Source organism: Vibrio qingdaonensis, assembly GCF_026191675.1.
Lineage (GTDB): Bacteria > Pseudomonadota > Gammaproteobacteria > Enterobacterales > Vibrionaceae > Vibrio > Vibrio qingdaonensis.
The window spans coordinates 1-57,671 of sequence record NZ_JAKRRY010000023.1; the positions used below are offsets into that span (position 1 = coordinate 1).

A 57,671-nucleotide genomic window follows, 5' to 3' on the forward strand; every position below is an offset into this window, starting at 1 on the left:
GAGCTCACAGCCTTTGATGTCTGGCTGATAAAACCAGCCGCGTTTGAAGTTAAAGTACAACTCTGGTGTCACACTGCGGTGCGTTTCATCGGGATAAGCAAAGCTGGCGATAAACACCACACGCCACTGCTGGTCATGACGCTCTAAACGCACTTCAACAGGGTGAGTACCACGACGAGTTTGATAGTAAGGCGTATGACGAAAGTTCATGGAGAGCTTATCGACATTGATAGGTCTTGGGGCGCTGTCCAGCGCCGCACTTAAACACTCAACCAATGAAGGTAATAAGGTCACCTCATTGTCATAGCAAGACGCAACAGTATTCATCACAACCACCCTCGCTCGGCAAAAGAAACGCTTTCTTTGCCAATCACAATGTGGTCCAGTACACGAACGTCAATCAGCGCTAAGGCATCGACGAGACGGCGGGTAATCTTTCGATCAGCTTGTGAAGGCTCAGCGACACCAGATGGGTGATTGTGTGAAAAGATAACCGCTGAGGCATTATGCTTAAGCGCGGCTTTCACGACTTCACGAGGGTATACGGAGGCGGCATCCACCGTACCTTGAAACAGCTCATCAAAGGCAATCAGTTGATGTTGGTTATCCAGAAACATCACGGCAAACACTTCACGCTCATAATGCGCCAGCTTACAACCGAGAAACTGTTTAACGTTATTGGGGTTTGTGTAGGCATCACCGACTTCAAAACTTTGAGCTAAGATATCAGCTGCTTTTTCGAGTACTTGCAAGGCCGTAACAGGCGCAGGAAACTCATAGGTTGCAATGGGTAATTGGGTAGGCATAGGTCAATCCTCTTAGGTTACAGGCACAAAAAAGCCCGCAGCGCATAAGAGCGTTACGGGCGATTAAGAATAGAGATACACCTAGGTAATATAGACCTGTTATTTTTTGATATGGTGCTTTATTTTTGAGTGATAACCGTTAGGCTGTAGTCTTGGAACCCATCCACCTGAATTCTAAAAACCCCCTCTCCCTTTGAGTCTTTAATTATCGTCTCGATTTCACCCCCATGATCTAAAAATTCTTCAAATGCCAATTCAAGTTCACGATAAGCACGGAAGTTTCTAAACTTAGGACCAAGCACGCGTTCGATAGTATCATCTAAGCTACTTTCAACTTGATCTATATCTGAAAGTAACATGCGTTTGGGTAACGGAAAGGTAAAAGCGTTTGTCAATTTTGAGCCGTTGATATCCACTGTTGCGCCCATCTGCTTGTACATTGCACCTAACTCTTGAGCAACGGAAATCGTTTGTTGTTTTTCTTCGTCAGTAACATAAAATTCATGCCATAGAGTGACAGAAGCGATAATTAAGGCCACGCATAAACTGAATGTTCTTCCGTGACTTTTCCCATAGATGACTCCAAGAACCGAAAAAAAGAGCAGCCCCCACATCCAAGTATCTTGTATGAAATATCCTACCGAAAATACAACGTATACCAAAAAGTCAAAAGCTGCGGTTAGCAACATGAATATGACAAGAACAATAATAGCTAAGTAATTCATAATCGTCTGATTCCCTCTCTGTTAATTAGAAGTAGAAAAATATTCATTACCAAGATTGGTATGAACCTTTACTTCTAATACGTCCTCAATTGAGCATCGAAACCCCACTGCTTTCTTTTGGCCAAATTGCAGTGAGCTAGGGAAGAAGCTAAGTGGCCTACCATCCAGTGTTTTACTCATTGTTAGACAGTGTCCTCTATTGATAGTGACTCCTTGCAAAGTAACGGAATCAGTCACAGCTTGAATAATCAGAGTCGGGATTGGAACTTGGCGAAGAGTAATATCTCTTGCATAAGTCGTTTTTAGAGAGATTGAAACTAAACCTGTATTGCGATACGTAGTATCCGCTTCAGAAGTGTGAGTTTGTTGGTTGTCCGTTGCTTTAGGCTCTTGAGGGGAACGATTTTTATTCGCTACTGAGAGAAAGTTGTCGCTGCATTGTGTAAACTCCCCTTGATATTCAAATAGAGCAATATCAAGGTCATATTTTCCTACTTGGCAATACTGCCCATTAATCTTTGAATAAATGTCATAAATACATCCTTGACTACCGCAAAAGTACGAACTGTAAGCTGCGTAATCTAAGACGCCGTCATCGTTAAAATCAGCCGCTTGTATCGTTACTTTTATGCTTTCATCATTAACGACTTCATTAGCTACTCGCCACTGCTGCTCAATATCACTCTTAATTGATGCGTTTGCGGTTGGTAGGATAAATAAAGATAAAGTTATCCATAAACCTGACCTTTTCATTGGAACCTCTTACACCTAAATTAAAAGTAAGCAGGCTACATATTGGCTTTGCACTATTTGCAAACACTGACGTTAAAGGTTTAAGTTGTGATTAACATCACGATTAATCATCTCATCCGTCGTAAAAAACCAACTTTGCATAATGTGCAAAGTCAGTCATTACTCTGGGAAGCCATCTTTGAAATAGAAAATGGCACTTCTTTGGCTGATAAACACCCAATCAAAACGATGGAGCTATTACTGACTCTTTGTGATGTCATTCCCAAGCACACATCTCAACCATTAGGCTACCAAGCTCTTGCTGATACTGTCATCTCTCGTGGTACATCTGCGAGTTATCACTCCGTTAGGCGGATCTTAAAGAATAGGCGTTTACAAGAGTTACTGGGTATTGAGGTTCTGACGGTGGGAACCTCTCATGCTGTGCGATATCGTGCTAATTATCTAGAAGGCTTTCCCCATGCGGCTCTTATTGCACATCTATCCTCGAACATGCTTCTTCATTATTTACCAGACAAAGTAAGAAGTCGTTTCCTTGAAGCGATTTCTCCTTATCTTGATCAGTTTGAAAAGCTGCATGATGGGAATCGAGATAAGCGTTGGTTAAATAAACTACCCGTCGATCAGAAAAGTGCTCACCATTGGTCCAAGCAGGCAATGACGCCAGAGCTTGATAGTATTCTTGGTGCTTTATATACCGAGCAATGGTTAGAAATTACTTATCAGACAGAAACGAACAGCACTCCTTTGACAGAAGTCATTTGGCCTATTCACTTAAACCTTGATGATCCAGAGGGTGTAAAGCTCTGTTATTCTCGTAATCAAGCACAGAAAGCAACGATGAGCATTCCTCTTGCTCTGATATCTCACGCTAAGCGTCAATATTACTCGTAAAGTTCTTGTTGGCTATATGTGGCAGTATGCTAGCCGTCTAGCTAAACGTTCATCGGCTCTACTCATAAACCTAGTTGCTAACTAAGTCGGAGTAATCAATGTATAATCAGGGTTCTGACTCAATAACAAATAGAAAAGCTATGTGTACTGATACTAAGTGGAGAATGACTCCCAATATACCTCTTGCAAAGCAGCTAGCAAAACGTGATGTCCCTTCTTTGGTGTATAACGCTGTTAATCTCGAAGGAGTTGCTATGACGTTACCGGAAGTGCAAACCATACTTGATGGCGTAACGGTTGGTGGACATAGGATCAGCGATCAAAACATGGCTCAAAATCAAGCCAAGACTTGGCAGTGTATTTTCGATTTAGTTAATAATGGCAGTTTTTCGTTTACCAAAGAAACTGCTTTGTCGCTTCATTCTATTGCAGCGGAAGAGGAGGCGTTGGAATGGGGTAAATTTCGTACAGGGTATGTATCTATTACAGGCTCAGAGTATGAGCCACCAGCTCCCAGTGAGTTAGATGAAAAATGGTTAGAAATAGAAGCTAATGTTTCCGAACAACTCGATGTTTACGATAGAGCTATCACGGCTTTCTTACAAATGGCTAGAAACCAATTCTTTTGGGATGTGAATAAGCGAACGGGGCGCTTTATGATGAATGGAATTTTATTAAGCAAAGGCTATCCGATCATTAACGTCCCAGCTAAAAGGCAACAAGAGTTCAACACATTGATGTTGGACTTCTACACAACGAACAATATGCAACCTATGAATCAGTTTTTACGTAGTTGTATTGATGAAAAGCTGATGAAGAATTTTCAGATGGGTAAGCTCTAGTCTCAGCAGTGTAGTGATGAAAATTTTTGTTCCCGTACCCAGTAGAGTTATTTACCTTATCTGATATTATCTAACTTATTGATCTTTAAGTTCCAACAGGACTCCTGCTTCCATGTGGTGCGTGAGTGACAACTTACTCACTACATTTATGAATTTAACTTCGGCATGCCAAGTTGAAAAGATTATCGAAATTAAAAGGCTAAATAGTGAGTTTAAGGATTTGATGTAAACGCTTAAGATTGAGGAACTGAACTCCCTGTTAAAATTGCGAAAGAGGGAGCTGAACAGAGAACAATCTGCACTAGAGTAAGCAAACCATTGTCGTTCAAAAAATAACCAGAAAAGTACAGTATAACAGGCTCAATGTCATATAACGTCTAACAGTGTTTTTTAACATCCTAAGCACTTGTTACCCAATTCGTTACCCATAAATAAAATTCAAATCGAGCAATAACCTTATAATTCAAAAAGTTAAAAGTCAAAATCAAATTACGCCAGCCCACCAAACGTTTGGAAAGGGCGATAACTCTTTGAGTTATCGCCCTTTTTGTCTTTATATCGACAAAGATTTTTTTGTTAGTACTGACCTATGGTACTAACAACCACTTACGATTACAGCTCTTGAGCCACGGTTCACTCTACTCATCAGACTCTTTTGTTCTAATGTCCACGTAAGGCCAGTAATGGTGCCCGACTCGAATCAATAGGGTTGCGGCAGCCAAAATAAAGGCGGCAGTAGATAGCCAGACAATTAGCACAGCGTCTAGCTCCTTCATGCCTAACGTTATGTAACGCGCGATCGCCATCATCGCGATATAAATTGGGTAGCGGACTGGAATTTTTCCATTCACTACAAACTGCTGAACCATCGCTAGAACTTCGAGATAGATGAACATCAACAGTATATCTGTCAATTGAACCCGTCTCTCCGTAAAGACGTGCATAAACTCTTCCATCATGGCGAACAAAGTAGCAAGTGTGATGGCGACTAAGAGTATCGCTTCTAAGACGTAAAAGACCTTTAGAAAAGGTTTGCTAAAAGATTTCGGTAAGTGAGAAGGCATAGTTATTCTTCAGAAATTTTAAATCTAGTTTTTACAATAGCATGCATCTTTATAACTCGCTCTAATTCAGTACATTGCCTTTAATTTATTCGGCGAATTAGCCACACGGACTGCGTATATTTCAGTATATGACATGAGGCCAACCCTACCTATGACAGCGGTCTATATGGCTTTCAACTCACTTCGACACATGCTTGCTCTATCAATGCGAGGTATTGGTGAAGTTCATCATCGGAGATCTCAAGCAACCGGTCACCCACGTACCACTCTATAAAGCTCTGATTGGGTAATATTCCTTGCTGCGGGTTGCCAATCCACACACCAAGTTCGATTGCTAGTTTGTCACGTAGCTCACAGGCTTGCTGCTGACTAAGAGGAAGGTGTATGTGTAGCATGTTAGCTTGAGGTTGGGTTGGATTAGCGGTGAGCCGTGGATATTGCTCCAGCATTGTATATACCTGCTGAGTCCTCTCAAATAGCTTAGGCAAGGCACTGATTTTTTGCTCAAACTGCATAGCTGCAGCCACAATATAAGGAGTACGGTGATAGACACTTCCCCCCTGTCTGTGCATCCAAACCCTTGCTTTTTCAATAAACGCCTTATCACCAACTAACATTGCGCCTCCAAGCCCAGCAACCCCCTTGTAAAGCGACACATACACTGAGTTAAACCCTATTGCGATGTCATTATAGGATTTCTGATAAAATGCCGCCGCTTCCCATAGCCGTGCACCGTCCATATGCAGATGAATATCCTGAGATTGGCAGTAACGCTTGATCTCTTCTAGTTCACTGAAGTTAGGTAACTGCCCCCCAATCTCTCTCATTGGCAACTCGTAAAGCACCGCCCCGAGACGATCAGGAATGGAAGCAATAGCCGATACTGTCCATGGTTGGTAGGGCTTTCCTACTGGGAATACGTTAAATCTATTTTGTAGCTGATAGCCTTGATTTTCATGTAGATAAATATGACTAGAGGGATGCATTGCAACGTTACGACATTCACGCTCCTCACACGCGATTTGAAGAGCTGTCGGCTGAGCCATGGTTCCGGTGATAACAAATAAACCCGCTTCAAAGCCTAATAAAGTGGCAATCTTTTGCTCGAATGCTTGAATTAGCTTTCCTTCACCGTACCTATCATGTTCAACCTCGTGCTGCTCGCACCACGTTGCCATCTCTGCAAACATTTGAGCGGGAGAGCGCTCTCTATTACCCGGTAATACAACCCTACACTTATCCTGCATTTCCTGTCCTTCGTTTTTCTACCTAACTAGAATCTGACTAACTAAAATCGGCCTAACTAAAGGCATTCTATTAAGATAACCCATTAATATGGCTGGTGAACTTATAACATTACAACGACTATTATGGATTATTTTTCACCACCTTTGCCGCTAGAAACACCTATCATTTATTGACTGTTTAAACTAAGCAGAGTATCTATCAAATAACCATAGCAATCCATCGAGGTTATCCATTGCAGCATATTAATGATCTTTTGTTAACGATGAAGCCTCTGCTAGAGCATTATGGCTACCTAGCTTTAATCGTTAGCATATTCCTTGAAGGAATGGGGATACCTATGCCCGGTCAATCACTTATGATTGCGGCGTCTATCCTTTCATCACAGCACCTGATGAATCTATCGCTGATTATCGCAGTATCTTGGCTAAGCTGTTTTATCGGTAACACCTGCGGTTATCTAATTGGTTATCACTTTGAAGGTTGGCTGGATAAAAAGGGCTATATCTCTGGCCCTAAAATGCAACGACTTCAAAACACCGTTCAACGCTATGGCCCTGCATGCTTGATTATTAGTCGCTTTGTGGAAGGCATGAAACAATTTATGCCTCTCGCATGTGGGATAGCCAAAATGCCTAGACATGAATTTCTTATCGGTAACGCTATCGCGACAAGTATATGGGTCGCGGTATTTAGCTTACTCACGCATTTTGCGTTCGATCATCTACAACAAATCGAGCAGCTCTATCGCGCACATAGGCTGTCCGTTTGGCTCGTAACCGCAAGTCTATTTATACTTTTCATTATCGCGCTACTGAAAAAGAAATCGTGAGACTGTTAATACTCTGGCTCTTTGATTGTGAGCTCTAAACGTACTAGACCCATTTCATCAGCCTGAGTCAAGTGGGCGTTGACTGTCTCTAGTCCTAATCGCTGACAAACCGCTATAGCCGCTTCATTTCCCTTACGGGTTTCGGCAAAAATAGAGGTGATAGGGAAATGTTGAATACCGAACGTGATTAGCGCCGACATGGCTTCAACGGCGATACCTCGCCCTTGTCGATCAACCGCAAGACCAAAACCAATCGATGCTCGGTTATTGGCTTCTAAGCGAAAGGCTGCAGTACCAATTACCTGATGACTTTCTTTTCCTTCAATAACTAGCTGAAACCTCGTTCGAGGGATTTGCTGTGACTGCTCCACAAACATTTCGAGTAAATGGGCGTTAAATTCAGGCGAACACTCTTCTTTGGGGTAAAATGTTTGGTATCTTGGATGTGACGTTATGTTAAGCCAAGCCTCAATATCACCAAGTTGAAAGTCTCTTAAAATCAGTCGTTCGGTTTCTAGCATAAATTCCATTCTATTCTCTTTACATTCAGGTCTGCCAGCATACTGTGAAAAGACATCAATACTGCCGCTCTTATCTTAGCTTTTAGATAGCTAATTCAATGCTAGGTTCCAAAAATATATCTCTTCCTATTAATGTGTTTTGTCATTCAGCAATGACTAGATGGCTAGGAAAACAGTGTAGGACAGACGGGGCAATTTAGCTCACCAGTGCTGTAGAATTCACCTTCAACCTTCAAAAAAGTTGAGGGTTATCGTACTTCAGAGAAACATCCAATACGCTCGCTTGACATGTGATTAATAAATCGTCGCGATCGCACGAAATAAAAAGCAAAACATGCTGAGTTCAACAATAAACGCCTTACTTCTTTTCAAGCTGGTAAAAAATCGCTACCATTTAGTCGTCGTTAAGACATTCATTTTATTCTCAGGGCGGGGTGAAATTCCCCACCGGCGGTAAGTCATTCAATTGATAAGCCCGCGAGCGCCTAACCCCTTAGGAGTTAGGGTCAGCAGATCTGGTTAAACTCCAGAGCCGACGGTCATAGTCCGGATGGGAGAGGATAAATATACCCACAACCACTTCTCTATACACGCTTTCGTGTATACGGATAGAAGTGTGCGCTACATCGCGTCACATGTGGGTATAGAGAGCGGCTGTATGGCGTTTAACCACCATGACAGCCGCTCTCGGATATCTTTTGGATCCTTTAAGGTCCCCATACCAATGCCCTGATTCTGGTATTTTAAACTTGGAGTATTACCATGAATCAGAACCAAACCTCACTACTATCAGAATTTGGCACACCTCTAGAGCGTGTTGAAATTGCTCTTGCCGCGTTACGCGAAGGTCGTGGCGTATTGCTACTCGATGATGAAGATCGCGAAAATGAAGGCGATATCATTTGTTCCGTTGATCATCTAACTAATCAACAAATGGCACTTATGATTCGTGAAGGCAGTGGCATTGTTTGCCTATGCATCAATGACGAGCAAGCAAAGCAACTCGACTTACCGCCAATGGTCACCAATAATAACAGCGCTAACCAAACCGCTTTCACGGTGTCGATTGAAGCCAAAGTGGGTGTAACAACTGGCGTTTCAGCTGCAGATCGGGTCATGACCATTAAAACGGCGTGCGCTGAACAAGCAAGACCAGAAGACCTTGCCAGACCAGGACATGTGTTCCCACTAAGAGCTCGCAAAGGCGGTGTGCTTACTCGTCGCGGTCACACTGAAGGCACGATTGATCTGATGCAAATGGCAGGGCTATCACCATTCGGCGTATTGTGTGAAGTCACCAATCCAGATGGAACAATGGCAAAGGCACCTGAAATTGTCGAGTTTGGCAAGGTACACAATATGCCCGTCTTAACCATTGAAGATATGGTTCAATACCGTTTGGCGATCACAGAGAAATCTGCATAATCAAAAATGGAGCTCCCTAAATACAGGGAGCTCTGCTATTTATCTTTTCAAGTTTACGGTAACGGCCAGATCATATCGAATACACCTTCCATTCTCATTGGCCTCATTCCAGTACCAAAAACACGACATACATCCCCCAGCTCCTATTTTAATGGTGGCGGTATTGTCTTTAAGGTATTGATCACAATTTGAGTGAAGTTTTGTACATTTAGCGGCTTAACCACAACACCTTTCGCACCAACTTGAATAAACGCTTTGTGGGTTTCTGCTGTAAGATCCGCTGTCCAACCAAAAATAATCAGGTTATCTTGTTCAATAACCATTTTCTGTATTAACTCTATCCCGGAAACCTCCGGCATATGATTATCAATGAGCATGCAATAATAAGAACGAGTTCTTAAACAGTTCATTGCCTCATGGTGATTGTTCGCGACATCAACAATAAAGCCGATTTTTTCACACCACTTTTTCCCAACTAACAAATTGACTTTATTATCGTCAACAAGAAGCACGCGACTACCGTTCGGAGGACGCCAACTGACATCTTCTAGTTTATTGGTTTGCCCAGTCAGTAAACTGGCTGACGACTGATTCACTTTAAAGGCTAAAGGGAGCACCACTGTAAACGTACTGCCCTCCCCCAACTGACTGGCTACCTCTATCGTCCCATGCATCTTTTCGACTAATTTACTCACGATAGAAAGCCCTAACCCAGTTCCACCATAATCTCGAGTAATCGTATTATCGGCTTGAACAAAAGGATCTAGGATCACATCGACCTTATCTTCAGCAATCCCCGCCCCTGTATCTTGTACTTCAATCATTAACCTAGATAACGACTCACTCCATGTAACCCGGCATGTCACGCCTCCCTTGTTGGTGAACTTAATGGCGTTCCCCATCAAATTAAACACTATTTGCTTGATCCTTGACTCGTCTCCATCCCACTCTATATTACTCGGGATGTTATTTATGACCGATAGTTGAATATTCTTTTCCGTACAAAGTGGTTTATAAAAGCTTTGTGTCAACCGAACGGTTGCGAGCATGTTAAACGGGGAGGGATTAAGCTCTAATTGATTTTGTTCGATTTTTGAAAAGTCCAAGATATCATTGAGGATGGACATCAAGTGCTCACCGGAATCATTGATAACTTTGCAGTTTTTCTTTGACTCTCCTGTAAGCTCGGACTCCATATACTTAGACATACCAAGAATACCGTTTAGCGGAGTGCGTATTTCATGGCTGATTAATGCCAAAAAATCATCTTTGGCTTGATTTGCCGCTAACGCTTGATCTTGAGATCGTTGTAGCTCTTCATACTGCTTATGCATTGCAGTGGACATACTATTAAAGGCATCAATCACTTGTCCTATTTCATCTTGGTTATGATGCTCAACTCTATGACCAGGCCCCTTGCGCTCAATCTCTCGATTCGCGCGGGTAATTTTGTGAAGATCTTTTGTCAGTGTCCAACCAAAAAGCCACGAGGCAACGGCAACAAACACAATTTCTATGACGGCAATTCCGCCCAGATATATACCAGAGCTTCTTACAACCTCTGTGATTCGTCGTCCATCAAACATTAACTCAAGACGGCCAATATAATTACTTTCAAAATCAATATCGAGCGTTCTAAAGTAGTAATCCTGAGGCTGATGTGAGTGTGTACTCAACACCTCTCCAACAGCGACCACTTCCGTATTTCCAATGTACATTTTGACATAAACCACATCGGGGTCGACCAATACATCGCGGGCAATACTTGTTAATCTGGCAATATCGTACGTTAGTAACGCATCAATAGAGCTTTGCTTAAGTAACGACAGAGTCCCAGCCATTTTATTCTGGAACAATTCAGCATTCGATTCGGCCAAAAAGCTCATGGCATAGAAAACCAAAACCATGAGGAAAATCGCTTCAATTATAGCGACTCCAACAATCATTTTGGTTCGAAATTTCATCTCTAATTAATCACTTTGTACTGAGATCAACATTCAGGGCCAACTCTCGAACATCATCCCAATCAGAATCTTGAGCGGCCACGAAGCCTTGGATCTTAAGTGGATCTAACAATTCGGGGGTCGTCTGTTCAAGCTTAATTAACGCCTGCTGTAATTTCTCTTTTAACGCCTTAGGCATCGTTGCACTCACCGCAATGGCGTGAGGGGTGTAACCTTTACTCTCCCACAAAATTCTTAGTTGCTCGGTCACCTGAGGATCCATGGCTTTAAATGTTCGTCTCACCCCGCCCCCCGCAGGAAATAGCCCTTTCGCGACATTCAAATAAACAGAATCATGGGAACGAACATACACAGGTGTGATGTCGATATCATTTTGACTAAAATAACCACGGCTCAAAACACTGGCAGCAAAAGCGGCCGGAGCAGGAAACGCCAGTTTATTTCCAGCCAACTCATCCATGGATTGAATCTCACTGTCTTTACGAACGACAACAATACCTTTGATCAATTTATTTTTGGCTTTTGCTATCGCATCATAGCCGTCATCCCGACTAAAGACCGTATAGTGATACGGGTTCATGTATGAAATATCATATGCACCTTTGGCAAGTTGATCTTCAAACTCAGGAATAGAGGGCTTTGTAGCAAATTGAATCGTCGTCCCTGTTTCTTCCGATAAGTAATTCATCAAAGGAATCCATTGTGATGCTAATTTACTTGCCGACTGCTGAGGAACAATACCAAAAATCAAAGTATCTTTAGCATAGCTATAACTAGAAACAAGCATGGCGAAGCAAGTTGCAATAATTGATAATTTCATTGGTTATCATCTCTATTCATTCATTATAAAAATACTAGATGCTATTGACCAATAGGCAATTTTCTATTTGATTTAACACGCTCCCCCTTCCTATCACAGCCCCTATTTGACGTAGTATTAAACCTCTTAAGCTGCTACTACTCTTAAGCTGCTACTAATAGTTAGAACTACTCATAATTAAACACTACTGATAAAAAGAAAGGAGACCAAATCGGTCTCCTATAGCATTATCATTTACTAAACATGATCAACGCATCATTATTGACAAAGCCCTAGAGATGTCCAAACACCCCATTCACCTGACTTTTCAGGGTCGTCACCTTGCGTCCACCATTTCGCTTGGTAATTCTGTCCGTTGTAGACCACTTGATCGCCACCGTTATACACCGCACCAGAGTCCCATGTATTTGGACAAGCAGTACCACCGCCATTATCCGCTATCACCTTAACGACATGAGTGGCTGTGGATGTCAATGATCCATCACTTACACTAAGTGTGAATTGATAGTTAGTATCAACGGCTATGCTTGGAGCAGTAAAGCTTAGAGTGCTACCTTGACTCGTGATGTTAAGATCTGCCGGTGCTTGCCAAGAATACGTTAAAGGGTCGTTGTCAGCATCACTTGAACCCGATGCATCCAATACAACCTGATCATTCACAGCGGCAGTAGTCGGCCCTGATATTTGAGCAATAGGCGCGGTATTTAGTGGTGGCGTATTTTTGGGTGTGACGGTCACCGTCACTGTATCGGAGTTAGCGGCACCTTCGTTATCCGTAACCGTTAAGGTAAACCCATAACTCGTCACCTGCGTGACTTCAGGAACATCAAAATTGAGTGTCGCGCTATTTTCACCGGCTAAGACTAGCGGGCTACCCGACGTCTGAACCCAAGCATAACTGGTAATACTCCCATCGCTGTCGGTTGAGTTTGCACCACTAAGCGAAACCGATACCGGCCCCTCAACTTGTTGATCAACACCGGCATTCGCAACAGGTGCGCGATTACTTGGTGTTCCACCAGCTAACCCTTCATGCATAGCATTAAGAATATCGCCATTATCAGCATCTATCTCCCAGGAAAATAAACCTGCGAGACCTAGACTGCGAACATATGCGCCTTTGGCTTTCACGGAGCGATCATCATCAAACGTGATCAACTCTCCCGTCGTTTGGTTCCAAACATAGGCCGCTTCCGCCTGTGCATCATACCCGTACTCATAGCCATTAATTCCAGTATTGTTTGCGCCTAACATGAAAGACTTAATACCTTTATAATCAATCACGCCAGCTTCCCAAACACCTTGTGCAGTAGTCCCGGTCAGCTTTCCTGTTGCTGTTCCGGTCATCGGGTCCGAAGGATCGGTAAGCGTATCTGGCGTCACCCCTTCCCAACCACGACCATACATTGCGGCTCCCAGCACTAGCTTACTGGCTGGCACACCTTGTGCTAACAGCAACTGAATACCATTGTCAGCGGTATAAGCAGGGCCTTTATAGGGCACACCTTCGGGATCCACTCCGCTGCCATCACATTGTCCTGCTGTCATAAAGTTACCGCAATAAAGGGCAGCTTGATGACCAGGAACATTGTTCCAACCACCGTAAAAGTCGTACGTCATAGCGAAGATATAATCCATGTACGGAATCGCATCAGCGTAATTCACGTCTTCAATTTTATCGTGACCAACACCAATGGCCGACGTCAGCTCATAAACACGTCCATATTCCACTTCAAGCTCATCCAGCATGGCTCTGAGCTCTCTCATGAGTGCCACATAGGCAGGGCCATCCTTAAGTGGATCGCCTAAATCAGCCGCGGCGCCATCACCACCGGGGTATTCCCAGTCGATATCAACACCATCATAAAACTTCCACGTTTTCAAAAAGCGTTTTACCGACGCGACAAACGTATCTCGATTCACTTTATCGGTGAAGCTGTAGAAGGGATCAGAAAGTGTCCAGCCACCAATTGAAGGAATAATTTTTAGCTCTGGATTGCGCTGTTTGAGCGCCATCATCATCGCGTAGTTACCTTTGATCGGAGTGTTGTAATCGTGTCCCGCTTGACCAAAGCTTTTCTGATAAGCCGCCCATGGGTCATGAATGACAACTTCATAATCAGGCACACCACTACAAGCGGTTTTCAGAGCGTTAAAGCTACTCCCCCCTACCGATTTTACGGACTCGTTGGGACCACAAATCGGAATAAAGCCATATAAGATATGGGTTAAATTATCAGCAGGAATATTGTCAACGGTATAACCTCGACCATAAATTCCCCACTCAACAAAGTACGTACCAACTACGGTACTCGGGTCAGTATTAAATGATTGGTTATTAGGATCGATGTTCATGGTAAGTGGCGCTAAATGCGATCCGTCCGTATCTGCCACCACTAATTCCATCTCAGCACTTTTACTACAACCGCTAGCATCACATGCTTCTATTGCCATTTGATATCGGCCACCTTGGGCATAAGGGAAAGTGGCTGTCGTTTGACTGCCTGTTATAGGGCCTGTGGCAACATTCACACCATCAAAGTACACATTGTAGGTATCACCCGTCGTGCCACTCCACTGATTAAAGGTGATCTTAATCTCAGCAAGCTCGTTATATTGCACCATCTGGTTGTAACCAGACGTGGTCTCCATTGCTAACTGAATCTTAGAAAACTGAAGGTTATTTGACCCCCAGAGATCGATAGAAGGTGTCGCTGGCGCAGCCCAAGAAGCACTGCTTACGGCAAGCGCTAAGGCTGAAGCGCCTAATACGATACTATTCATTATTGTCTTCTCTATTCCCTGAAAAAATAAAATCTGCCCAAAAGTTGGCCTTCTCGGCATCGAGGTTAGTATTGGAAATAGAGATAATTTTATGATTAAAAATTAAGCAACTCTCGAGTGATAGCTCATAAAAAAGCAACTTGCAGCACGTTTTTTCATCCGCAACTTTATCCTCTGCACAAAAAATAACCAGTCATAGCCAATTAAAAACAACCCTGTTTTTAAATCGAGTCTTTTCCAATAACTACGCCAACATGTTGATCCATGCTTGAGAGTGAGGCTTTATTACTGGAAAAAAATACTCGCTTGTATAACAATGTCCTTTCTCATTAGTCGGGGAGCATTACTGCTGAGATCACCATAGGTGAGACCCGTTGAACCTGATTCAGTTAACACTGACGTAGGGAACTGATCGACATTGCTCACCATGCAGTTAATCTGCAACTGTGGCCGTGCGCTCGCTCCTACGTTGGCGAGGAGCACTATAATGGCAAACCCTTCGAACACGACCCCTATTGTTCTGACTATCGCTGGCTCTGACTCAGGAGGTGGTGCAGGTATTCAAGCAGACATTAAATCCATTTCCGCCACTGGTGGCTACGCCTGTTCAGTCATTACCGCGCTGACCGCGCAAAACACACAAGGTGTCTCAGGCATCTTGGGTATCGCCCCTTCATTTGTTGAAGCGCAGCTAGACGCCGTTTTTTCTGATCTTAATGTCATGGCAGTCAAAATTGGCATGCTCGCTGACGCCGATATCATTCGAGCCGTCGCAAATAAGATTAAACAATACCAGCCCCCTTATGTCGTACTGGATCCTGTCATGGTCGCTACAAGTGGTGATCTATTGCTTGAGTCCAGCGCCATTGATGCGTTGAAAACAGAGCTACTTCCACTGGCAACCATCATCACACCAAACCTGCCAGAAGGCGCGGCTTTGCTAAATTGCGAGATACCGCAAACCGAGGCCGACATGATCGAGATGATTGAAGCACTTAGAAACCTTAATACTGCAACGATATTGCTCAAAGGCGGACACTTAGAGTCAGAAGCCACTAGCACCGATTTATTCATCACTCGTACCGAGGTATCTCGCTTTGAAACCACACGTATCCACACAAAGAACACGCATGGGACAGGCTGTACACTAAGCTCTGCCATTGCGTCGTTCCTTGCACAAGGTCAAGACCTTCCTGATGCTGTGCAATCCGCCAAACACTACATCACCCAAGCGATATCCCATGCCGATGAGCTTTCCATTGGTCACGGTCACGGTCCTGTTCACCATTTCTTTGCGCTTAATTAATACCGATGCCCGCCATGATAGACATTAAATTGAGTCAGGCTTCTCTTACCTACGTCGGAGACGAGCAACCGATTTTCTCAAACCTAAACGTGCATTTTAAATCCGGCACTTGCACCGCCATCTTAGGTCCAAGTGGTTGTGGTAAGAGTACATTGCTTCGCTATGTGGCTGGATTACTAAAAGACAACGTCCATTTTAGCGGACAACTCACATCGTCACCGGAAATCGAGATAGAGCAGTCAATCGCGTATATGGCGCAGCAAGATCTATTGATGCCGTGGCTCAATGTCATCGATAACGTCTGCTTTGCCTCTAAGCTACGTGGCGAAAAAGTCACATATACCATCACTGAGCAAGCACTGAATTTACTCGATAAGGTGGGCCTAAAAAATAAAGCCTACCAACCCGTCAGCGAGTTATCTGGGGGACAGAAGCAACGCGTCGCGCTCGCTCGGACACTGATGCAAGACAAACCCGTCGTTTTAATGGACGAACCTTTTTCAGCACTAGATGCCGTTACCCGGCACAAGCTACAAAACTTAGCGGCCTCCCTTCTCGCTGAGAAAACGATCCTATTAATCACCCATGATCCACAAGAAGCATTAAGGCTTGGTCATCAAATTGTGGTGATGAACGGCACGCCTGCAACATTGCATCCCATCATCCCCCCACCCAATGCTGTACCTAGAGACATTGATGCTCAGTTTGCCTCTATCCAACAGCAAATTTTGAAACTATTGGAGGTAGACGATGACACTGCTCAATAAATTGACCGCCTCTTCTCAATTTAATGCTGAGACGACTGGCAATCGGTCATCATTCGTTAAATCAGCGCCAGTTGATTCGTTAACTCGCATCTTCATAAGTGCCTTAGTGATCTTGGCCATCTGGAAAGCGATTGTCGTGTTATTCAATATGCCGAGCTTTATTCTTCCGTCACCAGAAGATGTCGCCTCTAAGCTAATCAGTCGACACGATATCTTGCTAAAACATACTTGGGTCACGGCAAAAGAAATTCTACTTGGTCTATTGCTAGGGCTGAGTATGGGGTTGTTCTTTGCGTTACAAATGCTGTTTTTTAAACCCATCAAGCGCTGGCTTTTACCGATTCTAATTGCCAGCCAAGCTATCCCTGTTTTTGCGCTCGCACCTATATTAATGCTTTGGTTAGGCTATGGCATTGCATCAAAAGTGGTGATGGCGGCACTCATTATTTTTTTTCCCGTCACAACATGTTGTTACGACGGACTGCGTTCGACCCCAACAGGCTATCTGGACCTGTCACAAACCATGGGAGCGAGTCGCTGGCAACAGCTATGGCGAGTTCGCCTACCCGCTTCTCTCCCTGTCTTAGCTTCTGGTATTCGTGTCGCGGTAGTTATCGCTCCAATTGGCGCGGTGGCTGGTGAATGGGTGGGGTCCAGTGAAGGGTTGGGTTACCTCATGCTACAGACCAATGCTCGAATGCTCATCGATGAAATGTTTGCAGCACTCTTTATTCTAGCGGCCTTATCGGTGTCTTTGTATTTCATCACTGACACACTACTAAAGCGCTTTATCCCTTGGGACAACAAATAATAATCAAAAGGAAGATTCATGATATCTACGTTTAAAAAAGGCTCTGCAGCTCTGCTTGCTATGGCGATAGCTTTACCATCACAAGCCGCTGAAAAAGAGCTGACTTTGATGCTCGACTGGTTCGTTAACCCAAATCACGGACCGATTGTGATCGCGAATGAAAAAGGCTACTTCAAGGAACAAGGGCTAAAGGTCAATATCCAAGAGCCCGCCGACCCTAGCACACCAGCAAAGCTTGTTGCTGCCAATAAAGTCGATATTGCCGTCTCTTACCAGACCAGTCTTACCATTGATGTTGCGGCAGGCCTGCCGTTAATCCGCAGTGCCACACTCATCGCGACACCGTTAAATACCATGATGGTCATTGATAATGGCAAAATTAACACCCTTGCAGATCTAAAAGGTAAAAAGATCGGCATTGCGATTGCTGGCAATGAAGAAGCGACCATCGGTACCATGTTGCAATCACAAGGCGTTGATTTCAAAGACGTGAAAATCATTAACGTCGGCTGGGCACTATCCTCATCTCTAGCATCAGGCCAGGTCGATGCAATCTGGGGTGGACTGCGCAACTTTGAAACCAATCAGCTCGAACTTGAAGGATTTAAAGCCAAAGCGTTCTTTCCTGAGGAACATGGCGTGCCGACTTACGAAGAGTTGGTATTTGTCGCCAATGCCAACAACTACGATAAAGCTGCGCTTGCTAAGTTTAACCGTGCAATAGAAAAAGCCACGACCTACATTGTGAATCACCCACAAGACTCTTGGAATGAGTTTGTCGCCTATGCGCCAGACACGCTAAACAATGAGCTAAATAAACGAGCATGGCGCGATACGCTGCCGCGATTCGCGCTTCGTCCATCTGCTATTGATATCAAGAAGTACGACGCGTTTTCAGAATTTATGTATCAACACAAGATTATCCCCACACAACCTAAAGCCGAGACTTTTGTTCCCGTACTTTAATTTTCCTGTCACGCTAGAACTCAGCGCGTTAATTAAAGCGTTGAGTTCTGTGTAGTATCTAACAGCAATGCGACCAATTAATACCTCTATAATGGTAGGACACTCAATGAATCACCAAGATCTTATTCACGCATGCCAAGAAGAATGGCAAGCGTACACGCATGCCAAGAAGAATGGCAAGCGTACACGCAGCATGATTTCGTTCAACAACTTGCGAGCGGTACGCTTCACCCAACCGCTTACTTACACTACCTAAAACAAGATTTCCTATTCTTAAAACAATACGCTCGAGCTTATGCTTTAGCGATTTATAAAGCGAAAACTCTGGCCCAAATGCGCGAAGCCGTACCAAGTGTGCTGGCGCTACTCAACAGTGAAATTGCTCATCACGTCACTTATTGTAATCAGTGGGGGATCAGTGAGTCTGATATGGAAGCTGAACAAGAAGACTTTGGCACGGTGGCTTACACGCGCTACGTGTTAGATGCAGGTATGACAGGCGAGTTGGTGGACCTGTACGCCGCTCTCGCACCTTGCTCCATTGGGTACGCTGTGATTGGTGCGGAACGAATCAAACATACAGAGACGACCTTAGAGGGGAATGCATACCGCAGTTGGATCGAAATGTACGCCAACGAAGAGTTTCAATCAGGGGTGACGACAGCGATTCAACGTCTAGATTCTCTGCTCGAAGAAATCGACATCAATAGCCAGCGAGCACAAGAATTAATACACGTATTTAAAACAGCCACTCGGATGGAAATTGCCTTCTGGCAACAAGGTTTAGACGCGGTATAACCCTAAAGGTTGGCTTCTTATGACGCCAACCTTTATCTCGCCCATTACACAGAAATACAAACAAACTGCATCTTTACTCCCTTCTGGTGAAATTTTGTGCCGACCGTCACGGGTTAACATAAATTTTACATCTCCTGTTAACAACGCGGTCACAATTCGTTAGGATGACCTCGCTTGCTTTATAAAATTAAACACTCGCACTTAGATTTTCTCATGCTTTTCGTACAAGCAAGGACGATTGAGACAGTCTATTTCATAACAAGAATATTCAGATCGTAACGCTAACGGCTTTACTTCATAGAATATTCACCCGAGCTTTACAGGGAAGAACTATGCAATCATTTGTTGATCTTTTGAACGGGATTATCTGGAGTCCCGCTCTTATTTATTTATGTCTTGGTGCAGGCCTGTTTTATTCAGTGCTTACCCGCTTCGTACAAATCCGCCATTTCTTTGAGATGTGGCGACTATTATTGTCAGGAAAAAGTTCTGACAAGGGCATCTCATCATTCCAAGCACTCGCTGTTTCGCTGTCTGGGCGAGTGGGTACTGGTAATATTGCAGGTGTTGCGGCAGCCATCGGTTTTGGTGGACCTGGTGCCGTTTTTTGGATGTGGGTGGTGGCGTTCTTTGGTGCCGCTACCGCTTATATTGAATCAACCCTTGCTCAAATCTATAAAGAGGAAGATGAAGGCCAGTTCCGTGGTGGGCCAGCCTACTATATTGAAAAAGCGATGGGTCAAAAGTGGTATGCATGGATTTTTGCGATTGCGACTATTTTTGCCTGTGGTGTGCTACTTCCGGGCGTTCAGTCTAACAGCATTGGTAATGCCGTTGAGACCGCATTTGGCACCGGCCCCATGATTGAAACGGCTATCGGTACCTTTAGCTTCGCCAAAATTTTCACCGGTACGGTCATTTCAATCATCCTTGGTTTCATTATCTTTGGTGGCGTGAAGCGTATTGCCAACTTCACTCAAATTGTTGTGCCATTTATGGCGCTGGCCTATATCATCATTGCCTTCGTCATCATTCTTCTAAATATTGGTGAAGTACCTGGCATTGTCAGTATGATCATTGGCGATGCCTTCACACCAATGGCTGGATTTGGTGCCGCGATTGGTTGGGGTGTAAAGCGTGGTGTTTACTCTAACGAAGCGGGCCAAGGTACAGGTCCACACGCTGCGGCAGCAGCTAACGTTGATCACCCAGCTCAACAAGGCCTAGTACAAGCGTTCTCAATTTACATTGATACGTTACTCGTCTGTTCTGCCACGGCATTTATGATCCTAATCACCGGCGCTTACAATGTGCACGGTAGCGGTGAAGAAGCCTTCCTGGTGCAAAATCTAGCGGCAACTGTTGGCGCTAATGGCCCTGCGTTTACTCAACTGGCGATTGAAAGCACCATGCCGGGCGTGGGTAAGTTGTTCATTGCATTTGCACTGTTCTTCTTCGCCTTTACAACGATTTTGGCGTATTACTACATTGCCGAAACCAACATTGCTTACATTCGCCGTACCTTTAAAGTAAGTGGGCTGATGTTTGTGTTGAAAATGGTGATCATGGCTTCCGTGTTCTACGGTACAGTGAAGGCCGCCAACCTTGCTTGGGCCATGGGTGATATTGGTGTTGGTCTAATGGCCTGGCTCAATATTGTCGGCATTGTGATCATTTTCTTTATGGGCAAACCCGCGCTTCTGGCGCTCAAAGATTATGAATCTCAGCAGAAAAAGGGCGTAAAAGATTACACGTTCAATCCTGTAGCTCTTGGCATTAAAGGGGCACATTATTGGGAAGGAAAGTATCAGCGACGTACTGGCAAAGCTGCGACGTCAGAAAGTGATGCCCCTAAAGACGTGAAGACTCAAACCCAGTCTTGAACATGCGTGAATAGCGATAACTTATCGCTACACTAAAAAGAAAAAGGGGGTAGCATTCGCTACCCCCTTTTATCATCCATCGTTCCCGAAATGAATGAATTCGAATTTATGCTGCTATTTCTTGCGTCGGTGCATCTTGTACAGACGCGACTGACTCAGCTGGTTTTTTCTCACCAATTGGCATTACAGTGCGGCCATACTCATTGTTGATGACTTGCGCCATAGCAAAGTAGATAGCGCTTGCACCACAGAAGATACCTTCGAAACCAGCAATAGTACCGATAAGCTCACTACCAGTGAAATCACGAGCCGCTAACAAGAAGAACAAAATAGTTAGCGAACCAAATACAACTTGCTTAGCCACTGGGTAGCACAAAGAGCCAATGAACATGAAACCAGTAAAGATACCCCATAACAACAGGTACCAACCCATAAAGCTCGCAGGACTTGCTGGTAGACCCATATATGGCATAACAATCAGACCAACCAGTGTTAACCAAAACAGCCCGTAAGAAGTAAAGGCTGTCGTACCGAAAGTATCACCACGCTTAAAGCACATCATACCCACAAGAACTTGGCTAAGACCGCCATAAAAGATGCCCATCGCAAGAATCATTGAATCGATTGGAAAGAATCCAGCATTATGGATATTCAAAAGAATGGTAGTCATACCAAAACCCATTAGACCTAACGGTGCTGGGTTTGCGAGTTTGTTCGACATGTAAAAGAGCCCTGTTTCAAATTTAGTGACAAAAGTTATAGGAAAATTTTAATCTATTTCTGTGATAAGCAGCAGATCTCTTATCTGCAATCTTAGATTGATAATTTGCAGTTATCATTTGGCACACTCGCATTTCAGCCACTATTGTTGTGAATTAACTCGCGTAACTTCATTTAATGGTTTGCTTTTACACAACAATCCACGCCCTCCTAAATAATCAAAATATCACTAGCTGATAAGCTAAACACTGCTCACTTTTTTATTTTCAACTTATTCTCAATCTAATGGCTAAGGAATCTCTGAACGCTAGGCAAAAAAAACCGGCCTAGGCCGGTTTTTTCTTACAGTTGAATGATTATTCCCATTCAATTGTTGCAGGTGGTTTACCCGAAATATCGTAAACAACACGTGAAATGCCGCTTACTTCGTTAATAATTCGGTTAGAAACCTTGCCTAAGAAGTCGTATGGAAGATGAGCCCAATGCGCTGTCATAAAATCAATGGTTTCTACAGCACGTAAAGACACAACCCAATCGTATTTACGACCATCGCCCATTACGCCAACAGAACGTACTGGTAGGAATACGGTAAAGGCTTGAGACACTTTGTTATAAAGGTCTGCTGCGTGCAGCTCTTCGATAAAGATCGCATCGGCGCGACGTAGCAAGTCACAGTATTCTTTCTTAATTTCACCAAGAACACGCACACCTAGACCTGGACCTGGGAATGGGTGACGATAAAGCATGTTGTAAGGAAGACCAAGCTCAAGACCGATCTTGCGCACTTCATCTTTAAATAGTTCACGCAACGGTTCTACTAGCCCCATTTCCATATCGTCTGGCAAACCGCCAACGTTATGGTGAGACTTGATCACGTGTGCCTTACCTGTTTTAGAGGCCGCTGATTCGATAACATCTGGATAGATGGTACCTTGCGCCAACCATTTCGCATTCGATAGCTTCTTAGACTCTTCATCGAAGATATCAACGAATACGTGACCAATGATCTTACGCTTGGCTTCTGGATCGCTCTCGCCTTCTAAAGCGGCTAAAAAGCGCTGCTCAGCTTCAACATGAATAATATTCAGTCCGAACTTGTCACCAAACATCTCCATCACTTGATCCGCTTCGTTTAAACGAAGTAGACCATTATCAACGAATACACAGGTCAGCTTATCACCAATCGCGCGGTGCGCTAGCATGGCTACTACCGATGAATCAACACCACCAGAAAGGCCAAGGATGACTTCATCATCGCCCACTTGCTCTTTAATTCGAGCAACAGCGTCTTCAATGATAGATTCTGAAGTCCAAAGCCCTTCACAACCACAAACGTTAAGAACAAAGTTCTCCAACATTTTTAGGCCATTTTTTGTGTGCGTCACTTCAGGGTGGAATTGAACACCGTAGTATTTTTTGTCTTCGTTTGCCATTGCCGCGTAAGGGCAAGTATCTGTTTGCGCGGTTTTAACAAAGTCAGATGGGATTTCAACAACTTTGTCACCGTGACTCATCCAAACATCTTGAGTGCTTTCAAGATCTTTAAACAGTGCAGACTCGCCAGTTACTTGTACTGCTGCATAGCCAAACTCGCGCTCATCAGAGCCTGCTACTTTGCCACCAAGCTGCTCCGCCATGGTTTGCATGCCGTAGCAAATACCAAATACAGGCACACCTGAATCGAACACATATTGAGGCGCACGCGGTGAGTTAGCTTCGGTCACGCTTTCAGGGCCACCAGAAAGAATAATACCGTCTGGGTTGAACTCGCGGATATCCGCTTCTTCGACATCCCAGCTCCAAAGTTCACAGTAGACACCGATTTCACGAATACGGCGCGCGACAAGTTGAGTATATTGAGAACCGAAATCTAGGATTAGAATTCGCTGGTCATGAATATTTTTCGTCATTTTAGGCAATCTTATAAGCTAAGTGTTGAAAACGGAGGCGAGTTTACTCGCCTCACATCTATGCTTCAAGGAAAAAAGCAAACGTTTACGTAAGAATTATTCTTACCAACGTTGAATTAACCTAAACGGTAGTTCGGTGCTTCTTTAGTAATCTGTACATCGTGTACATGAGATTCGTTTAAGCCCGCACCTGAGATACGTACAAATTCAGCTTTAGTACGCATATCTTCGATCGTTGCAGAGCCTGTAAGCCCCATGCTTGAACGAAGGCCACCCATTTGCTGGTGAACGATCTCTTTAAGGCGACCTTTATAAGCGATACGACCTTCAATACCTTCAGGAACAAGTTTGTCAGCGGCATTGTCAGTTTGGAAGTAACGGTCAGATGAACCTTGAGACATCGCGCCTAAAGAACCCATACCACGGTAAGCTTTGTAAGAACGGCCTTGATAAAGAATCACTTCGCCTGGTGCTTCTTCAGTACCAGCGAACATAGAACCAACCATCACGCAAGATGCGCCAGCCACAATCGCTTTACAGATATCGCCAGAGAAACGAATACCGCCATCAGCAATGACTGGAATACCGTGTTCATTAGCCACCGATGCTGCATCAGCAATCGCGGTAACTTGTGGTACACCTACGCCAGTAACAATACGAGTCGTACAGATTGAACCAGGGCCGATACCGACTTTAACTGCGCTCACACCCGCATCGATCAATGCTTGTGCACCAGCTGCTGTTGCCACGTTACCGCCAATAATTTCTAGATCAGGGTAAAGAGCACGAGTGTCGCGGATGCGTTGAAGTACACCTTCAGAGTGACCGTGTGAAGAATCGATCAGTAGTACGTCAACACCAGCTTCAACTAACGCTTTAACACGCTCTTCGTTGCCTGCACCAGCGCCAACGGCTGCACCTACGCGTAAACGACCTTGTGCATCTTTACATGCGTTAGGCTTACGCTCAGCTTTATGGAAGTCTTTCGCAGTAATCATGCCGGTTAGTTGGAATTCATCATTTACGACAAGGACTTTCTCAACACGGGCACGATGCATTTCTTCTTGTACGTCTTCACGTGATGCACCTTCTTTAATCGCGGCTAAGCGCGCTTTAGGTGTCATGACGACTTCAACTTTTTTGCTTAAATCAGTAACAAAACGAACATCACGACCAGTGATGATACCAACAAGCTCGTTTGTTTCTGTTACCACAGGGAAACCAGCAAAGCCATGTTTCTCAGTCAGTGCTTTAACGTCTGCAATGGTTGCTTCAGGGCGAACCGTTACAGGGTTAGTGACCACACCTGCTTCAAAGATTTTAACCAGACGAACTTGCTCAGCTTGTTGTTCGATAGACATGTTTTTATGAACGAAACCAATACCACCTTCTTGCGCTAGCGCAATCGCTAGGCGAGCTTCAGTCACTGTGTCCATGGACGCAGAGATCATCGGAATATTAAGATTGATATTCTTGGTCAACCGAGTGCGAAGATCGGCTGTATTCGGGAGAACGGTGGAGTGTGCTGGAACGAGTAAAACGTCATCGAACGTCAGCGCTTCTTTGGCAATTCTTAGCATTTGCAATATCTCACAACAGAGGAGTTTAAGGAATTAACCCGCCCTTATCGTTTCGCATAATAAGGGGTTTGGGCTAGATATTGCGGTGGGATTATACGCTGCGCGTAATCGCTTGGCTACTCATTTTTCCATTTTTTATTTGCATTATAGGCCTTGATATGTATTATGTTGTCGCTAATTTCCATACTCACGTCTTAGAGATTAGCTGTGTCCCTTTCTCCACGTTCCGTATCGAATTCCTCTGTGAAAAATCAGAACATTTTTACTGTTTCTCGCCTCAATGCAGAAGTGCGCTTATTGCTTGAAAATGAAATGGGTATTGTCTGGTTAGTTGGTGAAATTTCTAACTTTTCCTCTCCGGTTTCAGGCCATTGGTACCTCACGCTTAAAGACGCGCGCGCACAAGTTAAATGCGCGATGTTTAAAGGCAGTAATCGCCATGTCTCGTTTAAACCCGTCAATGGTAACCAAGTATTAGTTAAAGCGCGCTTATCGTTATACGAACCACGTGGTGACTATCAACTTATCATCGAGTCGATGCAACCAGAAGGGGATGGTCGTCTACAGCAAGAGTTTGAAAAACTGAAGATGTCATTGGCCGCAGAAGGGCTCTTTGCGCAGTCATTAAAACACCCACTTCCTGCCCACCCTAAACGTGTGGGAGTCATTACCTCTAAGACTGGTGCGGCACTTTACGATATCTTAGACGTTCTCAAACGCCGTGATCCTAGTTTGCCCGTCGTCGTTTACCCGACAACCGTTCAAGGAGAACATGCCGCGATTGAAATCGCACAAGCGATAGGACGCGCGAATAGCCGAAATGAATGTGACGTACTGATCGTCGGTCGTGGCGGCGGCTCTTTAGAGGATCTATGGTGCTTTAATCACGAAATCGTCGCACGAACCATCGCCGCGAGTCAGATCCCAATCATTAGCGCGGTAGGTCACGAAATTGATGTCACCATCGCCGACTATGTTGCTGACGTTCGTGCGCCGACCCCAAGTGCCGCAGCTGAGTTAGTCAGCAATGACACCTCGCATAAAAAGCAATCGCTAACCACAAAAGTACAGCAACTGCACAATGTATTCAGAGTGTACCTTGCTGAGCGAAAGCATCAGCTACAACACAATATTCAGGCCTTAAACGCCTTGCACCCTAAGCATCAACTTCAGCGACAACATCAGCGACTCGACGAAGCCGAATATCGATTAACTGCTGCTATCCGTCGGCGCTTGTCACAAGAAACGATGCGCCTAAAAGCAAAAGAACATCGCTTAGCACTAAATTCTCCGGTCAAAAAACTAAGTGAACAGCAATTTTTACTGCAACAAAGTGAGCAACGTTTAAAGCAAGCGATGCAGCGTCAACTCGTTCAGCTTCGCCATCAGTATACGCTCAGTGTAGAAAAGCTAGACACAGTAAGTCCACTGGCAACATTAAAACGCGGCTATTCAATTACCCAAGACTCGCAGGGCAATGTCATTACATCTGCCTCGCAAGTGGAAGTAGGTAAGACAATAACGACTAAACTCGATAAAGGCTCGATTGAAGCCACGGTTACAACAATCACTACCGGTTAGATCAGCTAGCACAAATCCACATCAATTAGAGCACAGACAGAGCCCTGTAATAACGCGATTACTGGGCTCTGTTTATCTGTTTATTAAGACAGTCCTAACAATTGAAATTCAATCTTTACTCTTGATTTAGACTTCAATTCGTTACAACTATGGCAAAAGTAGCTAGCTGACCCACACGCCTGCAGCTTTTCCAACAGGGCAGAACAATCTGGGCAAAACGCCACTTTTCTATAATGCTTGCTACATGATGAACAGTAATATTGTCCATCCCAAGTAAGAGCCGAATGACAACTCGGACATGGATTTTCTTGGCCTTGCATGCCATCTCCTTAATCAATCAATATGATGAGTACAAAGTTACAGTGAATTTAGGAGCGCTTCACTCAGCACGATCTTAATGACTTTAGTGCGAGAGTTTTTTGATCTTGATGCCCTATCGCTTTATCACCCAAACTTGCCTCTCTATCAGCTCAGGTAAATGTGCCGATACTTTGACGTTCTTTACCCTCGACACTACTCTAAATAGGTATTAAAAGTATCACTTATCACTCGACACCCTAGCGATGCTTTTCACGATCTTATCTCGATCCTACCCAAAAGCTATGTTGATCAGCGATCTGCTACAAAAAGAACATTTATATAACCACACACCGAAAGCATAAGTTACATATCCTGCATTTGGACTGCAAGCAGATTAATCAACTTAATTACACCCCACATTCAACCACTTTATAGAATTTAATAAAAAGATCATTTCTAGCATTAGTGGATTACATAGGTATGCATACGTATATAAGTTGATTCTATTGTTTCAAGCTTAATCTGTGTCTTTGAAATTGAAGATGTGGATGTCACATGCGTGCCACCACAAGGCATAACCACAAGTGCGTCACACTTATTCCAATGCCAAAATCGAGAACTGGTCAAATAAGGGCCCTCGAGTTGCATCTGGATCGGCGATGGTTGAGATAACCAGTGCGTTAGCAATGTATTCACGGCCGACTCTATTTCTACAATGTCTGAAAGCACATCTGCCGTATTCAAACCACGCTTCTTTAATGTTTTACCCAAGCGATATAGATCCACACACCTATCAGGAAGAACCTCACTTTGTTCTTGTGCGTAGCTATTGAAATCATAGTGCCCTAACCCATCAATTCGATCCGCGACTTTTCTCCAATATTTATCAGCCAACACTTTATTTAGTGCTAAAGAAGCAATATGACCAGCACTATGCCCACGACTCAGGCTCGCTTGATAATCGGCATCAATCTCTAACGTGACGGTTTGTCCTTGTGTCAGCGCTAACCTTTGAGAGAGGCGATGAACCACAACAAACACCCAACCTTCCGTATCACGCTTTACGGGTATCGCTTCAGCGACATAAAGCTCACTCGTCGCTAACTCTATTGCACCAACCAAACAATCACTCACGTCCATACGATTGCCATCGATGGTCATCCAACCACGATCGGCTGGATGGTCGGGCCATATGTGACTAACAGGATGAAACGGCGTACTTTCAACCACCACATCCGTATACTCTTGACCCTCTACTCGCAATTGAACGACGCTTTCAAGCGTAGTCATGTCATGGCAAAAAAAGGTTTTCGTTGCTGTAATCATATTTTAGCTTCCCTTAAACTAAAAAAACGCCCACTGATAATCAGCGGGCGTCTCTATTTTTTCTTACGCTTTATTTCTTAGTACGACCTTTCATCATGGTCATTAAGCGTTTGTGTTTTCGCTCTTGCGACAACGTCATCTTGTTCGACTTACCTTCAAATGGGTTCTCGCTGTTTTGGAATTGAATCCTAATCGGCGTCCCCATAATCTCTAAGGCACGACGATAGTAATTCATCAAGAAGCGCTTGTAAGAGTCTGGTAGTTCTTTCACTTGGTTACCATGAACGATAACGATTGGTGGGTTATAGCCACCAGCATGCGCGTATTTAAGCTTAACACGTCGACCACGAACCATTGGTGGTTGGTGATCATCCGTTGCCATCTTCATAATACGAGTAAGTACAGAAGTACCCACACGTGTTGTCGCTGACTTATACGCTTCTTGTACCGATTCAAATAAGTGACCGACACCTGTACCATGCAATGCAGAAATGAAGTGAATACGAGCAAAGTCAACGAAACCTAAGCGGCGATCGAGTTCTTTTTTAACATGCTCTTTAACATCGTTATCCAAGCCATCCCATTTATTGACGGCGATAACGATAGAGCGTCCCGCATTCAATGCAAAGCCAAGTAAGCTAAGATCTTGATCTGAGATATTTTCACGCGCATCAATAACCAATAATACAACGTTGGCATCCTCTACGGCTTTAAGTGTCTTCACCACAGAGAATTTTTCAACGGTCTCATTAATACGACGACGACGACGAACACCCGCAGTATCGATCAATACATATTCGCGCTCATCACGTTGCATTGGGATATAGATAGAGTCACGAGTCGTGCCTGGCATATCGTAAACAACCACACGCTCTTCACCAAGAATACGGTTGGTCAACGTTGATTTACCAACGTTAGGGCGACCAATAATCGCTAACTTGATTGGCTGATCTTGCAGACGCTGAAACTCTTTCTCCGCTTCTTCTTCCGTGTATTCCAGTTGCTCTTCTTCTTCATCTTCAAAATCAGTCAGATCTTCAATCTCACCATTTTCTTTTTCAAGAGCTTCCGCAAAAGGATTTAACGCACGGTCAATCAGCACGGATACACCACGACCGTGAGCCGCTGCGATTTGATACATGTCATCAACGCCAAGCTTCCAGAATTCAGCACTGGCAACATCGGCATCAATACCATCAACCTTGTTAACTACTAAGATCGCTGGTTTTTCAATCTTACGTAAATGTTGAGCGATTGCTTCATCTGATGGTGTGAGACCGGCGCGGCCATCAACCATAAACAGCACGACATCAGCCTCATCGATGGCGGCTAATGACTGCTCTGCCATTTTTGTTTCAACACCTTCTTCAGTGCCATCAATACCACCAGTATCGATCACAATGAATTCATGCTCACCTAGCTTCGCCTGACCGTATTTACGGTCTCGAGTCAGTCCAGGAAAATCTGCAACCAACGCATCACGAGTGCGAGTTAGCCTGTTAAACAGGGTCGACTTACCTACGTTTGGGCGTCCCACTAGGGCAACAACAGGTACCATAATAACCTCTATACTTATCTTGTTATGTGGTTATAGGTAAAATTCGAGCTTTCCTATAACCACACCATTATCCATCTGTCCGCGTACGAAAAGATCCTTTTGCTTCGCAGCAATAAAATGGCTCCTAACTGAAATCAGCAAGGAGCCTTATGTGAATTATATCACGATTTTTTATTTGATCGTCAGTTTCTTTATTTCACCGTCACGATTCACGATGATGTAACCACCTGGCACCATGGTTGGACCAACCGACAAACCACTTTCATTCGTCATTTGCTGAGAAACAAAATATCCCGTCTCTCTATCTAGCCAATGCAGGTAACCTAGGCTATCTCCAACAACCACAAAACCATCTACAATCACAGGTGCGGTCAACAAACGGTTCTCTAACAGTTTGTTTTCCCATAGTTCTGTGCCACTTCGAGCATCGACAGCCACGATATGATCATTATCGGTAATGAGATATAAAGTACGACTGTCCGTTGCCATGTCCGTTGCAGAAGAGTAGTTACGCTTCCAGATTGGGTTACCCGAACGTAAGTCTATCGCAATCAATTGACCATTAAAGCCAATCGTATATAACGTGCCGCCAAGAATAATCGGCGATGCGTCCACATCTACCAAACGATCAATTTCGGTCGCCCCTTTTGGTGTGCCCACAGGTTGCTGCCAAATCAACTGACCACGCTCTACGATAGCAGCGGCGAGACGTCCGTTTGCCGTTCCCCAGAACACGCCACCAGAAATGGCCGCTGGTGCACTATCACCACGTAACGTTAAGTTTGGAACGTCTGTGCTAATCGCCCAACGTTCTTCACCATTACTTTGCTCTAGCGCGACCAATAAGCCTTGGCTTGTGTGCACCATGATGAGGTTGGCATCCGCAACGGGTTTCGCCAACACTTCACCGTTCACCTCAGCACGCCATACGACTTCACCCGTTTCGACATCCAAAGCGATAACTTCACCGTTTTCGCTACCGATATAGAGTTTTTGATAAGCCGTTGCAATGCCGCCAGACAAACGAGCTGAGTCATCCTCTTCTAGGTCAACTTGCCAGAGTGTATTACCACTTTCAGGATCGTACGCTTTTACGACACCATCTCGACTGGCAACAAACAATTTATCATAGGCATACGCTGGCGACAGCTTGGAAAAAAATTGCCCTATGCCGCTACCAATACTTGATGACCATTCGGTTGCAGGTGAAAACTCACTGTCAACGACTGGCAATGGTGCCATGATGACCGTATCTTCTTCACTCGAACAACCAGCCAGCACGCCCAGCACCGAAATAGAAAGTAAAACCTTCTTAACGAATCTATTCATCGGCTAGCCCTTACTTGGCAAGATCATCCAGCTTAATTTGCAACGCTTGGCTGGCATCTTGCGCTTGTTGCGCTTCAGTATACGCAGAATATGCCACATCACGTTCACCGGCTTTAATAGCAATGTCACCACGAAGCTCAGCAACTCGACCCGCCCACGCTTCATCGGTGATTTTATCAAGTTCCGCTCTCGCGCCGTCGATATTCTCTTGCTCTGCCATAATTCGTGCAATACGGTAAGTCACTAACGGAGAAACCGCTGCATCTTTGGTATTCGCTTGTGCCCACTGAAGTTGTGTTAGTGCTTGGTCAAGCTCACCAGCTTCAACTTGAGCTTTTGCCAACTGCAGTGCCGCTAATACTGAATATTCCGTCGCCTTGCTTGTATCGATAAAGCTTTGAACTTCAGCACCCGCTTCAACACCTTGTGCTGCGATCGCTTCAACGACGCTGGTATATTGTTCAGACGCTGCTTCTTGAGCTTGAATCGCTGAATCTTGGTAAAAACGCCAACCGAACAAGCCACCTAAACCAACGACAACACCCAATACAACGGCCTTGCCGTTTTCTTGCCACCAATCTTTGATCGCTTCTACTTGTTGCTCTTCAGAATCGTAGAGTTCCACTTCCTGTCCTCTTAAAAATAATATCGTCACTGTCTAATAAAGAGGTCGTTACCCACCACCTCTTCTTCGTTACCAAGACAGGATTTAAATAATATCTGCTAATTTAGCGGTTAACTCATTTAGCGCAACAGTTTCCTGCGTGCCACCTTGCAAATCTTTGACCACGACCGTGTTCTCAGCCACTTCATTTTCGCCAAGCACTAGTGCGTAAACCGCACCCACTTTATCTGCACGTTTAAATTGTTTCTTAAAGTTACCGCCACCAAAGTGATTCATCACTCGAATACCAGGCATCGCTTCACGTAACTGCTCAGCTAATTTCACGCCTGCAATCATGGTGCCTTCACCTGACGTCACGACGTATGCATCAACACTACGGCGTACTTCAGTCAGCTCTAATGTTTCCATCATCAGTACAAGGCGTTCTAGGCCCATAGCAAAGCCAACTGCAGGCATTGCTTTACCGCCAAGTTGCTCTACAAGACCATCGTAACGTCCACCGCCACAAACGGTGCCTTGCGCACCCAAGCTGTCTGTAATCCACTCGAAAACGGTACGGTTATAGTAATCTAAACCACGAACTAAACGTTGGTTGACCGTATACGCTATACCCGCCGCATCTAATAGTTCACACAGACCTGAGAAATGCGCTTTAGACTCCTCGTCTAAGTAATCCGCCAGTTCCGGTGCATCGACTAAAATCGCTTGAACGTCTTGATTCTTACTATCAAGTACGCGCAATGGGTTAGTATGCATACGACGCTTGCTGTCTTCATCCAGCACGTCGATATGCTGCTCTAAGTGGGCTATCAACGCGGTACGATAGTTGGCACGCGCTTCCAGTGAACCGATAGAGTTAAGTTCTAAACGAACATGTTCATGGATACCTAGCTCACGCCATAAACGCGCTGTCATCATGATCAATTCAGCATCGACATCAGGGCCATCAAGACCAAACACTTCAACACCACATTGGTGGAATTGACGGTAACGACCTTTCTGAGGGCGTTCATGACGGAACATAGGGCCCATGTACCATAAACGCTGCTCTTGGTTATAGAGCAAGCCATTTTCAATCCCTGCACGTACACAGCCAGCTGTCCCTTCTGGACGCAGTGTCAGGCTATCGCCATTACGGTCCTCAAAGGTGTACATTTCTTTTTCTACCACGTCGGTGACTTCACCAATCGCACGGCGGAATAAGTTTGTCATCTCAACAATTGGCATGCGGACTTCATTATAGCCGTATGCACTGACAACTTGTTTAACCGTATTCTCTACTTTTTGCCAAAGAGGAGATTGTGTAGGAAGGCAGTCATTCATGCCTCGTATTGCTTGTATAGTTTTTGCCACAGTTAAATACCGTTATCGTTGAGATTATTTGTCGTCTATCTGACTAATATTGATTCGATTGTTTTCATCTAAAATTGAGGCTTTCGCGCGAATTTTAGCTTCTAACTTACTAATAAGATCATCGTTGTCTAAGCGCTCTTTTTGACGTTTACCATCTTCGTAAAAAGCACTTTTTTTATTACTGCCTGCTAACCCTAAGTGAGATACTTCCGCTTCGCCTGGACCATTCACTACGCACCCAATGATCGAAACATCCATTGGTGTAATGATATCTTCTAGGCGCTGCTCCAGTGCATTCACGGTGCCAATAACGTCGAATTCTTGGCGAGAGCAACTTGGGCAGGCAATGAAGTTAATACCGCGAGAGCGAATTCGCAGGGATTTAAGAATATCAAAGCCAACTTTAATTTCTTCTACCGGATCGGCCGCTAACGAAATTCGCAGCGTGTCACCGATACCTTCAGCTAACAGCATGCCTAGACCAACAGAAGATTTCACCGCACCTGCTCGTGCGCCACCCGCTTCGGTAATGCCTAAGTGCAAAGGCTGATCAATTTTCTTTGCTAGCAATCGGTAAGAATCAACCGCAAGAAAAACATCGGATGCTTTTACGCTGATCTTGAATTGATCAAAGTTCAGGCGATCTAAAATATCCACGTGACGCATAGCAGACTCCACCAACGCTTCAGGTGTTGGTTCGCCATACTTCATTTGAATGTCTTTTTCTAACGATCCGCCATTCACACCAATTCGAATAGGAATATTATTATCTCGAGCACAGTCGACCACGGAGCGAATACGTGCTTCGTTACCAATGTTACCGGGGTTAATACGCAAGCAATCTACACCATATTCAGCCACCTTTAAGGCAATCCGATAATCAAAATGAATATCGGCAACTAATGGAATCGAAACTTGCTTCTTAATTTCTCGAAAGGCTTCTGCAGCGTCCATCGTTGGAACAGAAACGCGGACAATATCTGCCCCGACATTTTCCAACGCTCGGATCTGAGCAACCGTCGCTTGCACGTCGGTTGTACGCGTGTTTGTCATGGATTGAACGGCGATTGGTGCGCCGTCACCGATAGGTACATCACCCACATAAATACGCGTAGATGGGCGACGTTTAATTGGAGATTCGTGATGCATATTGAGTTCTAAGGTAAGGTGAATCGAGCTACTTTGCCTGAAGTATACCCAGAAAGGTCAACAGGTTCACTCGCAAATGTCATAGAAACCTTCTCTGGAGCACCTAAGATGATTTTAAATGGTGCTTTACCATTCACATCAACCAGCTCTCCCGGCTTCTTGATTCCTGTCGTCACGGTTTTTCCATTGGCATCTTTAACTTGGATCCAACAATCACCTTTAAACGACATAGTTAAATTGGTTAATCCGTTTTCAGCTGTTTTTTTTTCTTTCACTTGTGCCGTGGTCGACTCTTTTACGTCGGCGTCCGTTGCGACCGAATCATCGGCTGTAACAACGGCATCCACGACAGTTTCTGATTGCTCTTGTGCCGCTTCCGTCTCCGAACTTTCTAGTACAGCGGAAACATCCAACGTTTTGACTTGCTCGGTAGCCTCAGCGGGCAAGGTATCAAACGTCGTATCTTGTGCAGAATGAGCATCAAGCTCTGTCTCTGCTACTTCCACAGCGGGTTCACTGGTATCCGCGATTTCAGATAAGGTGTCTTTTTGTTGGTTTTGTAGCCACCAAACCGATGAAATTCCGATAATGACAGCAAAAATGCCCCACGTGAGTTTCATGATTCGGCTATCGTGTTTTTCTTTGTTGGTTTTCTGCGAGAAGCTTTGCATCTCTTGTTCACTGTGCTGAGCTTCACCATGATGATCAATCGCACCCAGTACTTCTTTTTCTGCTACACCTACCGCTTTGGCATATGAACGAAGGTAACCTCGGGTAAACGTTGCGACCAGCTCACCATCAAACTCATTGGATTCTATTTTTTGAATGATGGCCACTCGCAAACGAAGTCGATCAGCAATCTGCTTTTGAGTCAGCCCTAATGCTTCTCGCTTTTGCTTTAAAATGGTTCCAGCTAAGACAACGTCTTTTTCTTCTAGGACACGCTCTGTGCTTTGATTGCTATCTGTACTCATTAATTCTGTACTTCTTATGGTTGTGACCGAGATTCACACACGCTTATTTCATTTTATTTATCGGTGTTTATTTGTCATCAGTCTAGTAAATCGTATGCACTAACTGTATATACAGACTAGTCCCTAATGGTGGTCATCGTCGACACGACATCCGTTGCTAAATCGTCGACATTAACGTGCGTTCGCACACTAAGAATTTTTCTCAATATCTGAGATTTACCATCTCTAATGCCCCATGATAGTCGATTCTATTCATGAGTTAAAATAACCAATCGTAAATCAATGCGAATACTGGCTATTTTGATTAAAAAATAACAATACTTACCTTGATCAGGCGACGCTTTGAACTATTTGATTAATAAAAACAATATTTGTTCCCTAATAGCAAAAATATTTGTATAGCTTTGTGGCAGCGATCGGATAATTTCGTCAGATTATTCTCTAAACACTAAGTACAAAAAAGCCAAGTCGAAACTTGGCTTTAGAATATAGAGCGTTACAGCGTTTTAACAGGTATCGCTTCTGCGCCTTTTTGAGTCATTTGTTTAGTCCGTTTGGTACGGTCAATCACATCACCCACGAGCTGACCACAAGCGGCGTCAATATCATCACCACGTGTTTTTCGAACCGTAACCGTGTAATCATATTGCATCAAGGTTTTCATGAAGCGATCGATTCGTGAATTACTTGGTTTCTTGTAAGGCGAACCCGGGTATGGGTTAAATGGAATCAAGTTAATCTTAGCTGGCGTGTCTTTAAGTAACTCCGCTAACTCACGCGCATGATCCATATCATCGTTGACGTGATCAAGTAACACATACTCAACGGTAACTCGGCCGCGGTTTGCATTTGATGAAGCGATATAACGTTGAACTGACGCTAAGAAGTCTTGGATATCCCAACGGTCATTGATTGGCATGATTTCGCTACGTAGCTTATCATTTGGAGCATGCAGTGAAATGGCCAATGCAACATCAATGTTACCCGTCATTTGATCAAGTCCAGAAACCACGCCCGAAGTCGAGACGGTAATACGTCGCTTTGATAACCCAAAACCCAAATCGTCAAGCATTAGCTCTAGTGCGGGTAGCAAGTTTTTCATGTTAAGAAGTGGCTCACCCATTCCCATCATCACGACGTTAGTGATAGGACGACGACCGGTTTCTTTTTGTAAGCCAATTTCTCTTGCAGCACGCCAAACTTGTCCAATAATCTCAGACACTTTTAGGTTACGGTTGAAACCTTGTTGGGCAGTAGAACAGAACTTACACTCAAGTGCGCACCCTACTTGGGATGACACACACAATGTGGCACGATCTTCGTCCGGAATATAAACCGTTTCAACATCTTGATCACCCACTCGCATCGCCCACTTAATAGTGCCATCCGATGAATGTTGAGCTTCAGAAACGGTCGGAGCTTTGATTTCTGCCACTCTCAACAACTTCTCACGAAGTTTTTTGTTGATGTTGTTCATTTTCTCAAAGTCATCACAACCGAAATGGTAGATCCACTTCATTACCTGATCAGCACGAAAGGCTTTTTCGCCGAGCTCTTCTTGAAAAAACTTACGCAAGCCCTTGCGATCAAAATCGAGTAGATTGACTTTTTGTACGGTCATGTTGCCTCTTAAATGACGAAGATTCTGTTAAGGGCGCGAATTGTACAGCCTTTAGGCTCCTGCAACAAGCGCAACAAAACCCTAAAATAATAAGGCTTTCATTTATAAGTGAACATTTTTTATACAAGCCACTACACAGACAATAAAAAAGGAGGCGACTGCCTCCTTCCTATTATGCCCTTAATTAACGAGGGCAGATTTCTGACTCTGGAAAGAAAAATTCAATTTCTCGAGCCGCTGACTCTGGGCTATCTGAACCATGAACCGAATTATAACGCATGCTTAGAGCGTAATCGGCACGTATCGTACCGCAAGCTGCTTCTTCTGGGTTGGTCTTACCCATCAACTCACGGTAACGACTGATCGCATCTTCCCCTTCCAACACTTGAACCATAATCGGTCCTGATGTCATGAATTCACGTAGCGCCGGGAAAAAAGGTTTACCGTCATGCTCGGCATAAAAACCTTTCGCTTGCTCATCCGTTAAGCGAACCATTTTTGCCGCTACGATACGCAAACCTGCTTTCTCTATTCTGTGGTAGATTTCACCGATAAGGTTACGCTCAACAGCATCGGGTTTAACGATTGAAAATGTTCTTTCTAGGGTCATCGTTCTTCCTTTCAGTTTTTGTTATCTATTGCTTTTTATTCGCAATTTGTTGGCCTATGCCACTATTTTTTAGCTTGCTCTACTAGTAATCGAGCTAAGGTACGTGTTCCCATACCTGTCGCACCTGCAGCCCACTTGTCTGAAGCAGACTTACGGTATGTGCCTGCACAATCAAAATGCAACCAGCCTTTTTTATAGTCTTCAACAAAGTAAGACAAGAAAGCGGCTGCCGTGCTAGCACCAGGAGAATAATCCCCACTACTTATATTAGAAAGATCGGCAAAGTTTGATGGCAACATATTGCGATGAAAATCGGCAAGTGGCAGTGGCCAAAGCCCTTCTTTCTCTTGATTAGCATTCGTCAGAGCTTGATGAGTCAATTCATCATCAAACGACATAATCGCGTGGTAGTCATTACCAAGCGCATTCTTCGCAGCACCGGTTAATGTTGCACAGTCGATGATCATTTCTGGGTTTTGCTCGCTCGCAAAAATCAGACCATCGGCAAGGACCAAACGCCCTTCAGCATCGGTATTCATGATCTCTACCGTTTTGCCGTTCTTATAGGTAATGACGTCGCCAAGCTTTAATGCTCTGCCTGACACCATGTTTTCAGCGCAACAAAGAATAAGCTTCACTCGCTTGTTTAGGCCACGAAGAATCGCTAAGCCTAACCCGCCAGTAATGGTCGCTGCCCCACCCATGTCGGCCTTCATTGCCGTCATGAAGTTTGATGCTTTCAAACTATAACCACCGGAGTCAAATGTAATCCCTTTACCGACTAAACAAGCAAACACTGGCGCTTCAGGATCCCCAGTCGGGTTAAAATCCAGTTGCAACATGGCAGAAGTACGAGCAGAGCCTCGGCCAACAGCAAAAATGCCCGTCCAGCCTTCAGTCAACAAATCTTTATCTTTAACAATGCGATAAGTAACATGCTCTGGCGCTGTGGACTTGATGAATTCCGCCGCCATTGTGGCAAGCTGGCGAGGTGCCACTTCTTCCGCACTTTTATTAATAATATCGCGCGTCCAGTCAGCGGCTTTAATACGAGCATTCAACTCATGAGTATCGGCTTCGCTTAGCGTGGGAAGCGCCACTGATGTGGTTTTCTTCGGGTTGCGATAGCCTTGGTAAAACGCCCACGTCGCTTCTAAATCCCAGTTATCACCCTGTAGACTCGCGCATGTGATGCCTTGTGAGTCTAATTTTCGAGCCGCTCTTTGAATAACATCTAAATCTAGATTTTCGGCGAGATGAATTGTCGTGCCTGATTCTGAATAAGAGAGTGTCGCCCCCTCTCCCCATTGTGATGGTGCAACTTCTTGGCTCAGAAATACCGACAGTGCATTAGACATGGTTTCTCCTTGTCTGGTCCATTATATGTTTCGTCGTATTTGTAATTATCAAGATGTTAGCATTATGTAGAGTCAATACCAATGACATGCCTATCTGAATTAATAACAATGTAACAACTGAATACAAAAAAACGGGCCATAGGCCCGTTTTCATTACAATACGTTAGATAATCGACTTACTCGAACTCATCCATCCAGCATAAGATGACCGCTTCCAAAATTTTTTCATTAGAGCGATTTGGTTCATCATCAAACTCTTCTAAATCAAGGATCCACTGATGCAAATCGGTGAAACGCACCGTTTTAGGATCCGTGTCTGGAAACTTGTCACACAACTCAATGGCGATATCACGTGAATCCGTCCATGTTAAACTCATAAGCTCTCCTTAGCAGACGCTTTAATGATCTTCTGATGCGTGATTAAGGGTATATTTAGGGATCTCTACAACCAAATCTTCATTCATCACTTTTGCTTGGCAGCCTAAACGTGATTCAGGCTCAAGACCCCATGCTTTATCAAGCATGTCATCTTCTAACTCATCACTTTCGTCTAGAGAATCAAAACCTTCACGTACGACGATGTGACAAGTGGTACACGCACATGATTTTTCACAAGCGTGCTCAATTCCGATACCATTTTTGAGTGCAACGTCTAATACCGTTTCACCTGGGTTCGCTTCTAAAACCGCACCGTCTGGACAGAGGTCCTCGTGAGGTAATACAACAATTTTTGGCATGACTACTTGGTCCTTACTTTTAAATATTGTCAACTGACTGGCCAGCTAATGCTTCTCTGATGGACTTATCCATGCGACGAGAGGCAAAATCTTGGCTTGCTTTATCAGTGTCTTTAATACCTTGTTCAATGGCGTCAGCGTTGTCACCATTGCGTAACTGAATCAACGCTTCGATCGCGCTGACTAGCGATTGTTTACCGGCATCATCCAATAACTCATCACCGTCGGCTTGCATTGCTGCGACTAACCCTTCTATCACGCGATCCGCTTCAACACGTTGCTCTGCTAACGCTCGCGCTAACATGTCTTCTTTCGCAAACGTCATCGAGTCTTTCAGCATGTTTGTGACTTCATCATCACTTAAGCCGTAAGATGGTTTCACCTGAATTTCAGATTGCACTCCGGTGCTTTTTTCCATCGCGGTTACTGAGAGTAAACCGTCGGCGTCAACTTGGTAAGTCACACGAATATGCGCCGCACCCGCCGTCATTGGAGGAATGCCCTTTAAAGAAAAACGAGCCAAGGAACGGCAATCGTCTATCAACTCGCGTTCGCCTTGAACGATGTGTACCGACATCGCCGTTTGACCATCTTTAAACGTGGTAAACTCTTGTGCACGAGCGACTGGAATTGTGGTGTTACGAGGTACGATCTTCTCAACCAGCCCACCCATGGTTTCAATGCCAAGAGACAATGGAATCACGTCGAGAAGCAGCATTTCTGAATCCGGTTTGTTACCCGCTAGAATATCCGCTTGAATCGCAGCACCAATTGCCACGACTTCATCTGGATTGATCGATGTTAATGGTGTTTTGCCAAAGAATTCACCTACCATTTCACGAACCAGTGGCGTGCGGGTAGATCCACCGACCATCACGGTTTCAAGAACGTGTTCAGCATCGACTTCTGCATCACGTAACGCGCGACGGCATGACATAAGCGTTTTCTTTAATAAAGGACGAACGATGTCATTAAATGTTGAACGCGTGAGTTCACCTTGCCAGCCAAGTACAGAAACTGAGGTACTTTCTGCGTCACTTAAATCTATCTTTGCTTGAGTCGCTGCGTCAAGAAGCTCACGTTGCTGTGCCGTCGTCAGCTCAGTGAGTCCAATTAGTGCTTGGAAGTGATCGGCAATAAGATGATCAAAGTCATCGCCACCAAGCGCAGAATCACCGCCCGTTGCTAATACTTCAAATACGCCTTTTGATAAGCGTAAAATAGAGATATCAAATGTGCCACCACCTAAGTCGTAAACCGCAATCACACCTTCTTGACCACTATCTAAGCCATACGCAATGGCTGCTGCGGTAGGTTCATTGAGTAAACGAAGTACATGCAATCCTGCTAGATTAGCGGCATCTTTTGTCCCGACACGCTGCGCATCATCAAAATACGCAGGCACAGTAATAACCACACCAGCTAACTCCCCCCCTAGCGAGGCCTGAGCACGTTCAGCGAGTGTTTTCAGAATATCAGCAGACACTTGGATTGGGTTTTTGTCCCCAGCAGCCGTTTGCAGTACCGGCAATCCATTTGCACTTTCAGACAGTCGATAAGGCAATGAAGGATAGCGAGCTTTAACATCAGCTAAAGAACGGCCAAGTAATCGCTTCACCGACACGATGGTATTCTCAGGATCTTGGGATGCATTATTTCTTGCATCCCAACCAATGGTCACCTGTTCTTGTGAATAGTGGACGGCAGAGGGTAAGATTTTTTTACCTCTAGAATCCGCGAGCGTTGCCGCTTCGCCACTTCTTACGCTAGCAACCAGTGAGTTAGTTGTCCCTAAATCAATTCCTGCTGCCAGTTTGTGTTCGTGTGGTGCAGAACTTTGTCCCGGCTCTGCGATTTGAAGTAATGCCATTCAAATATCCTTGGAGGCTGTCATTAGCCAAGCAATTTTTCTTCTAACTGTTCGATTTCGTTTTTAAGCTTGGCGATAAATTTGAGTTTTCGAACGCTGTCAGCAGCGCTATCCCAACGAGCCTGTTCCAACTCATGAGTTAACTCGGTTAGATGCTCGCTAAACATTTTGCTTACCTGACGTTCAAAGTCAAAAAGTTCTTCTTCTGCATTCGCTGAGCTTGCTACGTCTTCGAGAGTTTCTCGAAGTTCCATTTGTTCCATAAGAAACATAGGATCTTGAAGGGTTTTATGCTCGCTGCGAATATCGATACCATTTTCGGCAAGTAAGTATTCTGCTCGTGAAATAGGACGTCGCAATACTTCGTATGCATCGTTAATCTGTGCTGCTTTTTGCACCGCTAATAATCGATCGCGCTCAGAAGCGGAGGCAAAATTATCAGGATGAAAACGCTTTTGAAGCTCAAGAAACTGAGAAGAAAGAAGGCTACCGTCCAGAGGAAACTGAACAGGTAGCCCAAAAAGTTCAAAATGATTCATATCGTATGACTCGTATTATTGGAGCTCAGATAACTGAGCTCCTTATCGGTTAAACATTAAAGCTTTCACCACAACCACACTCGCCTTTCGCGTTAGGGTTGTTGAATTCAAAACCTTCGTTTAAACCTTCTTTTACGTAATCCAATTCTGTTCCATCTAGATAGACAAGGCTTTTAGCATCAATGATGACTTTTACACCAGCGTGTTCAAATACCTCATCACCATCGTCTAGATCATCAACGAACTCAAGTACGTACGCCATTCCTGAACACCCAGTGGTTTTCACACCTAAGCGTAAACCAAGGCCTTTACCACGGTTATCTAGAAATGTTTTTACGCGACTTGCTGCTGCGTCTGTCATGGAGATGGCCATACTACAACCTTATCTTTTAATCTATTGAATCAATTCTTTAGGTATTAACCTAGGATTTAGTCGTGCTTTTTCTTGTAATCAGCAACGGCAGCTTTAATTGCATCTTCTGCAAGGATAGAACAGTGCACCTTGACGGGTGGCAACTCTAACTCATCTGCAATCTCTGAGTTCTTAATTGCTGCGGCTTCATCCACTGACTTGCCTTTCACCCACTCTGTTACAAGTGAACTCGACGCAATAGCTGAACCACAACCATAGGTTTTAAATTTCGCATCTTCGATAATACCTTCTGGTGTTACCTTGATTTGCAGCTTCATTACATCACCACACGCCGGAGCACCAACCATGCCGCTACCAACATTTGGATCATTCTTGTCAAATGAACCTACGTTACGTGGGTTCTCATAGTGATCAATTACTTTTTCGCTGTAAGCCATAATGTTTTCCTCGAATCCTCTATATCCTTGAGATTAGTGGTGTGCCCACTCAACCGTATCTAGGTCAATCCCTTCGTTATACATATCCCATAGAGGAGACATGTCGCGTAACTTATTAACTGCGGTTTTGATTTGCTCAATGGCATAATCAATCTCTTCTTCCGTTGTAAAACGGCCGAAGGAAAAACGTACTGAGCTATGCGCAAGCTCATCATTTAGGCCAAGTGCACGTAGCACATAAGAAGGCTCTAAGCTCGCCGAAGTACAGGCTGAACCCGATGAAACGGCAAGATCTTTCAAAGACATGAGCAGTGACTCACCTTCAACAAAAGCAAAGCTGATGTTCAAGTTATGCGGTACACGCATTTCTAAGTCGCCATTCACGGTTACTGCTTCAAGACCTTTTACACCAGCATAAAGACGTTCGCTCAAAGCTTTCGCATGTTCGTAATCTTTTTGCATGTCTTGTTTAGCAATAGCAAATGCTTCGCCCATTCCCACAATCTGGTGAGTTGCGAGAGTACCAGAGCGGAAACCGCGCTCATGACCACCACCGTGCATTTGCGCTTCTAAGCGAATACGTGGTTTACGGCTGACATACAGAGCACCAATACCTTTAGGACCATATACTTTATGCGCTGAGAGTGAGATAAGATCCACTTTCAGTTCTTTTACATCAATCGGTAATTTACCAGCAGACTGAGCAGCATCAACGTGAGAGATAATCTTTCTGCTACGACACAACTCGCCGATTGCCGCGATGTCTTGCACGACACCAATTTCATTGTTCACATGCATGATAGACACCAATACCGTGTCTTCACGCATCGCTGCTTCTAGCTTCGTTAAATCAATAATACCGTTGCTTTCAGGCTGAAGGTAAGTCACTTCGAACCCTTCACGCTCTAGTTGGCGGCACGGGTCCAAAACAGCTTTATGCTCAGTTTTACACGTAATAACGTGCTTGCCTTTCTTGCCATAAAAATGCGCTGCACCTTTAATCGCAAGGTTATCTGATTCTGTTGCGCCCGATGTGAAGACAATTTCACGAGGGTCTGCATTCAGCAAATCTGCAATTTGCTCACGTGCGTTATCTACTGCTTCTTCTGCCTGCCATCCATAACGGTGCGAACGTGACGCTGGGTTACCAAACGTTCCGTCCATAGTCATGAATTTAACCATCTTATCAGCAACACGAGGGTCTACTGGACAAGTGGCAGAGTAGTCTAAATATATAGGCAGTTTCATTCTTTACTCCAATGTAAAAGCAACACTACTTACGAGCGAACATTAATGCCGATGGGGGCAGCGTTATTATTTTTTCTGGAAAACCCATTATTGACCGTAAGATCTATGTCTTGACGATCAGAAATTTCAAGGACTTCATTATCAACCATCAACTCACCGAGTGTGATGTTGTTCAGGAAATCGCTAATGCGAGAGCTTAAATCTCGCCACAACGTGTGAGTCAGACAACGCGTACCGCCTTGACAATCGCCTTTGCCAGCGCATTTGGTTGCATCGACCGATTCATCCACAGCAGCGATAACCGTACCAATGGAAATGTCGGCGCCGTCAGTACCTAGGCGATAACCACCACCAGGACCACGTACACTTGAGACCAATCCGGCTTTACGCAGTTTAGAAAACAGCTGTTCTAAGTAAGAAAGGGAAATCCCTTGACGCTCAGAAATATCGGCCAGTGGGACTGGGCTTTGCTGTGAGTGCAGCGCGACATCGAGCATCGCTGTTACTGCGTATCTTCCTTTTGATGTTAATCTCATATCACACGTTTCCACATTGTCTTTGTGGATTCAATTTTTCCATACCTGACTATTTTAATCAAGTATTTATTTGACTAAAATAGTCAGGTATTCATCCACACACTTAATGCGGTTACTTTTTGTCCGCCAGTATTTTATCAATAGACGTCAAAATACCACGTAATGTGTTGATTTCTTGAGACTCAGGACGAGCACGACTGAACAGTCGACGCAACTTATTCATGACAAGATTAGGCTTATCCTTAGAGATAAACTGGGTATTGGTTATCACATTTTCAAGGTGCTGGTAAAATAATTCCAACTCTTTATGGCGAGGGTAATCTGGTTCGTCTTGAGCAGGAAACTGTTGACTCTCACGCTCTAAATGAGCCACACGAACTTCGTAACTTAACGTTTGAACCGCCATCGCCAAATTCAGTGAGCTATACTCTGGGTTCGCTGGAATGCAAGTATGGAAATGGCACAGTTGCAGCTCATCATTGGTAAGACCGGTACGTTCGCGTCCAAAAACTAACGCGACGGGATGCTTCTCCCCTTCAATAGCAAAGCGTTGTCCACATTCACGTGGCTCAATCATAGGCCAATCTAAGGTACGAGAGCGCGCGCTTGAGCCCACGACCAAACCACAGTCTTCGACCGCTTCTTCTAACGAAGACACAATGGTGGCACCCAAAGCAATATCACTTGCACCTGCGGCTAACGCGACAGCTTGCGCATCTACTTCACATTGAGGATCAACTAATACCATCTGGCTTAATCCCATGACTTTCATCGCACGAGCAGCAGAGCCTATATTTCCAGAATGAGAAGTTCCGACGAGAATGATCTTAACGTTGTCTAGCATTGTCAAATAGCACCAAGATTACAAAACCGCCGAATAATAACATAAACCTGACTAAAATAGTCAGGGTCTTTTTATTCACCCGAATGACAGAACAAAAAATAACCACTTCCCTTTTCCCGAATCTTTGATATACTCGCCGCCGCTTTTTGTTCTTTAACATCCGTTGGGAAAATTCGTATGCATCCAATGCTAAATATCGCTATACGCGCTGCGCGTAAAGCTGGCAACCATATTGCTAAATCACTTGAAAACACTGACAACATTGAGTCAGTACAGAAAGGCACTAATGACTTTGTTACTAACGTAGACAAAGAAGCTGAAGCACTCATTATCCATACTATTCAAACCTCTTATCCTGAACACAGCATTGTTGCTGAGGAAAGCGGTATGATTGAAGGTAAAGATAGTGATGTTCAATGGATCATCGACCCACTGGATGGCACCACTAACCTTATCAATGGTCTACCACACTTCTGTGTTTCTATTGCTGTTCGCATGAAGGGCAGAACAGAAGTTGCGTGTGTTTACGACCCAATGCGTAACGAGCTATTTACTGCACAACGCGGTTCTGGCGCTCAACTTAATAACGCTCGTATTCGTGTAACACCTCTAAAAGACCTTAAAGGTACCATCATCGGTACTGGCTTCCCTTACAAACAAAAGCAGCATTCTGAAAGCTATTTCAAAATCATGTCTTCAATGTTTGTTGAATGTTCTGATTTCCGTCGTACTGGTTCTCCAGCACTTGACCTTTGCTACTTAGCTGCAGGTCGTGTCGATGGTTACTTCGAGCTTGGACTTAAGCCTTGGAACATGGCAGCAGGCGATCTGATTGCTCGTGAAGCTGGCGCGATTGTTACTGACTTTGCTGGTGGCACTGACCACATGAAATCTGGCAACATCGTAGCGTCTAGTGCACGTGGCGTTAAATCAATGCTTAAGCACATTCGCGAAAACTCCAATGAAGGTATGCTTAAGTAATTTATCATTACTTAGCGTTCACTGAGTTTCTCAAATCCCAGCTTTTAGGCTGGGATTTTTTTATCTAGCTTTGAGAAAAGCATCGCCTAAAAACTCGATACAAAAAAGCCGCTCATTTTGAGCGGCTTTTATATAGCAATAGAAAATGCTTATGGCATTTCGTCGAGCTCTTCGCCTTCTTTCTCTATTTGCGTTGGCATTAGGTGTTCACGTTGAATACCCAGTTTCAGAGCCAGCGCCGAAGCAACATAGATAGAAGAGTAAGTACCAACCGTGATACCAAGCAGTAGTGCAAGTGCAAAACCATGGATCATTGCACCGCCTTGCGTAAACAATGCGATGACTACGAACAATGTCGTACCCGAGGTAATTAATGTACGGCTCAGTGTTTGTGTAATGGAGTTATTCATCACCTCAGACGGGTCACCTTTACGCATTTTACGGAAGTTCTCACGAATCCGGTCAAATACAACAATGGTATCATTGAGGGAGTACCCCACAACCGTCAGCAAGGCCGCGACAATGGTTAAGTCCACTTCAATTTGCAATAAAGAGAAAATACCTAAGGTAATAATAACATCGTGAGCCAAGGCCATTACCGCACCAGCAGCTAGACGCCACTCAAATCGTATTGATACGTAGATCAAAATACAGATAAGAGAGACTAAAATCGCTAGCCCCCCCGCTTCCGTAAGCTCATCTCCCACGTTCGGACCGACAAACTCGATACGACGCATCTCAACACTTTCACCTGTTCCTTGCTGAATTGCGCTTAAGATTTGGTTGCCCAACGCTTCGGCTTGTACACCATCACGTGGACGTAAACGCACCATCACATCACGTGAAGAACCAAAATTTTGTACCGTCGCATCACCAAAACCTTCCGCATCCAATGCACTTCGCACATCTTCAAGGTTGGCAGGCTGCTCGAAACCCACTTCAATCAGCGTACCGCCGGTGAAATCTAAGCCCCAGTTCAACCACTTAGTAGATAGGGTAAATATTGCAGCAGCAATCATCGCAATGGAAAACATGAATGCTACTTTTGACCAACGCATAAAGTCGATCGTTTTGTCTGCTTTCATTATCTCAAACATAACTATTTCCTAGATCGACAGTTTCTTAACGCGTTTGCCGCCATATACCAGATTCACTAAGCAGCGAGTACCAATAATTGCAGTAAACATTGAAGTAATAATACCGATTGAAAGTGTCACAGCGAAGCCTTTGATGGCACCGGTGCCGACAGCAAATAATATAATCGCGGTAATAAGCGTGGTGATGTTGGCATCGGCAATGGTACTAAATGCGTTCGCGTAACCTTGATGAATCGCTTGCTGAGGATTGCGTCCCTCTTTTAGCTCTTCCCGGATCCGCTCAAAAATCAGTACGTTCGCATCTACCGCCATACCGACGGTCAGTACAATACCGGCAATACCTGGAAGCGTCATTGTCGCCCCTGGGATCATTGACATCACACCAATAATTAGGACGATGTTAGCCATTAATGCACAGTTAGCGAATAGACCAAAGCCACGGTAATAAACCAATGTAAAGAGCATTACGGCAATCATACCAGTGATACACGCCATGATACCCATATCGATATTCTGCTGACCCATTGATGGACCAATGGTTCTTTCCTCAACAATCGAGATAGGCGCAATCAACGCACCAGCACGAAGTAATAGTGCTAGGTTATGCGCTTCAGCAGCGGAGTCGATGCCAGTAATGCGGAAGTTACGACCTAGCGCTGACTGAATCGTTGCTTGGTTGATGACTTCTTCATGTTTATCCAGAATGACTTTGCCTTCAGGTGTACGTTTACCGCTATCCTTGTACTCTGCAAATACCGTCGCCATTAGCTTGCCGATATTTTGGCGAGAGAACGCCGCCATTTTGTTACCACCTTCACTATCAAGTGAGATGTTAACCTGTGGGCGACCATATTCATCCGCACTGGAGCTCGCATCAGTAATACTGGCTCCGCCAAGGATAATACGTTTTTTCAGAACGGCCGGACGACCATCGCGGTCAAACTTGATTTCACTGCCAGCAGGCGCTCGACCACTAGCTGCAGCAGCTAAATCTGCACTACTGTCAACTTCACGGAATTCAAGCGTCGCGGTTGCACCAAGAATTTCTTTTGCTCGAGCAGTATCCTGAACACCAGGTAGCTCAACCACAATACGACTTGCGCCCTGACGCTGTACCAAAGGTTCAGCAACACCGAGTTCATTTACACGATTTCGTAGAATAGTGATGTTTTGTTCAACGGCGTAGTTACGTATTTCTTGTAGGCGTGTTTCTTTAAAGCGAGCCACAATAGCAAAGCGACCGTTGGAGTCTGAATCAAAAAAGTCCATATCAGGGTGTTGAGATTCAAGTACGGCTTTAGCTTGTGCCAGTTGTTCTGCATCACGAAGTAAGACTTCTACCCCGTCCTTTCCTGAAGGACGAATAGATCGATAACGAATGCGGTCTTCGCGCAATTCACTTCGAAATGCTTCTTCTTGTTGTCCAACTAACTTTTCCATCGCAGCGTCCATGTCAACTTCCATTAAGAAGTGAACACCACCACGAAGGTCCAAACCCAGTTTCATGGGTGCGGCACCAATAGCTTCTAACCAATGAGGTGTCGCTGGCGCTAAGTTGAGAGCAACAATGGAATCTTTGCCTAACGCTTCGCTGATCACGTCACGCGCACTAATTTGAGTATCAGTACTGGTAAAACGAACTAAGATAGAGCCGTTTTCTAAGGCGATAGACTTATGAGAGAGCTGCTCTTTATCAAGAGCTTGAGTGACAGTATCCAGCGTCGACATATCAACAGAGGCGCCACGCGCCCCTGTAATTTGAATAGCCGGATCTTCACCGTATAGGTTGGGAAGCGCATATAATGCTGCGATAGCAATGGCGAAAATCACCATTAAGTACTTCCACAGAGGATAACGGTTTAGCACAGCGAGGATCCTTTAGCTGTTTTTATAGAGACTTCAGTGTACCTTTTGGTAGCACTGCAGTGATGAAATCTTTCTTGATAACCACTTCGTTGTTATCGTTTAGTGCGATAGCAATGTAGTCGTTGTCTTCAGCGATCTTGGTAATTTTACCGATTAGACCACCGTTAGTCAGAACTTCATCGCCTTTGCCCATAGAAGACATTAGGTTTTTATGCTCTTTTGCGCGTTTTGCTTGTGGGCGGTAAATCATGAAGTAAAAAATTACCGCAAACATACCAAGCATAATTAACATTTCAAAACCACCGCCTTGTGGAGCGGCTTCAGCAGCGTAAGCTGAACTAATCAAACTCATTGGAAAACATCCTCGTTAAATGTAAATACATATCCAAAATTGGGCTATCCCCTTATCTTTTCAAGAAGCAAACCGTAACTCAATGTTTCTTCGCCTGTTCGGAGCACAAAAAGTGTGACCCAGCGCTAGGATTTGTCACCAGTTGCAAGGATAGCCTTAAAATTAACCAACTATTTCATATCAATTGGTATTACTTCGCGGTCGCGACGTGCGTAAAACTCTTCAACAAATTCATCAAAACGGTCTTCGTCAATCGACTTACGGATACTTTCCATCAGACGCTGATAGTAACGAAGGTTGTGAATAGTGTTCAGACGTGCACCCAAAATTTCGTTACAGCGATCAAGATGATGCAAGTACGCTTTTGAGTAATTTTTACAGGTGTAACAATCACATTCAGGGTCCAATGGCGTCGTATCCGTCTTATGCTTTGCATTACGGATCTTGATAACGCCACCAGTGACAAATAAGTGACCATTACGTGCATTACGCGTTGGCATAACGCAATCGAACATATCAATACCTCGGCGAACACCTTCAACGAGATCTTCCGGTTTACCTACACCCATTAGGTAGCGAGGTTTATCTTCTGGAAGTTTTGGCGTTGTGTGCTCAAGAACGCGGTGCATGTCTTCTTTAGGTTCACCTACCGCCAAACCACCAACCGCATACCCGTCGAAGCCAATATTCGTTAAGCCTTCAACAGAAACATCACGTAAATCTTCGTAAACACCACCTTGAACGATACCAAACAACGAATTGGTGTTTTCTAGCTTATCGAAGTGATCACGAGAGCGTTGTGCCCAACGCAGTGACATTTCCATGGATTTCTTCGCTTCATCATGCGTCGCAGGGTATGGCGTACACTCATCAAAGATCATCACAACATCAGAGCCAAGGTCTTTTTGAATCTCCATTGACTTCTCAGCGTCCATGAAGACTTTGTCACCATTTACCGGGCTACGGAAATGGACACCTTCTTCAGTGATCTTACGCGTTGCACCTAAGCTAAATACTTGGAAACCGCCTGAATCTGTCAAGATTGGACCGTGCCAGTTCATAAAGTCATGCAAGTCACCGTGCAGCTTCATGATTTCTTGACCAGGACGAAGCCAAAGGTGGAAAGTGTTACCAAGCAGAATCTCTGCTCCGGTATCTTTCACTTCTTCCGGCGTCATACCTTTCACCGTTCCGTAAGTACCTACAGGCATGAATGCAGGTGTCTGCACTGTCCCGCGTTCAAACGTTAATTGACCACGACGCGCGTGACCATTTTTCTTTTTAAGTTCGTATTGTAATTTCACGAAGCCTCCAATTCGCCAGAGACACAGTCTGACTCAATATCAAAACGCACTAACAAGCGTAGCTTGTCGCACTCGATTGCACCGACATTTCTGCCAAGCGCTTACTGGTATTCCTTACCTAAACTCTCACTGGCTCCTTGAGTGAAATTAAACCTTTGATGCCGGTCGTTAGTTTACTTTCTTGGTAATAAACATCGCATCACCATAACTAAAGAAGCGGTACTTGTTATCCACGGCATGCTGATAAGCGTTCATCACATGGTCATAACCGGCAAATGCACTTACTAACATAATCAGCGTTGACTCTGGCAAGTGGAAATTAGTCACTAAACAGTCGACAACTTTATACTCATAGCCTGGAAAGATGAAAATTTCAGTATCGCCGAAAAATGGCGCGAATTCTGTTCCCTTCGATTTCGCATCTTGGGCTGCACTTTCTAAAGAGCGCACCGATGTTGTGCCAACAGCAATCACTCTGCCACCACTCGCTTTGGTTTCAGCAATAGCTTTCACCACTTCATCGCTCACTTCAACATATTCGGAATGCATGTGGTGATCGTGAATATTATCGACACGAACGGGTTGAAAGGTTCCAGCTCCAACATGCAAAGTCACGTAGGCGAAGTTCACGCCTTTCGCCTTTATGTCGGCCAAGACTTTGTCATCAAAATGAAGTCCCGCAGTTGGGGCTGCTACAGCCCCCGGTTTCTCATTGTAAACGGTTTGGTAACGCTCTTTATCTGCATCCTCATCAGGACGATCAATATAAGGCGGTAATGGCATGTGACCGATGTCGTTTAACACTTCCAACACCGTTTTCTCTGATTGAATTTCAATTTCAAACAGGGCGTCGTGCCTAGCGACCATAATAGCTTGGTAGTCATCATTTTCACCAAGAAGCAGCTCTGTGCCTACTTTTGGTGATTTCGAACAACGAACATGGGCCAACAGACGCTTATCATCAAGCATACGCTCAACCAACACTTCCAATTTGCCGCCAGATGCTTTGCGTCCAAACATTCTCGCTGGGATAACCCGAGTGTTATTAAACACAAGTAAATCACCGGGTTGAACAAGGCTGGCAATATCAGTAAAGGTTTTATCAGCCACTTCACCTGTATTACCAGTGAGCTGTAATAATCGGCTCGCACTACGTTCAGCGGTGGGATAACGAGCAATAAGCTCATCAGGTAGGTCAAAGTGAAAATCTGAAACTTGCATAACACCCATCTTTGTTGATCTATGACATAAAGAACGAAAAATTTCGCAGCCGCTAAGTATAGGCTTACAGCATGGAATAGCAAGTTGAACAAGATTAATCGTGTTGTATTTTTAAGCAAATTATCGCCACGTGACAATCACTGCAATTTTGCGATCCATTTTTAATGATTCGCATCAAAAAATGACCGAGTTCTCAACTTTATTGCCGCGATGATTCTATAGTTAAAGCAGACAATCAAAATGAGTTGGAGGCCCTCTATGATTAAGGTCGAAGATATGATGACCCGCAACCCTCACACCCTTTTGCGGTCTCACTCCCTTGCCGATGCCAAGCACATGATGGAAGCGCTCGATATCCGGCATATCCCTATAATTGATGCCCATAAACAACTATTAGGTATTGTATCTCAGCGCGATTTACTCGCAGTTCAAGAATCCATCTTACAACGCCTTCCTAGTGACCAATCTTACACGCTGGCGACACCTATAAGCGATTTTATGCACGTTAACATTATGACCATCGAACCTAGAGCCGGTCTTCGTGAAAGTGCCATGTACATGCAAAAGCACAAAGTAGGCTGCTTACCTGTCGTTAAAAAAGGAGAGTTAGTCGGAATTATCACTGACAGCGATTTTGTCGCTATCGCCATTAATTTATTAGAATTACAAGAAGAGGCAGAGCCTGAAGAAAGTGATATTGAGCCAGTACAAAGCGTCACAGAATAAAGATAGTGTACGCGTTATATCTGGTGGGCGAGCAATTCAGTAAATTGAAGTCAATTAGTCTATAGGTATACTTTATACCAACCATACCTATAGACGCCTCGATGTAAGCATTCCCCAGCACATTTAAAGCAGTTCGGATACCACGTCCGCAAGATGCATAAACGACTCACGCCTCGAGGAACTCGGTCTCCACACCAAACCAATCTCTCGATGGGCTTGCTGACCGGGTGGTTCTATGACAATTAAATTCTGGTTGTCTAGTAAGCCATGTTCAATCGCCATTTGCGGGATAAACGTCGTACCTAAACCATTAGCAACCATTTGTACTAGAGTATGTAAACTGGTGGCGCTAAATGGGTTAATTTTTTCTTTTTTTGTCAATTTACAAGCCGACACGGCATGCTCAGTTAAGCAATGCTCATTTTCAAGTAGGAAGACCGATTCATCGGGAAGATCGTCATATTTAATCGGCACTTGAATACGATCGGCCTGCGTTCTGCTGATGACCATTTTAAAAGGGTCTTGGCCAACGATACAGCTCTCCATATTGCCAATTTCCATCGGCAGTGCCAGAATCAAAACATCTAACTCACCATGCTTTAGTGCCGCCAACAAATTCGATGTCGTATCCTCTCTAAGTAACAAATTGAGTTGCGGATAGCGTGCATTCACTTCTTGTACTAAGTCGCACAGCAGAAAAGGAGCGATGGTGGGAATACAACCTAACTTAATCTGCCCTTGCATCGCATCACCTTGGCAAAAATCACCTAGCTCTATCAAATCTTGCCCTTTCGCTAGCAATTCTCTTCCTTGCTTAACGACCATCTCTCCGGCTTGAGTGAAGACTAACGGGCTTTTCTTATCCTTTTTTTCATAGAGAGGACAGCCAATAAGCTCCTCAAGGTTTTGAATGCCTTTACTCAAGGTAGATTGACTCACAAAACAACGCTCTGCCGCCTCACTAAAATGCCGAGTTTCGCTGAGCGTCACGAGGTAGTGGATTTGTTTTAAACTGGGCCATTTATTCATATTTACTGCCTACTTTTTTCGCTGCATTCAAAAAAGGAATGAGCAAGAACGACTCATCGTTTTTTTCGATTAAATCAATCTATTAATTTCGCTTTTTTCAATACTACAATGTGTACTATAGTTTGTCTCGTACAAACACGGACCAAACCGAACACGGTTTGAATTAACCTATTTTAGGAGCAAAAAAATGGTACTAGTTGGTCGTCAAGCCCCAGACTTTACTGCAGCAGCTGTTCTTGGTAACGGCGAAATCGTTGATAACTTCAACTTCGCTGAATTCACTAAAGGTAAAAAAGCAGTTGTTTTCTTCTACCCACTAGATTTCACGTTCGTTTGCCCATCAGAGCTTATCGCGTTTGATAACCGTCTAGCTGACTTCCAAGCTAAAGGCGCAGAAGTTATCGGTATTTCTATCGATTCTCAGTTCTCTCACAACGCATGGCGTAACACTGCTATCGAAGATGGCGGTATCGGTCAAGTTAAATACCCTCTCGTTGCTGATGTTAAGCACGAAATCTGCAAAGCATACGACGTAGAGCACCCAGAAGCTGGCGTTGCGTTCCGTGGTTCTTTCCTAATTGATGCTGACGGCCTTGTTCGTCACCAAGTAGTGAACGATCTGCCACTTGGTCGTAACATCGATGAAATGCTTCGCATGGTAGACGCACTAAACTTCCACGAGAAGAATGGTGAAGTTTGTCCTGCACAATGGGAAGAAGGCAAAGCAGGTATGGACGCATCTCCAAAAGGTGTTGCAGCTTTCCTATCTGAGCACGCAGAAGACCTATCTAAATAATTGAAACCTTCCGCCCCATGCTCACGGGGTTGATGGTTGGAAATAATAAAGCGGACACCGCAGCCAATCATTGAAGAGATTTTCAGTTAGCCGAATCCAAGCCCGAGTTTTTACTCGGGCTTTTCTCATTTGTTGCCCAGTGTTCACTATCCTCTGCTAGTATCTCCACTGCGAGAAGGCTATATTAATTGTCTATCGAATTCGTGGACCATGCTATGACCCGTCAACTAGTAACCTACCAACTTGAAGTTTGTATCGATAATATTGAGTCACTGCGATACGCCATCGAAGGCGGTGCTACTCGCATAGAACTTTGTTCCTCTTTAGCTTTAGGCGGTCTCACTCCGAGTGCGGGGTTTATGATGCAAGCCGCGAAATATAGCCAAGTCCCTGTCTATGCCATGATTCGGCCTCGACAAGGTGACTTTCTCTACAGCCCACTAGACGTTGAAATGATGGCGCAAGACATCAGCATTGCAGCCAATATGGGGATGGATGGCGTGGTATTAGGCCTCTTGACACACGATGGCTACCTAGATATCAAAAACTTAACCGCTTTGGTTTCGCAGGCGCAGCAACTCGGCTTAGGCGTCACTTTTCATCGAGCGTTTGATCAATGTAACAATGCGCCAGAGGCCCTTGAGCAAATTATTGCGCTTGGATGCGAGAGAGTACTCACTTCCGGACTGGCAAGCTCTGCACTCGCAGGTATTGAATGCTTGGAGAGATTACACCAGCAAGCAAAAGGGCGTATCAGTATCATGGCAGGGGCTGGGGTATCACCAGAAAACGTTGCTCACATCATCCGTCAAACAGGCATTACTGAACTCCATTTATCAGGAAAAACTACTCGACAAAGCACCATGTCATTTCGCGCACCACAAGCTAAAATGGGTACAGAAGACACCGACGACTACGCCGTGCCGATTACAGATAAGAGCACTATTAAGCAGACCGCCGACATGATTAGAGCCACCATTGCTAAACGCTAAAAGCGTCAGCGATGGTTCGGTCAGTCGCTCAATACTGATGACCATGAGAAAACATTACGATGCTAAACAATCATTTTTATAACATTGATCTCAACTTACTTCGTACATTTATTGTTCTCATGCAAGAAAAAAACATGCGTAAAGCCTCTGAACGTTTGTTAGTTTCGCAACCCGCGATAAGTCAGACTCTGCAAAAGCTTAGGCACCATTTTAACGACGAACTGTTTGTAAAGGTAAGACAGGGGTTAGAGCCTACCCCCTTTGCTCTCAACTTGGAACGTGCAGTCAGCCCCCATCTCAATAATTTAGAGTTGGCATTAGGAAAGCTCAATGAGTTCTCACCTGAAGAGTTATCAGGAACAATGAAGATTGCTCTCTCTCCTCATATTCTTCCTACCATTACAGGGACGCTGTTCACTGCATTGCGCCGTGACGCACCCAATCTCAATATTGAGTTAGTGAACTGGGGGGGCAACACCAATGAGGATATCCTAAGGGGGGATGTTTTTTACGGTGCCCATTACGATTTAGATGGTATTTCGAAAGAAATTTCCCGAAATAGACTAATTGATATAGAAGGTCGAGCCATCGTTAGACAGGGGCACCCTATCACTGACAACATAACAACACCGCAGTCTTTTGATGGCTTCGAGATAGCCTCTCAGTTGCTACCTGGTTTTAATGATAACGTCTGCCTAGCCGCCAACATTCTCAACTCACTCGGCTGTAAGACTCGGGTGGGATTTCGTTCTGAAGTTTTACTCGCACTTATTGATGTAGTGCGTAACACTGACCTCGTCCTTCCCCATTCCAACCTATTTCCAATCAAAAATTTTCCAGAACTCCGCTCTATTATCATTCTGCTTGATAACACCATCCCACACTACAGTCTCTATAGTTACACCCACAATAAAGACAGAAATTCACCCACTAGAAAGTGGATTGATTCCGTGCTGATTAACGCCATCAAGCAGCAGATAACAATAAATACTGACTAACCCCACTCAATTCACCGGGCAGCCTTGTAACCTTCCCTCCGACATCCCCTTTCCTCCCTCTTATTACAGTCATAAGCAATACTACTTAGTCTCTAATGACTCAAAAATTTACACTAAGCCGCATCTTCTATCTAAGTCAACGGAACGACGAGAAGTTAAATCCTATTTACTTATATGGTTAAGATTATGATGAAAAAAGCTTTATTAATGGCTAGCCTGCTCGCAGCTCCGTTTCTCACTCACGCGCATACAATTCAAGTGTCCCCAGAACTAAAGATCGGCGCATACCGTGGTGCTGGTCTTCAGGTTGGTCTACCAAATACGTTAGGTTTTGACGCTGTCTTCTTTGACTATGGGCACACTCGCTACTCCAGCAATGCCTATGACGAGACGTTACATAGCTACCGTGTCGGACTGCAGCAAATGTTTGGTCAAGCTGCGACTCATGGTTTTCAGGTAAGTATCGGTGGTGTGCAGTACGATGGAAGCAAAAGAGAAGAAAGTCGCAGTGCGACTGGTGTTAGC

At 44.4% G+C, this 57,671-nt stretch carries 55 protein-coding genes, 1 pseudogene and 2 riboswitches (1 of these 58 running past the window's edge); of the genes and pseudogenes, 17 read left to right on the plus strand and 39 right to left on the minus strand.

The features are described from left to right. The 4 genes from MD535_RS16065 to MD535_RS16080 form a co-directional block, all read right to left on the minus strand. A partial coding sequence (locus MD535_RS16065; RefSeq protein WP_265676044.1) for a DUF2787 family protein occupies nt 1-327 on the minus strand: 327 nt, incomplete at its 3' end. Further along, nucleotides 327-806 (minus strand): RadC family protein, encoded by a 480-nt coding sequence (gene radC, locus MD535_RS16070; RefSeq protein WP_265676045.1) that lies wholly within the window; start codon nt 804-806, stop codon nt 327-329. The genes radC and MD535_RS16065, both read right to left, overlap by 1 nt. A gap of 119 nt (nt 807-925) precedes the next feature. Next, on the minus strand, nt 926-1,531 hold the full coding sequence (locus tag MD535_RS16075) for a hypothetical protein (protein WP_265676046.1): 606 nt from the start codon (nt 1,529-1,531) through the stop codon (nt 926-928). A gap of 21 nt (nt 1,532-1,552) precedes the next feature. Continuing rightward, nucleotides 1,553-2,284, minus strand: coding sequence for a hypothetical protein (locus tag MD535_RS16080; RefSeq protein WP_265676047.1), 732 nt, complete (start codon nt 2,282-2,284; stop codon nt 1,553-1,555). 87 nt (nt 2,285-2,371) lie between these two features. Between MD535_RS16080 and MD535_RS16085 the strand changes: the two genes are divergently transcribed. Both MD535_RS16085 and MD535_RS16090 read left to right on the plus strand, forming a co-directional pair. Continuing rightward, nucleotides 2,372-3,178 (plus strand): hypothetical protein, encoded by an 807-nt coding sequence (locus MD535_RS16085; protein ID WP_265676048.1) that lies wholly within the window; start codon nt 2,372-2,374, stop codon nt 3,176-3,178. 98 nt (nt 3,179-3,276) lie between these two features. Then, entirely contained in the window at nt 3,277-4,020 is a 744-nt protein-coding gene (locus MD535_RS16090; protein ID WP_265676049.1) for a Fic family protein, read from the plus strand. 638 nt (nt 4,021-4,658) lie between these two features. Here the strand turns inward: MD535_RS16090 and MD535_RS16095 are convergent. Both MD535_RS16095 and MD535_RS16100 read right to left on the minus strand, forming a co-directional pair. Continuing rightward, on the minus strand, nt 4,659-5,084 hold the full coding sequence (locus tag MD535_RS16095; RefSeq protein WP_265676050.1) for a phosphate-starvation-inducible protein PsiE: 426 nt from the start codon (nt 5,082-5,084) through the stop codon (nt 4,659-4,661). A 173-nt stretch (nt 5,085-5,257) separates the two neighbouring features. Beyond that, a complete protein-coding gene (locus tag MD535_RS16100) occupies nt 5,258-6,331 on the minus strand; it encodes a threonine aldolase family protein (RefSeq protein WP_265676051.1) in 1,074 nt (357 codons plus the stop codon). Between the two features lie 233 nt (nt 6,332-6,564). Here MD535_RS16100 and MD535_RS16105 point away from each other — a divergent pair, with 233 nt between their 5' ends. After that, nucleotides 6,565-7,161, plus strand: coding sequence for a DedA family protein (locus MD535_RS16105; RefSeq protein WP_265676053.1), 597 nt, complete (start codon nt 6,565-6,567; stop codon nt 7,159-7,161). A 5-nt stretch (nt 7,162-7,166) separates the two neighbouring features. Here MD535_RS16105 and MD535_RS16110 read toward each other — a convergent pair whose 3' ends face one another. Then, nucleotides 7,167-7,691 (minus strand): GNAT family N-acetyltransferase, encoded by a 525-nt coding sequence (locus MD535_RS16110; RefSeq protein ID WP_265676054.1) that lies wholly within the window; start codon nt 7,689-7,691, stop codon nt 7,167-7,169. 407 nt (nt 7,692-8,098) lie between these two features. Next, nucleotides 8,099-8,248: riboswitch (FMN riboswitch) on the plus strand. A 196-nt stretch (nt 8,249-8,444) separates the two neighbouring features. Here MD535_RS16110 and ribB point away from each other — a divergent pair. Further along, the gene (gene ribB, locus MD535_RS16115; protein WP_265676055.1) at nt 8,445-9,107 is read left to right on the plus strand and encodes a 3,4-dihydroxy-2-butanone-4-phosphate synthase; all 663 of its coding nucleotides are present in this window, start codon (nt 8,445-8,447) and stop codon (nt 9,105-9,107) included. Between the two features lie 143 nt (nt 9,108-9,250). Here ribB and MD535_RS16120 read toward each other — a convergent pair whose 3' ends face one another. The 3 genes from MD535_RS16120 to MD535_RS16130 all read right to left on the minus strand — a co-directional run bounded on the left by MD535_RS16120 (nt 9,251) and on the right by MD535_RS16130 (nt 14,675). Next, the gene (locus MD535_RS16120) at nt 9,251-11,071 is read right to left on the minus strand and encodes an ATP-binding protein (RefSeq protein WP_265676056.1); all 1,821 of its coding nucleotides are present in this window, start codon (nt 11,069-11,071) and stop codon (nt 9,251-9,253) included. Between the two features lie 10 nt (nt 11,072-11,081). Continuing rightward, nucleotides 11,082-11,891 carry a phosphate/phosphite/phosphonate ABC transporter substrate-binding protein gene (locus MD535_RS16125; protein WP_265676057.1) on the minus strand — a complete coding sequence of 270 codons (810 nt, stop codon included), beginning with the start codon at nt 11,889-11,891 and terminating at the stop codon, nt 11,082-11,084. Between the two features lie 258 nt (nt 11,892-12,149). After that, the gene (locus MD535_RS16130; RefSeq protein ID WP_265676058.1) at nt 12,150-14,675 is read right to left on the minus strand and encodes a glycosyl hydrolase family 18 protein; all 2,526 of its coding nucleotides are present in this window, start codon (nt 14,673-14,675) and stop codon (nt 12,150-12,152) included. Between the two features lie 324 nt (nt 14,676-14,999). Further along, nucleotides 15,000-15,099: riboswitch (TPP riboswitch) on the plus strand. A 63-nt stretch (nt 15,100-15,162) separates the two neighbouring features. Here MD535_RS16130 and thiD point away from each other — a divergent pair. The 6 genes and pseudogenes from thiD (at nt 15,163) to MD535_RS16160 (ending at nt 21,206) form a co-directional block, all read left to right on the plus strand. Beyond that, nucleotides 15,163-15,981, plus strand: coding sequence for a bifunctional hydroxymethylpyrimidine kinase/phosphomethylpyrimidine kinase (gene thiD / locus MD535_RS16135; RefSeq protein WP_265676059.1), 819 nt, complete (start codon nt 15,163-15,165; stop codon nt 15,979-15,981). A gap of 14 nt (nt 15,982-15,995) precedes the next feature. Beyond that, on the plus strand, nt 15,996-16,748 hold the full coding sequence (locus MD535_RS16140) for an ABC transporter ATP-binding protein (protein ID WP_265676060.1): 753 nt from the start codon (nt 15,996-15,998) through the stop codon (nt 16,746-16,748). An 85-nt stretch (nt 16,749-16,833) separates the two neighbouring features. Then, nucleotides 16,834-17,559 (plus strand): annotated as a pseudogene (locus MD535_RS16145) (ABC transporter permease); the annotation flags it as partial. A gap of 18 nt (nt 17,560-17,577) precedes the next feature. Then, entirely contained in the window at nt 17,578-18,525 is a 948-nt protein-coding gene (locus MD535_RS16150; RefSeq protein WP_265676062.1) for an ABC transporter substrate-binding protein, read from the plus strand. 144 nt (nt 18,526-18,669) lie between these two features. Next, nucleotides 18,670-19,323, plus strand: coding sequence for a thiaminase II (gene tenA / locus MD535_RS16155; protein ID WP_265676063.1), 654 nt, complete (start codon nt 18,670-18,672; stop codon nt 19,321-19,323). A 332-nt stretch (nt 19,324-19,655) separates the two neighbouring features. Continuing rightward, nucleotides 19,656-21,206, plus strand: coding sequence for an alanine/glycine:cation symporter family protein (locus MD535_RS16160; RefSeq protein ID WP_265676064.1), 1,551 nt, complete (start codon nt 19,656-19,658; stop codon nt 21,204-21,206). A gap of 106 nt (nt 21,207-21,312) precedes the next feature. Here MD535_RS16160 and MD535_RS16165 read toward each other — a convergent pair whose 3' ends face one another. The 3 genes from MD535_RS16165 to guaB all read right to left on the minus strand — a co-directional run bounded on the left by MD535_RS16165 (nt 21,313) and on the right by guaB (nt 25,416). After that, the gene (locus MD535_RS16165; RefSeq protein ID WP_265676133.1) at nt 21,313-21,966 is read right to left on the minus strand and encodes an acetate uptake transporter; all 654 of its coding nucleotides are present in this window, start codon (nt 21,964-21,966) and stop codon (nt 21,313-21,315) included. 316 nt (nt 21,967-22,282) lie between these two features. Next, a complete protein-coding gene (guaA, locus tag MD535_RS16170; protein WP_265676065.1) occupies nt 22,283-23,836 on the minus strand; it encodes a glutamine-hydrolyzing GMP synthase in 1,554 nt (517 codons plus the stop codon). Nucleotides 23,837-23,952: 116 nt separating this feature from the next. Continuing rightward, nucleotides 23,953-25,416 (minus strand): IMP dehydrogenase, encoded by a 1,464-nt coding sequence (guaB, locus tag MD535_RS16175; protein WP_265676066.1) that lies wholly within the window; start codon nt 25,414-25,416, stop codon nt 23,953-23,955. Between the two features lie 243 nt (nt 25,417-25,659). On the opposite strand from guaB, the gene xseA reads away from it, so the two are divergent. Next, nucleotides 25,660-26,997 carry an exodeoxyribonuclease VII large subunit gene (gene xseA / locus MD535_RS16180; RefSeq protein ID WP_265676067.1) on the plus strand — a complete coding sequence of 446 codons (1,338 nt, stop codon included), beginning with the start codon at nt 25,660-25,662 and terminating at the stop codon, nt 26,995-26,997. An 83-nt stretch (nt 26,998-27,080) separates the two neighbouring features. Here xseA and MD535_RS16185 read toward each other — a convergent pair whose 3' ends face one another. The 20 genes from MD535_RS16185 to trmJ all read right to left on the minus strand — a co-directional run bounded on the left by MD535_RS16185 (nt 27,081) and on the right by trmJ (nt 45,784). Beyond that, nucleotides 27,081-27,317, minus strand: coding sequence for a zinc ribbon domain-containing protein (locus tag MD535_RS16185; RefSeq protein ID WP_265676068.1), 237 nt, complete (start codon nt 27,315-27,317; stop codon nt 27,081-27,083). A gap of 442 nt (nt 27,318-27,759) precedes the next feature. Then, on the minus strand, nt 27,760-28,623 hold the full coding sequence (locus MD535_RS16190) for an alanyl-tRNA editing protein (protein WP_265676069.1): 864 nt from the start codon (nt 28,621-28,623) through the stop codon (nt 27,760-27,762). A 70-nt stretch (nt 28,624-28,693) separates the two neighbouring features. Beyond that, on the minus strand, nt 28,694-30,181 hold the full coding sequence (gene der, locus MD535_RS16195; RefSeq protein ID WP_265676070.1) for a ribosome biogenesis GTPase Der: 1,488 nt from the start codon (nt 30,179-30,181) through the stop codon (nt 28,694-28,696). 171 nt (nt 30,182-30,352) lie between these two features. After that, nucleotides 30,353-31,510 carry an outer membrane protein assembly factor BamB gene (gene bamB / locus MD535_RS16200; RefSeq protein WP_265676071.1) on the minus strand — a complete coding sequence of 386 codons (1,158 nt, stop codon included), beginning with the start codon at nt 31,508-31,510 and terminating at the stop codon, nt 30,353-30,355. A 10-nt stretch (nt 31,511-31,520) separates the two neighbouring features. Next, on the minus strand, nt 31,521-32,135 hold the full coding sequence (locus tag MD535_RS16205; protein WP_265676072.1) for a YfgM family protein: 615 nt from the start codon (nt 32,133-32,135) through the stop codon (nt 31,521-31,523). 84 nt (nt 32,136-32,219) lie between these two features. After that, the gene (gene hisS / locus MD535_RS16210) at nt 32,220-33,488 is read right to left on the minus strand and encodes a histidine--tRNA ligase (protein WP_265676073.1); all 1,269 of its coding nucleotides are present in this window, start codon (nt 33,486-33,488) and stop codon (nt 32,220-32,222) included. 24 nt (nt 33,489-33,512) lie between these two features. Next, a complete protein-coding gene (gene ispG, locus MD535_RS16215; RefSeq protein WP_265676074.1) occupies nt 33,513-34,637 on the minus strand; it encodes a flavodoxin-dependent (E)-4-hydroxy-3-methylbut-2-enyl-diphosphate synthase in 1,125 nt (374 codons plus the stop codon). Nucleotides 34,638-34,645: 8 nt separating this feature from the next. Continuing rightward, nucleotides 34,646-35,611: a cytoskeleton protein RodZ gene (gene rodZ / locus MD535_RS16220; RefSeq protein ID WP_265676075.1), complete on the minus strand. Its 966-nt coding sequence runs from the start codon at nt 35,609-35,611 to the stop codon at nt 34,646-34,648. A gap of 496 nt (nt 35,612-36,107) precedes the next feature. Next, nucleotides 36,108-37,232, minus strand: coding sequence for a bifunctional tRNA (adenosine(37)-C2)-methyltransferase TrmG/ribosomal RNA large subunit methyltransferase RlmN (locus MD535_RS16225; RefSeq protein ID WP_250618280.1), 1,125 nt, complete (start codon nt 37,230-37,232; stop codon nt 36,108-36,110). 184 nt (nt 37,233-37,416) lie between these two features. After that, nucleotides 37,417-37,842 (minus strand): nucleoside-diphosphate kinase, encoded by a 426-nt coding sequence (gene ndk, locus MD535_RS16230; protein WP_265676076.1) that lies wholly within the window; start codon nt 37,840-37,842, stop codon nt 37,417-37,419. Between the two features lie 62 nt (nt 37,843-37,904). Continuing rightward, nucleotides 37,905-39,200 (minus strand): aminopeptidase PepB, encoded by a 1,296-nt coding sequence (gene pepB / locus MD535_RS16235; protein WP_265676077.1) that lies wholly within the window; start codon nt 39,198-39,200, stop codon nt 37,905-37,907. A 176-nt stretch (nt 39,201-39,376) separates the two neighbouring features. Further along, the gene (gene iscX, locus MD535_RS16240) at nt 39,377-39,577 is read right to left on the minus strand and encodes a Fe-S cluster assembly protein IscX (RefSeq protein ID WP_265676078.1); all 201 of its coding nucleotides are present in this window, start codon (nt 39,575-39,577) and stop codon (nt 39,377-39,379) included. Between the two features lie 21 nt (nt 39,578-39,598). After that, nucleotides 39,599-39,937 (minus strand): ISC system 2Fe-2S type ferredoxin, encoded by a 339-nt coding sequence (gene fdx, locus MD535_RS16245; protein WP_265676079.1) that lies wholly within the window; start codon nt 39,935-39,937, stop codon nt 39,599-39,601. 19 nt (nt 39,938-39,956) lie between these two features. Next, nucleotides 39,957-41,807 (minus strand): Fe-S protein assembly chaperone HscA, encoded by a 1,851-nt coding sequence (hscA, locus tag MD535_RS16250; protein ID WP_265676080.1) that lies wholly within the window; start codon nt 41,805-41,807, stop codon nt 39,957-39,959. Between the two features lie 23 nt (nt 41,808-41,830). Next, nucleotides 41,831-42,346, minus strand: a complete 516-nt coding sequence (gene hscB / locus MD535_RS16255) for a co-chaperone HscB (protein ID WP_265676081.1) — start codon at nt 42,344-42,346, stop codon at nt 41,831-41,833. 49 nt (nt 42,347-42,395) lie between these two features. After that, complete coding sequence (gene iscA, locus MD535_RS16260) at nt 42,396-42,719, minus strand: iron-sulfur cluster assembly protein IscA (RefSeq protein ID WP_265676082.1); 324 nt, start codon at nt 42,717-42,719, stop codon at nt 42,396-42,398. 56 nt (nt 42,720-42,775) lie between these two features. After that, the gene (iscU, locus tag MD535_RS16265; RefSeq protein ID WP_265676083.1) at nt 42,776-43,156 is read right to left on the minus strand and encodes a Fe-S cluster assembly scaffold IscU; all 381 of its coding nucleotides are present in this window, start codon (nt 43,154-43,156) and stop codon (nt 42,776-42,778) included. A 33-nt stretch (nt 43,157-43,189) separates the two neighbouring features. Continuing rightward, a complete protein-coding gene (locus tag MD535_RS16270; protein ID WP_265676084.1) occupies nt 43,190-44,404 on the minus strand; it encodes an IscS subfamily cysteine desulfurase in 1,215 nt (404 codons plus the stop codon). Between the two features lie 29 nt (nt 44,405-44,433). Continuing rightward, nucleotides 44,434-44,940 (minus strand): Fe-S cluster assembly transcriptional regulator IscR, encoded by a 507-nt coding sequence (iscR, locus tag MD535_RS16275; protein WP_265676085.1) that lies wholly within the window; start codon nt 44,938-44,940, stop codon nt 44,434-44,436. A 112-nt stretch (nt 44,941-45,052) separates the two neighbouring features. Continuing rightward, nucleotides 45,053-45,784 carry a tRNA (cytosine(32)/uridine(32)-2'-O)-methyltransferase TrmJ gene (gene trmJ, locus MD535_RS16280; protein WP_265676086.1) on the minus strand — a complete coding sequence of 244 codons (732 nt, stop codon included), beginning with the start codon at nt 45,782-45,784 and terminating at the stop codon, nt 45,053-45,055. 177 nt (nt 45,785-45,961) lie between these two features. On the opposite strand from trmJ, the gene suhB reads away from it, so the two are divergent. Beyond that, nucleotides 45,962-46,765, plus strand: a complete 804-nt coding sequence (suhB, locus tag MD535_RS16285; RefSeq protein ID WP_265676087.1) for an inositol-1-monophosphatase — start codon at nt 45,962-45,964, stop codon at nt 46,763-46,765. A gap of 149 nt (nt 46,766-46,914) precedes the next feature. Here the strand turns inward: suhB and secF are convergent, their stop codons facing one another. The 5 genes from secF to queA all read right to left on the minus strand — a co-directional run bounded on the left by secF (nt 46,915) and on the right by queA (nt 52,605). Continuing rightward, entirely contained in the window at nt 46,915-47,862 is a 948-nt protein-coding gene (secF, locus tag MD535_RS16290) for a protein translocase subunit SecF (RefSeq protein ID WP_265676088.1), read from the minus strand. Between the two features lie 9 nt (nt 47,863-47,871). Beyond that, entirely contained in the window at nt 47,872-49,728 is a 1,857-nt protein-coding gene (secD, locus tag MD535_RS16295) for a protein translocase subunit SecD (RefSeq protein WP_265676089.1), read from the minus strand. 22 nt (nt 49,729-49,750) lie between these two features. Next, nucleotides 49,751-50,080 (minus strand): preprotein translocase subunit YajC, encoded by a 330-nt coding sequence (gene yajC, locus MD535_RS16300; RefSeq protein ID WP_265676090.1) that lies wholly within the window; start codon nt 50,078-50,080, stop codon nt 49,751-49,753. Between the two features lie 170 nt (nt 50,081-50,250). Continuing rightward, nucleotides 50,251-51,384, minus strand: coding sequence for a tRNA guanosine(34) transglycosylase Tgt (gene tgt / locus MD535_RS16305; RefSeq protein ID WP_265676091.1), 1,134 nt, complete (start codon nt 51,382-51,384; stop codon nt 50,251-50,253). 168 nt (nt 51,385-51,552) lie between these two features. Next, nucleotides 51,553-52,605 carry a tRNA preQ1(34) S-adenosylmethionine ribosyltransferase-isomerase QueA gene (gene queA, locus MD535_RS16310; protein ID WP_265676092.1) on the minus strand — a complete coding sequence of 351 codons (1,053 nt, stop codon included), beginning with the start codon at nt 52,603-52,605 and terminating at the stop codon, nt 51,553-51,555. A gap of 258 nt (nt 52,606-52,863) precedes the next feature. Between queA and MD535_RS16315 the strand changes: the two genes are divergently transcribed. Beyond that, on the plus strand, nt 52,864-53,331 hold the full coding sequence (locus tag MD535_RS16315; RefSeq protein ID WP_265676093.1) for a CBS domain-containing protein: 468 nt from the start codon (nt 52,864-52,866) through the stop codon (nt 53,329-53,331). Nucleotides 53,332-53,454: 123 nt separating this feature from the next. On the opposite strand, the gene MD535_RS16320 is transcribed toward MD535_RS16315, so the two are convergent. Next, entirely contained in the window at nt 53,455-54,360 is a 906-nt protein-coding gene (locus MD535_RS16320; protein WP_265676094.1) for a hydrogen peroxide-inducible genes activator, read from the minus strand. A 187-nt stretch (nt 54,361-54,547) separates the two neighbouring features. On the opposite strand from MD535_RS16320, the gene MD535_RS16325 reads away from it, so the two are divergent. The 4 genes from MD535_RS16325 to MD535_RS16340 all read left to right on the plus strand — a co-directional run. Continuing rightward, on the plus strand, nt 54,548-55,156 hold the full coding sequence (locus MD535_RS16325) for a peroxiredoxin C (RefSeq protein ID WP_250618263.1): 609 nt from the start codon (nt 54,548-54,550) through the stop codon (nt 55,154-55,156). Between the two features lie 215 nt (nt 55,157-55,371). Continuing rightward, a complete protein-coding gene (locus MD535_RS16330; protein ID WP_265676095.1) occupies nt 55,372-56,148 on the plus strand; it encodes a copper homeostasis protein CutC in 777 nt (258 codons plus the stop codon). A 59-nt stretch (nt 56,149-56,207) separates the two neighbouring features. Further along, nucleotides 56,208-57,146 (plus strand): LysR family transcriptional regulator, encoded by a 939-nt coding sequence (locus MD535_RS16335; RefSeq protein WP_265676096.1) that lies wholly within the window; start codon nt 56,208-56,210, stop codon nt 57,144-57,146. 186 nt (nt 57,147-57,332) lie between these two features. Beyond that, nucleotides 57,333-57,671: the 5' portion of a hypothetical protein gene (locus MD535_RS16340; RefSeq protein ID WP_265676097.1), read on the plus strand. 144 nt of this gene lie beyond the right edge of the window; only the first 339 of its 483 coding nucleotides appear in the window; it begins with the start codon at nt 57,333-57,335; the stop codon falls past the right edge of the window.

Excerpts from the sequence above, each read along its gene's own strand:
- radC (WP_265676045.1), bottom strand. The coding sequence starts at position 806 with ATGCCTACCCAATTACCCATTGCAACCTATGAGTTTCCTGCGCCTGTT.
- MD535_RS16075 (WP_265676046.1), bottom strand. The coding sequence starts at position 1,531 with ATGAATTACTTAGCTATTATTGTTCTTGTCATATTCATGTTGCTAACC.
- MD535_RS16080 (WP_265676047.1), bottom strand. The coding sequence starts at position 2,284 with ATGAAAAGGTCAGGTTTATGGATAACTTTATCTTTATTTATCCTACCA.
- MD535_RS16090 (WP_265676049.1), top strand. The coding sequence starts at position 3,277 with ATGTATAATCAGGGTTCTGACTCAATAACAAATAGAAAAGCTATGTGT.
- MD535_RS16095 (WP_265676050.1), bottom strand. The coding sequence starts at position 5,084 with ATGCCTTCTCACTTACCGAAATCTTTTAGCAAACCTTTTCTAAAGGTC.
- MD535_RS16100 (WP_265676051.1), bottom strand. The coding sequence starts at position 6,331 with ATGCAGGATAAGTGTAGGGTTGTATTACCGGGTAATAGAGAGCGCTCT.
- MD535_RS16110 (WP_265676054.1), bottom strand. The coding sequence starts at position 7,691 with ATGGAATTTATGCTAGAAACCGAACGACTGATTTTAAGAGACTTTCAA.
- ribB (WP_265676055.1), top strand. The coding sequence starts at position 8,445 with ATGAATCAGAACCAAACCTCACTACTATCAGAATTTGGCACACCTCTA.
- MD535_RS16120 (WP_265676056.1), bottom strand. The coding sequence starts at position 11,071 with ATGAAATTTCGAACCAAAATGATTGTTGGAGTCGCTATAATTGAAGCG.
- MD535_RS16125 (WP_265676057.1), bottom strand. The coding sequence starts at position 11,891 with ATGAAATTATCAATTATTGCAACTTGCTTCGCCATGCTTGTTTCTAGT.
- MD535_RS16130 (WP_265676058.1), bottom strand. The coding sequence starts at position 14,675 with ATGAATAGTATCGTATTAGGCGCTTCAGCCTTAGCGCTTGCCGTAAGC.
- thiD (WP_265676059.1), top strand. The coding sequence starts at position 15,163 with ATGGCAAACCCTTCGAACACGACCCCTATTGTTCTGACTATCGCTGGC.
- MD535_RS16140 (WP_265676060.1), top strand. The coding sequence starts at position 15,996 with ATGATAGACATTAAATTGAGTCAGGCTTCTCTTACCTACGTCGGAGAC.
- MD535_RS16150 (WP_265676062.1), top strand. The coding sequence starts at position 17,578 with ATGATATCTACGTTTAAAAAAGGCTCTGCAGCTCTGCTTGCTATGGCG.
- tenA (WP_265676063.1), top strand. The coding sequence starts at position 18,670 with ATGGCAAGCGTACACGCATGCCAAGAAGAATGGCAAGCGTACACGCAG.
- MD535_RS16160 (WP_265676064.1), top strand. The coding sequence starts at position 19,656 with ATGCAATCATTTGTTGATCTTTTGAACGGGATTATCTGGAGTCCCGCT.
- guaA (WP_265676065.1), bottom strand. The coding sequence starts at position 23,836 with ATGACGAAAAATATTCATGACCAGCGAATTCTAATCCTAGATTTCGGT.
- guaB (WP_265676066.1), bottom strand. The coding sequence starts at position 25,416 with ATGCTAAGAATTGCCAAAGAAGCGCTGACGTTCGATGACGTTTTACTC.
- MD535_RS16185 (WP_265676068.1), bottom strand. The coding sequence starts at position 27,317 with ATGCAAGGCCAAGAAAATCCATGTCCGAGTTGTCATTCGGCTCTTACT.
- MD535_RS16190 (WP_265676069.1), bottom strand. The coding sequence starts at position 28,623 with ATGATTACAGCAACGAAAACCTTTTTTTGCCATGACATGACTACGCTT.
- der (WP_265676070.1), bottom strand. The coding sequence starts at position 30,181 with ATGGTACCTGTTGTTGCCCTAGTGGGACGCCCAAACGTAGGTAAGTCG.
- bamB (WP_265676071.1), bottom strand. The coding sequence starts at position 31,510 with ATGAATAGATTCGTTAAGAAGGTTTTACTTTCTATTTCGGTGCTGGGC.
- ispG (WP_265676074.1), bottom strand. The coding sequence starts at position 34,637 with ATGCATCACGAATCTCCAATTAAACGTCGCCCATCTACGCGTATTTAT.
- rodZ (WP_265676075.1), bottom strand. The coding sequence starts at position 35,611 with ATGAGTACAGATAGCAATCAAAGCACAGAGCGTGTCCTAGAAGAAAAA.
- MD535_RS16225 (WP_250618280.1), bottom strand. The coding sequence starts at position 37,232 with ATGACCGTACAAAAAGTCAATCTACTCGATTTTGATCGCAAGGGCTTG.
- ndk (WP_265676076.1), bottom strand. The coding sequence starts at position 37,842 with ATGACCCTAGAAAGAACATTTTCAATCGTTAAACCCGATGCTGTTGAG.
- pepB (WP_265676077.1), bottom strand. The coding sequence starts at position 39,200 with ATGTCTAATGCACTGTCGGTATTTCTGAGCCAAGAAGTTGCACCATCA.
- iscX (WP_265676078.1), bottom strand. The coding sequence starts at position 39,577 with ATGAGTTTAACATGGACGGATTCACGTGATATCGCCATTGAGTTGTGT.
- fdx (WP_265676079.1), bottom strand. The coding sequence starts at position 39,937 with ATGCCAAAAATTGTTGTATTACCTCACGAGGACCTCTGTCCAGACGGT.
- hscA (WP_265676080.1), bottom strand. The coding sequence starts at position 41,807 with ATGGCATTACTTCAAATCGCAGAGCCGGGACAAAGTTCTGCACCACAC.
- hscB (WP_265676081.1), bottom strand. The coding sequence starts at position 42,346 with ATGAATCATTTTGAACTTTTTGGGCTACCTGTTCAGTTTCCTCTGGAC.
- iscA (WP_265676082.1), bottom strand. The coding sequence starts at position 42,719 with ATGGCCATCTCCATGACAGACGCAGCAGCAAGTCGCGTAAAAACATTT.
- iscU (WP_265676083.1), bottom strand. The coding sequence starts at position 43,156 with ATGGCTTACAGCGAAAAAGTAATTGATCACTATGAGAACCCACGTAAC.
- MD535_RS16270 (WP_265676084.1), bottom strand. The coding sequence starts at position 44,404 with ATGAAACTGCCTATATATTTAGACTACTCTGCCACTTGTCCAGTAGAC.
- iscR (WP_265676085.1), bottom strand. The coding sequence starts at position 44,940 with ATGAGATTAACATCAAAAGGAAGATACGCAGTAACAGCGATGCTCGAT.
- trmJ (WP_265676086.1), bottom strand. The coding sequence starts at position 45,784 with ATGCTAGACAACGTTAAGATCATTCTCGTCGGAACTTCTCATTCTGGA.
- suhB (WP_265676087.1), top strand. The coding sequence starts at position 45,962 with ATGCATCCAATGCTAAATATCGCTATACGCGCTGCGCGTAAAGCTGGC.
- secF (WP_265676088.1), bottom strand. The coding sequence starts at position 47,862 with ATGTTTGAGATAATGAAAGCAGACAAAACGATCGACTTTATGCGTTGG.
- yajC (WP_265676090.1), bottom strand. The coding sequence starts at position 50,080 with ATGAGTTTGATTAGTTCAGCTTACGCTGCTGAAGCCGCTCCACAAGGC.
- queA (WP_265676092.1), bottom strand. The coding sequence starts at position 52,605 with ATGCAAGTTTCAGATTTTCACTTTGACCTACCTGATGAGCTTATTGCT.
- MD535_RS16315 (WP_265676093.1), top strand. The coding sequence starts at position 52,864 with ATGATTAAGGTCGAAGATATGATGACCCGCAACCCTCACACCCTTTTG.
- MD535_RS16320 (WP_265676094.1), bottom strand. The coding sequence starts at position 54,360 with ATGAATAAATGGCCCAGTTTAAAACAAATCCACTACCTCGTGACGCTC.
- MD535_RS16325 (WP_250618263.1), top strand. The coding sequence starts at position 54,548 with ATGGTACTAGTTGGTCGTCAAGCCCCAGACTTTACTGCAGCAGCTGTT.
- MD535_RS16330 (WP_265676095.1), top strand. The coding sequence starts at position 55,372 with ATGACCCGTCAACTAGTAACCTACCAACTTGAAGTTTGTATCGATAAT.
- MD535_RS16335 (WP_265676096.1), top strand. The coding sequence starts at position 56,208 with ATGCTAAACAATCATTTTTATAACATTGATCTCAACTTACTTCGTACA.